Raw genomic sequence first — 57671 nt, forward strand, 5'->3', positions numbered from 1 at the left:
AGCACAGTAACACCAACTACAGGAGTAGAATTACCACAAATATCGTCACTATTACACGCCTCAACATCGAAGTAATGAACGCCTGATAAATCTAATGGTCCACTTGAAGTGCTACTAGATGTAAGTTTTGTCTTCCACCTCCAGCGGTTTCCACCCGGCTTTTTAGTATAAACATTGTAATAAACGCTCCCAGTGTAGTCACTCGGCTTTGACCAACTTAACGTAGTTGTTCCACCATAAGCTATCGTACTTGGTGATGCAGAAAAAGAGCTAGGAGAACCAGGTACTGGTTTGGCAACTACAACATTCGAACTATACGTATTCCCTCCACACCCTACATTCTGAGGATTGCATACGTAAGCTTTATATTTATAGATACCTGAATTAGACTTGCCAGAGATTGGACAGGTATAAGAATTCTCTCGCCATGTTGTACGAGTTTTCGTACAAACTGTTGTATAACTACCTCCATTGAAAGATTCTTGTAGATAATATTTTGCTCCATCAACCGAGCCATTAGCAAAGCCAATTGTTAAATTGAAACTTTCCCCTATTGAAGGTGAGTAGCTTGAAGATGTCAAACTCTGAGGTTTTCCAGAAACTGTATATACGTACAACCTACGATAAGGACTAAATCCACTACATCCTCCAGTGGTATTACACGCTTTGTATTTTATATAAAAATAACCGTAACTACTTCTTACATTCACTACAGCAGACAAAGAGGGTGTTGTCGTTACTTTTGAATAACTACTATTATTTGTACTCGTGTATATTTCATAATAATTAGCCATATGAATAGAGTTATATCTCACCCTTATTTGGCTACCAACTGGGTGATAACTACCCCCATCTACCGAAGGGTATGATGACGGTGTTTCTGGGGGAGTTGTTTCTCCACATGGGTCAAGTGGTGAGCATTCAATAGGTGCGGCCATTTGTGTTACCCCACCCGTTGCAAACGAGTGAGTTTCAACGGATGGTTTTGAAGTACCGACTAAGCCTGGTGTAGTATCAACTATAGCATCACCCCAAGGCGCACAACTTTCACCTTCACTTAAATTTTCGATAGAATAAAACAATTGGTCACAATCGTTCGTTATATCGTCAACATCATCACCAGCTTCAGCTTCGATAAGTTCGCCATATTCATCGACACCACCTGGCATGTTATTTAAACGCACTAAATCAAGGGTTTCATCAGCATCCGCATGAGTAACAATAAAGCTAAAATCATTAGCGTTCCAATCTTTATTATTAACTTTTTCTTTGATTACAGTGGTTTCACCTAGTAAACCATTTTCATCAGCAAAGGTAAGATAATGCTTAGTGTTTTTCGCGCGAGCTACAGCAAAAACATCTGCTTTTCCATCATCATTGAAATCCGCTATTTTAACGTCAACATCAGTTTTCTTAGCCCACTTAAACGCTTTTTTAATTTCTTGGGCAACGAATAAACTATTTTCTACTGTTGCATGCATTAAATAATGAGTTTTGTTTTTTTCAGAGACCGCAAGTAAATCTTGCTGCTTATCACCATTAAAATCTCCGGTATACAAAACGTACTGTGTTGACTTTTTAAGCCATTTAAGTTCTTTTTTTGTATATGTGTTAGCAATATTAGAAAAATCAATATCGTTTACATCACCATTGATAACAAGAGCAGTTTTTTGTGAATGGTTAACAATAAAAATATCTGAAAGACCATCTCCGTTATGATCAAAAACAACAACATTAGCAGCTAAGTTATTCCATAGGTGTCCATTAACAATATCAGGTAATGTGATCTCGTTTTCGACCAAATATTGCGTATTCTCATCAATTATTTGACCAAAGACGATTAAAGAAGGAGTCTGTTCAGAAAGGCTTTGAAGGAATAAGTCAGGGACTTTATCTCCATTAAAGTCACCATGAAGATAATGGTATTGCTTATCTTCCCATGTCATGTTCTCTGTAGCGGATACATTTATTGCACACATAAGCATGCACAACATACTGAGTATGTGTTTTTTCATAGATCAACATCCTTGTCAGTCTTTTTAAGAAAATATCATTACAACTATAAGTCAATAATTAACAAAAAGACAACATTTTGATAACAAAAAACTTATGATTTACATTTTAACAATAAATCTAGAGGTTAATGATTGATTCTCTTCGAATAATCCACCTGGATTTGCATCTTCAAATCAATAGGCTCAGAGCATTTAGCATTTTATCGCAATTATGTCTTGTTTCATCTAAGCTGAATGTTATGGAATATTTATATCAGTTTTTCTTCTTCACGGCCGAGGCTTTACTTGTTGGCCTATTTATTATTACGCTTTTTCAATTACGTAATAAATTTGGTATCGCGACGCTTTATATCTCTTTAGGGGTATTTCAGCATATGCAGTCAACCTTAGCGTCTTTCCTCTATTTCGAATTATTGCCAGGCTTTTTTGTCAGCCCTGGCTCTGCAGTCCTTTTTACCGCAGGTCTTTTTGCTATTTTACTTATTTACATTAAAGAAGATGCGGAAGAATCACGTAACTTAGTGTACGGGTTGATATTTGCCAACATAACGTTAAGTTTGTTTACTTTGTTAATTGGAGCCCATGTTGCCGGAACTCCACCTCCCGTGGTGGCAGACGTTCCGTTGGAGTTTTTTATTTATCAGCCTAGAGTGTTATTTTTGGGCACCATAGTATTAGTATTGGATGTCTTTTTAGTAATTCTCAGTTATGAATATCTCGGCCGCTATATAAAACAATTATTTATCCGAATATATTCGACCATGGCTTTTGTTTTAATTTTCGACAGCATTTTATTTATCAGTTTAGCCTTTTATGAACATCCCCAATATTTGTCGATTTTACAAGCCTCATTGATCGGTAAATTATTAGTCTCAGCGCTTTATTCATTATTGTTGTATGTTTTTTTAAAATTTGAAACGCAGCGCTCATTATTTAATGAACGGTCAGGTCACGATTTTAAAGATATGTTTACCTTTCTAACTTACCGTCAAAAGTATGAGCAATTGCGTGAAAAAGCGTTAAGAGATCCATTAACCGGTTTATATAACCGCGGTTATTTAAATGAGTACCTTCCCCAAGAAATTGCTACGGCGACTAGAGCTTGTCGCCCCATGGCTTTATTAATGATTGATATAGATCATTTTAAATTAGTGAATGATACGCACGGGCATCAAGCCGGTGATAAAATTTTAGAATTTGTTGCTCTTGTCATGACAAAAACAGCAAGAGATATGGACGTGGTTTGTCGATATGGAGGGGAAGAGTTCACTATAATTTTACCAGAGACCAATAAAAATAAAGCCAAGGCTTTTGGCGGTCGTTTACAAGAAAATTTAGTGATGCTTTTTCCTCAATTTATTCACGAACTTCCTTGTATCGTCACCTTAACCATTGGCGTTTGTATTGTGCCAGATGAAGCTAGTAATATGAACGATGCTTTAGCTTATGCAGATAAACGTTTATATAACGGAAAATTATCTGGCCGAAACTGTGTAGTGGTTGACGATGACACCTCGGCCGATCCCAATAAAAAAACCATTGATGCTCATTAATTTATACTGGGCATCAGCACAATAAAAAATTTTCCACTATTATCATTTGAATTTCTTAAATGATAACTACAATTGCTCCGAATTCTTTGATGACGTTAGAGAAGCTTGTATTATCGAAATCCATCCCAATTTAATCAGTATAAAAATTTATTAAGGACAGCTTAAAATGGCGCTAATTGCCGAACAAATTGCACAAGAATTAAACGTAAAACCTCAACAAATTAATGCGGCAATTAATTTACTTGATGATGGCGCAACGGTTCCCTTTATTGCACGTTATCGAAAAGAAGCCACGCAAGGGTTAGACGACAATCATTTACGTCATCTTGATCAACGCCTTCGCTATTTACGTGATTTAGCAGACCGTAAAAAAGTTATCTTATTAAATATTGAACAACAAAGTAAATTAACGCCTTCGTTAGCGAATGAGATTAATCAAGCTGACAATAAAACCCGACTTGAAGATTTATACTTACCTTATCGTCCGAAAAGACGCACTAAAGGCCAAATTGCCATTGAAGCAGGTATAGAGCCACTGGCCAACAACCTATACAACAATTGGCAGTTATTGCCAGAAAAAGAAGCCAGTGCATATATTAATGCCGAAGCAGGTTTTGCCGATGTTAAAGCCGTGCTTGAAGGGGCAAGTTATATCCTTATTGAACGGTTTGCCGAAGACGCAAACTTATTACAAAAATTACGAAAACACCTGCTCAAGCAAGCGCACTTAACCAGTACGGTTGCAAAAGGGAAACAACAAGAAGGATTAAAATATAAAGACTATTTTGATTTTTCAGAACGCTTAAATAAAGTACCTTCACATCGTGCACTTGCTATGTTTCGTGGGCGCAATGAAAACATTCTACAGTTAAGTTTAGTAGTTGACCCAAACAACGAAGCAAGTAGCTTTTCCAGTGCAGAACAAATCATTTTTGAACATTATAATTTTAGGCTTACAGGACAAAATGCGGCGGATTTTCTCACGAAAACGATTCGATTAGCATGGAAAGCTAAATTAAGTGTGCATTTAGAAACCGAATTATTAGGACAATTACGAGAGCGCGCCGAAGCTGAAGCAATTAAGGTTTTTGCTACTAATCTATCTGACTTGTTAATGGCTGCACCTGCTGGCGCAAAAACAACGTTAGGCTTAGATCCAGGTTTAAGAACCGGCTGTAAAATTGCCATTGTCGACAGCACAGGAAAATTACTACACACCACCACTATTTTTCCTCATGCACCGCAAAATCACTGGGATAAATCATCGCGTACATTAGTAAATTTATGTCAACAATACAACGTTGAATTAATTGCCATTGGTAATGGTACAGGCTCAAGAGAAAGTGACACTTTAGTGGCTGAAGTGATTCAAAGCCTTGAAAAAGATAAACCACAAAAAATGATCGTCAGTGAAGCGGGCGCTTCAGTTTATTCGGCATCAGAACTTGCTGCTGACGAGTTTCCTGACTTAGATGTTTCTTTACGCGGGGCAGTATCTATTGCTCGAAGGCTACAAGATCCGTTAGCAGAATTAGTAAAAATCGATCCAAAAGCTATTGGTGTCGGACAATATCAGCACGATGTCAATCAAAGTCAATTAAGCCAAATGCTTGATAATGTGATTGAAAATTGTGTTAACAATGTTGGGGTTGATTTAAACAATGCCTCAGCCGCTTTATTAGCACGAGTTTCCGGATTAAATAAAACCATGGCTCAAAATGTTGTGGCATATCGCGATGAACATGGCAGATTTAACAATCGCAAAACCTTAAAAAAAGTGGCGCGTTTAGGACCAAAAGCCTATGAACAAGCGGCAGGTTTTTTACGTATTACCGATGGCGATAATCCGTTAGACAGTTCAGGCGTTCACCCAGAAACTTATCCTGTGGTGGAAAAAATAATTCAACAGTTACAAAGTGATATTCGCTCATTAATGGGCGATAAAACGCAATTAAGCAAGCTAAGTATCAACGAACTTATCGACGAAAACTTTGGTGAATTAACCATAAAAGATATTATTAGTGAACTTGAAAAACCGGGCCGTGATCCTCGCCCTGAATTTAAAACGGCGCAATTTAAAGAAGGGATTAACACCATTAACGACCTTAAAGTCGGTATGGTATTAGAAGGGGTTATCTCAAATGTTGCTAACTTTGGCGCTTTTGTTGATTTAGGTGTCCATCAAGACGGTTTAGTACATATTTCAGCGTTAACCGATAAGTTTGTCAGTGACCCACGAGAAATCGTAAAAACCGGTGAAATTGTTAAAGTTAAAGTGATTGAAGTTGACCCATCACGAAAACGCATTAGCTTAACGATGCGGTTAAATGATGCTATTTTATCTACAACAGAAAAACAACAAACTCAGCATAAACCTCAGGCTAATCCCACCAAGAAGCCTCAAAAAAATAGTACTAACAAGCCAAATAGAAATAAGCCTAAACCTGTAGAAAATGCAGCCATGGGTAATGCCTTTGCTGACGCTTTTGCGAAGTTAAAAAAATAACACTATTTTGAAAGGCAAACTTGGTTTTTGCCTTTTTGCTTCGCGACATAAAGGGCGCGATCAGCAGAGTTTATCATTGGCTCAAGTACACTTAATGATAAAGGCTCATCTTGAAAGCGATTTTCGGTTGAGCCGGCCACCCCAAAGCTAGCCGTTATTGACAAAGGTAGTTTAATCACCTGAATTTCGAGCATCTCAATTGCTGCTCTAATGCGTTCAGCTTGCAAATACGCCTGTTTTTCAGTGGTTTCAGGCAAAAATAGAATAAATTCTTCTCCACCCCAACGTGCAAAAACATCACCTTTTCGTGCCGTTTCTTTTAAACATTGTGCAACTTTTACTAACACTTTATCGCCGATTTCATGGCCATATTGATCATTAAATCTTTTGAAAAAATCGATATCTAGTAACACTATGGCTGCATCTCTTCTCGTACGAATAATCCCTTGCCAAATAGGTTGTGTTAATTCCTGAAAGCCACGTCGATTATTCAATTGAGTCAACGCATCAGTACGAGCGTAGGTTTCTGCGATCATTTTATCGAGCTTTGCCATACGAAATTGTCTCGCTAAAATAACCGCCAATAAAATAGCCTCAAATGCCATACCCAGTTCAATCGCTTTAAACGTATATCCATTGTAAGGCACTAAAAAACCTGCAACAGCAAGAGTAGATATAGTAATACAAATGGCGGCGGTTACAGATGATAAAATAAAAATGACAGCAAATGGTTTATTTGCCAAGAGCGCTCTAATACCCATTGCAATAAATAGCACTGCAAAACATGTGTTTAGCAAAAAAGCTAACACCATGGAAAAGAACAATTGATCAAACACAAAGCCGATAACCATGCCAACAGGAATAACAATAGTTATACGCACCACAAATTGATCGAGCTTTAGGGCATAAAATTTTGTTTTGAGTAATAAACGAGCAAAGTGCAACCCTGCAACGCTATATGTGATCATTAAAAAGATATCGAGCCAGTCCTGAAAATAAGGACCAAAATCGTAAGTAATAACTGTGTGTAATTGGCCGGTATATGAAAGGCTATTTAACACAAAACCAAAAAGGTACAAGCTATATAAACCGTATTCTTTTTGCCGAATAAAGACAAATAGCACTAAGTTATATAAAGCCAGTGCCAACATTATTCCGTATAAAAGTCCATATTGAAAACTACTGGTGATATCTCTTTCAATCGCTTTTTTTACCGAACTAAAGTGAACCGGTATGGCTAAAGGTCCTTTGGTTGCAATACGAATATACACCTCAGTTTTACCTTGGTTAAAATGATGCTCAAAAGCATAAAAACGATAAGGCATAGGCCTTTGCGAATAAGGATAAGCATCACCACCTGCTATATGTTTTATGACTTTTCCATCCTGTACTAACCACGTATCAATAACGTCAAGCCACGGTGTTTCAATGGACAGTCGATACAGTTCAGCCAAATCATTAGTATTATTTACCGCAAAATTCATCCATACAGGCGCGACATTAATGCCAAGCGAAATTGAATGGCTTGAGCCTTTTTTAGTCATGGATGAACGAAATTTTTGTTTAGCTTCATCAAGGGTTAACTGCCCATTTAACTCTTGAAAATATTGAAGGTGTTTACCTAATGTACCTTGTTTAAAATCCGGTAACGTTAAGGTTTCCGCACTAACAAAACCGCTAATGCTAAAAATAGCAAAGATGAATAAATGGCGTATAAACATAAAAGGAAAAGACAAATACCAGTGAAAGATGCCACTGAGATAGTGAAAGGAATGCGGGTACAATTTCAACATAGTTAAATGAAAAACCTTAGATTTCAAGTAAAATTAATAATACCCAATCCATGGTCATTGAGTTATGTTCTAGTGCTCTATACGTAAACAATGTTATTTTAACATAAATAACATAATCACTGAAAAATGAACATTTCTACAATACACTGACAATATTAAAGTTAAGGGAAATTATGAGCGAAAATGAAAAATTAAGTTATGTGGAGTTTCCTGCAAACGATTTACAAGCAACTAAGCAGTTTTTCAGCCAAGCCTTTCAATGGTCGTTTGTAGATTATGGTCCTGACTATACTTCTTTTAGCAATCAAGGGCTTGATGGCGGGTTTTATCGCTCAGAGCTAAAATCAACCACAGCAAGTGGTTCAGCTTTACTGGTGCTAATGAGCGAAAACCTAGAACAAACTCAGCAAAATGTCGAAAATGCTGGCGGTAAAATATCCCAAGCTATCTTTAGTTTTCCCGGTGGGCGACGTTTTCATTTTATTGAGCCAAGCGGTAATGAATTAGCCGTTTGGTCGTTAGTCAATGATTAATCTAAAACGCAGGTTTGCTTTAATTTTCTGCTGAAAACTTAGCTTCTAATTCAGCAATTTTTGTTTCTAATTGGGCTATTTTTTCACGCGTTTTTAATAACACCTGCGTTTGCACATCAAATTCTTCTCGCGAAACGACATCTAATTGTGAAAGTTTGCGCTGTAATACCGTTTTTGTTTTATCTTCAAAATCTGCCGCAATATTTTTTAAACCAGGAGGAATAGCGTCTGTAACTTGCTTAGCAATATCTTCAATTTTTTTAGCATTAATCATTATTTTAACCTGTCAAAAACCTATCGGGCTATTGTAATACAAATAACCGTTTTGCCAACGTCTATTTCACTATGCGGTATATATATCCAAACCACCTCAAGATGCTAGTTTCAAAATTCCTCAAAGGGCTGATTTAGATGCGTTTTATGCTGCGCTATTGATTTTAACAAGGGAAAAACCATGCTTTTCAATCAATGCCTTGCCTAAAGACGTATCTAATTTCAACTGAATCCTAAATCTTGAGGTAGCTTGGGTATAGTAAACAAGGTAAAATCACCGCCCTTTATATTTCATCATTCAAATTTAATAAACATAATGAAACTTAACCCCGGACAAAATGAAGCAGTAAAATATGTCAGTGGCCCTTGCCTTGTATTAGCCGGTGCCGGAAGTGGAAAAACAGGGGTTATTTGCCAAAAAATTGCTTATCTTATTCAAAAGTGCGATTACAAGGCTCGAAACATTGCTGCCGTAACTTTTACGAATAAAGCCGCACGAGAAATGAAAGAACGTGTGGTTAACATGTTAGACAAAGCACTCACTCGAGGCTTAACCGTTTCAACGTTTCATTCATTAGGATTAGATATTGTTCGCAAAGAAATTAAAACCTTAGGTTACAAACCTGGTTTCACCCTCTTTGATGATCAAGACACTTTGGCTTTATTAAAAGAGCTCACCCAAGACGAGTTAGACGGCGATAAAGATTTACTGAACAAATTGCAAAGCATGATTTCAAATTGGAAGAATGATTTATTACTTCCAGATAGCGCGATCAAATTGGCAAGCGATGCTGACACTAAAATGTATGCTGAATTTTATGCTATGTATCAAAAGCATATGAAAGCATATAACGCGCTAGATTTTGACGATTTAATTTTGATCCCAACGTTATTATTGAAAAATTTCCCTGAGGTAAAAGCACGTTGGCAGCAAAAAATACAATATATGTTGGTTGATGAATATCAAGATACCAATGCCAGCCAATATGAATTAGTCAAACTTATCACCGGTGAAAAAGGTTTATTGACTGTGGTTGGTGATGATGACCAATCTATATACTCTTGGCGTGGCGCAAAGCCACAAAACTTAGTGCTTTTAGGGGAAGATTTTCCACAGCTAAAATTAATCAAACTCGAACAAAACTACCGCTCAAGTGGTCGAATTTTAAAATGTGCCAATATTTTAATTGCCAATAATCCACATGTTTATGATAAAGCCTTATTTAGTGAATTAAATTATGGGGTTGAGTTACGCGTTGTACAAACAAAAAATGAAGATCATGAAGTAGAAAGAGTGGTAGGTGAACTCATAGGCCATCGCTTTTTAAACCGTTCTAAATTTAAAGATTACGCCATACTATATCGCGGCAATCATCAATCACGTTTGCTTGAAAAAGCATTAATGACAAACCGGATCCCTTATAAAATCAGCGGTGGTACCTCGTTTTTCTCACGCTCTGAAATAAAAGACATGATGGCCTTTTTACGTGTATTGGTGAACCCTGATGACGATAACGCTTTTCTACGAATCGTCAATGTTCCCCGTCGTGAAATAGGGCCAACTACCTTAGAAAAACTCGGTAGTTACGCAAATATGCGACAAATCAGTATGTTTGCAGCCAGTTTTGAATTAGGGCTTGAACAACATCTTCAAGGTCGAGGTCTAGCTGCTGTACAACGTTTTACGCAATGGATTGTTGAAACCGCAGACCATGCTGAACGTGGCGACACTCCTGCTGTTTTACGCGCGATGGTACGCGAGATTAACTATGAAGATTGGCTGTACGATACTTCTCCCAGTGCAAAAGCAGCAGAAATGCGCATGAAAAATGTCACACAATTGTTTAGTTGGGTGCAACAAATGCTTGAAGGAGATGAAGACGAAGATCCGATGACCCTAGCTCAAGTCGTCACACGATTAACCTTGCGTGACATGATGGAGCGCAATGAAGATGAAGAAGAAAGTGATCAAGTACAGTTAATGACCTTACATGCTTCAAAAGGCTTAGAGTTCCCTTTTGTTTTTTTAATCGGTATGGAAGAAGGTTTACTACCACATCAAACCAGTATCGATGAAGGCAATGTAGAAGAAGAACGTCGACTTGCCTATGTTGGGATCACTCGAGCGCAGCGTGAATTGATTTTTACGTATGCTCGTGAACGCCGACAGTTTGGTGAAATTGCTCGCACCGAAGCCAGTAGATTTTTACATGAACTTCCGCAAGATGATTTAAAATGGGAGTTGAGCCAAGTGAAAAAAAGCCAAGAACAAAAAGAACAAACGGCAAAAATGGGCGTAGCAAATTTACGAGAAATGTTAAAAAACAAACCTAAGTAATCGCGATGTTTAAATTGTCTTTAGTTGGTTTTAGTTGATTTTAATGGCTTCGAATTAGGACGTTAGCCCTAATATCATCGTTTCCATAAAAACAATAAAGCCCTTAAGGTTATTGCTGTTCCAAGCTCGTTTAACTTGAGCATCTTGAGAGTTAATATAAGTAGTTAACCTTTTGTAACTGCCCGGCTGAAAATTTTCACAACATTTTTTAACAACTTTATGCATTTCGCCTTTGCCGCGAATGCTCTCTCTAAAAATAGTCGCATAGTTTGTCACTAAAGGTGTCAACAACACCACAGACTCATTATCAGTACGTTCTGATTGTGCTGCGGTAAATCGAGCATGAATAAAGTCTTCATTTTTTTGCGCCACAACCGCAAATGCATCAATCATCATCTTTGATTCTTTTTTAATTTGACTGGCTTCTTTTTTTACCGCTTTTAATTCCGCGATTAATTTTTCAGAACGAAAATAATAATAGACACTGATAACAACAAAAAGCACGATAATCGCTAAACTAAATAACATCATTACACCTAATTTTTATAGCTACTATACTCAGCTCGGGTTGATTCACTCAACCGAGATAAAAAGATATAAGGGTCAATATCTTGAGCACTTGGGGATTGATAATCATAACCAATTTTAATGGTAAACTCACCTAAGTTAGCAAAAAACTGCACCTTTAATGCCTCGGTTAACTGCCCAAAAAGCTCTTTCAAATATTGGCTATCTTGATGTGGACATAAAAATAAATATTCGCCCTGATTAATCAACCCAACTTGGTCAAACTCACCGCGATATTCATTGACTAACGTTGAAATAGTGCGTGACACTTCCGCGATCACTCGTTTATTAAATTGAAACTCTAACTCTTGCCAATTATCAATTGAAAAATAACCAACCATTAACGGATATTCATATTTTCGGGCCATTTTAAAATGTTGCTGATAAAACTTTTTGGTTTGCGAAGGACTCGCCAAGTAATCTAACGGCTTTTCAACCTCGTCATACTGCTGATTTAATCTTAATGCTCGTGCTCTAAACCCTAAAAACAACAATAAACAAAACAATAATCCGACGATAGAAATTAAGAAAACGATCATATTCTTTTGTTGCTGATATTTTTGCGTAAACTGATTTTTTAAATCGGTTTCTTCCGCCATACCAAGCGATAAGTCACGGCGTTTTTCTGATTCTAGTTTCTCGGCATTCATAGTGTTAAAGAGTTTTTGCTTAGAAAAACTAAATTTGTTTAACAACTCAGTGTATTTACGTTGTGCTGTGAAGGCTTTTTCGAATAATTGCTTGTTATGATACATAGTGGCTAATAATGCATATAATTCAATTTGTTCATGCGTTAATTCTACGCGATCAGCAACCAGTTCAGCTTCTTTCAAATACTGAAACGCAATGTCATCTTTTTTGAGTAATTGACTCACTTTCGCTAAATAAATCAGGGTTGTTAAATAAGGTAAAGATAAATTTTGGCCATGAAATAGCGTTTTGGCTTTTAACAGTTGCTCGAGTGATTCTTCCGCTTTATTTTGCCGAAACAATACCTGTCCTAAGCCCATTTTTCCATAAGCAACTTTAATGGGTGCCTGTTTCTTTTCAGCCAAGGTAATAGCTTTCCAAAACCCATGATGAGCATCATCTAAACGCCCTAAACTCAAGTAAGATCTAGCTAAATCGGTATAGGTACTTTCAATATTATTGACTTTCGACAAATCGTATCTAAGTTTCAAAATTCGATTATACAAGGTCACGGAGGTTTGATAATCGCCCGTATAAAAATAGGCACTAGCTAACACATTTAAGACAGCGAGGTGGTCAGAAAATTCTTGATGCTGGGTTAGATATTGTTTGACTCGTTCTAGATCAGAAAACGCTTGTTGATGATTCAAGTTTAAAGCATTGGTCATTGAACGATAACTTAAAGCTTGCACTAAAAATTTAGGGTTGTTTAATTGTGTCGCTAGATTGACTGACTCTTCCGCCATTTGTTGCGCTTGTTTAAACTTGCCACGAAAGTAATAACCTGAGGTTATTTTCAATATTAACGTCAACCGTAACGTGACATCAATATTAGTTAAACTTTCACCATCAAGCGAAAACTGCATGGCGCGAGATAAGTCTCCTTTATTTGTTGCGGCATCAGCTAATAAGCTAAACACTTTACCAACGGTATTGTTATCATAAAACGTTCTATTTTGAATAATATCCTGAGACAGTTGCACGACTTCATCGTTATCTAAAAGTTCAGGGTCGATTAAAAACAAGCGCTCTACTTTCGCAATATTCTGCTCAATATCGGTTAAATTTTCATCCGCCGCATAGCTTTTGACCACAATACCAAGCTGGAGTAACAAAAAAAATAATAATAATTTTTTTACATACATGTAGGAATTTTTCTCGTTTTTCAATCAGTTAAAAAATATTTTTTTACGCCTTATGCTTCTGAACAAGCAATATCAATGATAAAGGTTTACAAGCAAACTTCATAGCTTATAATGTTTTCAGAGCTTCTAAAGCTCGATAAGGGCAAATCTAGCGAAAGCTAGAGACGCAAAGTTACCGGTCTAAAGGGAAACCTATGATAGCGGAACTACCAAATTTAGATATAGTGGGGGCTTGTCTATATTTAGCAGACTCTATCTATTTCCTGCTGTGTACTTTGCGTGCTTCCCTTGTCCCTTACTTATTTACCGTCCTTAGGTAACTCTTTCTCAGTAATATATTGGTTTATCACTTGTTCCAACATAGATAACGGCATTGAACCATTTTTTAGTACTTCGTCATGAAACTCTCGTAAGTCGAATGCGACACCTAAAGTATCTTCGGCTTTTTTACGCAGTCTTTTAATGGTAAGTTCACCAATTTTGTACGAAAGTGCCTGACCTGGCCATGAAATGTAGCGATCTATTTCGGTTTTTACATTATGTAATGACAAAGCCGTATTATCAGCTAAAAATGACATTGCACGATCTCGACTCCAATTTTTGCTATGCATACCTGTATCAACCACTAATCGACACGCTCGCCACATTTCATAAGTGAGGCGGCCAAAGTCGCTATAAGGGTCTTGATAAAAACCGGCTTCAATACCTAAAAATTCAGAATATAACCCCCAGCCTTCGCCAAAAGCAGAAATATAAGTACTGTTACGAAATTCCGGCACATTTTTCATTTCCTTGGCCAAAGAACCTTGTAAATGATGACCTGGAACTGCTTCATGTAAAGTTAGTGCTTCAAGTACATAAAGCGGACGACGGTCTAAACGGTATGTATTGACCCAGTAATTACCCGGCTGATCTTCTCTTGAAGGTCCAGCGTAACGACCCGTTGTATATTTAGGGGCAATGCTTGCAGGTACAGGCATAACACCATAGGGTGTGCGAGGTAATTTTTTAAATAATTGCGGTAATTTAGCGTCCATTTTTTTTGCGATAAATGACGCTTCTTTCAATAACTCTTCTGGCGTTGTTGCATAAAACTGAGGATCGGTACGTAAAAACTCAACAAAACTAGCAAAATCACCTTGATAACCTACATTGCGAATGATTTGTTCCATTTCAGCTCGAATGCGCGCGACTTCTTCCAGACCCTTTTGATGAATCTCATCCGCAGACATAGTTAACGTCGTGTAATGTTCGACCCTATTTTTATAATAATTATCACCATTGGGCAGTGAATTTGCTGCAATGTTTTGACGACCATTGGGTTGATAAACATTCACCATATAATCATAGAATTTCTGATAACTAGTGTTGACTTTTTCGCGGATAATTTGCTGAGCTTGCGCTCTTAAATCAGCCTTAAGGCTTGCGGTAAAATGATCAGGCATTTTTTTAAAAGGTTGGTAAAACTCACTCTCTGTCACATCCTGTTTAATATAAGCTTTAATAGATTCTTCAAAACCAATAAGTACTACGGCCGGTTGGGTAATACCTTCTTTGATACCCAAATCCATCCACGCCATTTGCTGATCAAAATATGTTGGCAGAGCAGCCATGCGCTTTAAGTAATCTTGATAATCTTGCTCAACTTTAAATTGTACACGGCTACGTATCCAACTGATCCCCACATGAAATCCGGACTCTGCAGTGAGCGGCATGTAATGTTCTTTATTGACATAACTATCTAATTGATTTTTTATTTTATAGGCCAGAACTGACCAATTAATTTGATCACTTTGAGTCAAACTCTCACGATTAATTTTTAATAATTTTTGATAAATCTTTTTCTTACCTTGGTAGTTTTTTAATAATACTTGCGGAGAAAGATCAGGCAAACGCGCATTATTATCCGCAACACCCGGTTGGCTAAATGGGCTCAATGTTTTTTGATATTGATGATATTCATTAATCACTTCGCGAAGCGCTAAACTGTTCCATCGGCTAGTATCTTTTGGTAATTGACCACAAGCGGTTAATAGAATAAGGCAAAAAAAAGAGATCAGATATTTCATTATTATTGTTCAAAGTAAAATTATGACTCCACTTTATCAAAATTTTTCCCCGATGAAAGCTCAAGTTTCAGAATATAAATTTGAAAATATGTACAATAATGCAAAAAAAATGCATTTATTAACAAAATATTAATAATTATTGGGAATTTACTATAGAAGTTTATATAAAATTACTAGAGAATAACCTTAATAAAAATAATAAAACTGTAGTATTAAATAGAGGTTTGGCAGTAGTGAAGCATCATGACACCATTGAACAAGCAGATCAAAAGCTCGCCTTAGCTATCAAACAATTACAGCTTTGGCATTTGCCTGCCACGCCAATAAATTATGCCGTTGGTTACGAGTTTGTTAATAAAAAAAATTCCGCGCTAATCTCTCAAATAAAACAACATTTAAGTCTTGGTAAAAAACTCGATAATTATTTTATTAATGAAATTTTTCAGCTGCATGTCTTAGGGCAAGGAAGTTTTAGAGACGATATTATCACCGATATTGATGAGTTAATTACCGATGTTCAAAGCAGTAATCAACATTCGGTAAAATATGCCAACGGTTTAATTGAAAAGATTGACGACAGTGTTACTCATTTAAAATCCAATAATCGCCAAAAAATCAACCATGCTATCCAGCAAATTGAAAATGCCTCAAAATCATTTAAGCAAAAACAACAACAGCTCGCGAAGCAATTATTGATTTCGAAAAAACAATCATTGTCTTTGCAAAGTGAATTAGAAGAAGTCAAAAAAGAAATATACCTTGACCCACTGACTGGCCTATATAACCGTAAAGCATTAAACAAACATTTAGATCAATGGACCACTGAAGACCCCCATAAGCATGTCGCCGCTATTGTTGTCAGTGTTGATAAATTAGCACATGTAAACGAGAAGTTTGGTAATTTAATCAGCGATGTACTTCTGTCAAAAATTGCCAATAAAGTTGGAAGTTATGTTGGTGAAAGTGGCTTGCCTATTCGCTCTGGGCAAGATGAGTTTTTAATTTTATTACCGGAAGTTGAACGCACCGTGGCAGGTGAAATAGCGGAGAAGATACGTCAAGGTGTTGAAAAATTACGCTTTGTAAGCAGTAAATCAGGTATAAGACTCCCACAAATGACAGTCTCTCTAGGCGTAAATGATTTTAAAGTTTCTCAAAACGCTCAAACGGTGATCAATTATACCCGAAGTTTAGTCACTGATATGCAACGAAGTGGCGCTAATGCGGTGATGGTTTCTCACTAAAACTAGCGAGTTCAGCAATTAAAGCCGTTATATTTTTCTCTGAAAATACCCGTACACCATGTTGTCTTAAAAGCTTAGTTGTAACTCCCTCTCCACTCATTTTTTCTTGCGTAAATGTGCCATCATAAATCGTGGTACTTCCACAAGAAGGGCTTGATTCTTTTAACAGTGCAAATCGAATATGATGTTGTTGGCAAAGGGTTAAAGCACGTTGTGCACCTTTGTTAAATTGTGCTGAAACATCAACACCATCACAAGTTAAGATACGTTGACTCTTAGCTTGAATTTCAGCGGGCTGTCTTGGTACAGGCAAACCGCCCGCAATTTCAGGACAAAAACTGACGACTTGTTTGTTGTGTATCCAGCTCAATAAGCTTTGATTTAACAACTGTTGGCTCGTACCGTCGTACCGTACTTTTTCACCGAGAAAACACGCACTCACTAATATTTTTATCATATTATTTCAGATTCATTAACTGATACAATTTGGCTAATAATGCCGCACTATCATGCTCAGGGCATTCAATCCAAATAGATTGACTGTAGCATTCAAAGTTTAATGTAAAATCATGTTGCTGCCATTTAAATCTTACGGATGCTAAATCAGCCCCTTGCGAGTATTCTACTTTTTGTAAAATGACATATTGCTGAAAATATCGCTCAACCATTGATGTTAAGTCGTCTTGTGACCAATCATAGTGGCAGTCTACAATAATCGCTGTCGAAGCGATTGCTTTACAGGTAAATTCTATATTCACGTAATTGCTTGTCCAATATCAATAAACTTGCTTTTTCCCGCATATAATACAAAAAAACTTAAGACAGTTTCGCTCTTTTCTCATATAATCGAGAAAGAGCTATAAAAATTTTAAATTGACTAAGAGAGATAACGTTATGAAAAAACTTACTTTGGCTATTGCAGCTACAGTGATGATTGCGTCTCCTGCATTTGCTGGTGATGTGGATGCTGGAAAAGCTAAATCAGGTACGTGTGCGGCCTGTCATGGCGCAGCAGGTATTTCAGCAATTCCTATGTACCCTAACTTAGCGGGTCAGAAAGAAGTTTATATTGCTAAACAATTAAAAGACTTCAAAGCAGGCAAACGTAAAGATCCAGTGATGGGTGCGATGGCAATGCCTTTATCTGATGACGATATTGCTAACCTTGCTGCTTACTACTCAAGCTTAAAATAATTGCTCTTGTTAAGTTCAAGAAAAGCGTTCTTTTGAACGCTTTTTTTATGCTCAACTGTTTAATCATTTCGTATTGAGACTCATGAATTAAGCGCTTAATTTACATGTTCTTTGATTAAAGCTAAAAAAGGCTGACCGTATCTTGATAATTTCGTATCACCAATGCCGTTAATATTTAACATTTCATGGCTTGTCACTGGTTGATATTTGGCAAGCTCAGATAACGTTGCATCGTTAAATACAATATAAGGTGGAATATCTTCTGCATCGGCAATTTCTTTTCTCAAGGTACGTAACTTGGCAAAGAGCTTACGATCATAGTTCGATGTTTCTGCCGTTTTACGCCAATAACTCGCTTTTTGTAAACGAGGAGTGGCGAGCAACAAAGGTTGCTCACCTTTTAAGATAGAGTGAGATGCTTGGGTTAAACAAAGGGCAGAGTGGTTAGCGATGTCTTGCTGTAAAAAACCAAGATGAATGAGTTGTCGAATAATCGCATGCCAATAACTCAATGTTTTATCTTTACCAATCCCAAAGGTTGATACTTTATCGTGGCCTTGTTGCTTAATCTTTTCTGTTAATTGTCCGCGTAACACACTAATTGTGTGCTCAACACCACCTTGTTGGTTTATACGATAAACGCATGACAACACTTTTTGGGCCGCTTCAAGACCATCAAATTGACTTGGAGGATCTAAACAGATGTCACAATTTCCACAACCCGTTTGCGTGTATTCGGCAAAATAATTTAATACTAATTGCCTCCGACACGTTTGTGCTTCTATAAAGCCGGTAACTGCACTAAAACGTTGAATTTCAACATGCCTTCGTTGCAGATTTTCCCCTTGCTCAATGCGCTTATTAATTCGTTGCGCATCATTTTCATCATAGAGAAATAGCGCTTCTGCAGGTAAACCATCTCGCCCAGCTCGACCAATTTCTTGGTAATAAGACTCTAATGTTCTAGGTGGTTCAAAATGAATAACAAAACGAACATTTAATTTATTGATCCCTAAGCCAAAAGCAACCGTGGCAATCACCACTTGAATATTGTCTTTGGCAAAACTTTCTTGCACAGTGTTTCTTATTTCAACTTCCATGCCCGCATGATATGCGGCGCAACTTATCCCTGCCTCAGCCACTGATTTCGCCAGCTTTTCTACTTGCCAGCGACTATTGCAATATATGATGCCAGAGTCATTTTTTCGTTTTTTTACATAACTGATAATTTGCTGCGTTCCTTGAAATTTATCTGCCATGGTTAACCGAATATTGGGTCGATCAAAACTATCTAAGTGTATATAAGGGTCAGTTAAATTTAATTGTTGCAGTATATCTTTCCGAGTAGTGACATCTGCCGTTGCGGTTAAGGCAAGTACAGGTATATCAGGAAATTGCTCTTTGATAATATTTAATCGCGTATATGCGGGTCGAAAATCATGGCCCCATTGTGAAATACAATGTGCTTCATCAATGGCAAATAATTGAATCGGTAAACTATGCAAACCTTGCATAAAGTAATAATTACTTAAACGCTCAGGTGCTATGTAGAGAAGTTGAATTTCGCCAGCTGCTAACTGTTGAAAAATTTGATTAATATCGCTTTGCTCAAGACTTGAATTAACATAGGCGGCGCTAATTCCTTGTCGTTTAAGCGCATCGACCTGATCTTTCATTAAAGCAATAAGGGGCGAAATAACAATAGTAATACCGGAGAAAATAGTGGCAGGTAATTGATAACATAATGACTTCCCGCCCCCTGTTGGCATTAACACAAGGCTATCTTTACCTTGTAAGACTTGTTGGATAATTTCTTGCTGACCTTTGCGAAAAGAGGTGTAACCAAAATAATGCTTTAGCTTGTCAAGTAACATAGTATCAGGGGAGTTTTGCGCAAGGTTTGTCAACGAAATTTCATCTTCAATTGTAAGTTGCCGTATTTTACCTGAATGAACGAGCAATAAGAAAAATTTATTTCTGATTCATTCAGTGTTATCCTCTGAATACAACTCATCAGACCAGATAGATTATGGAAAAAAAAGATATTTACCAGCAAATCATAAATTTTTGGAATAATGATATGCCGTTTAATCGTTTACTTGGTTTAGAGATTCAGCAATTCGATAAAGAGCAATCTGAAGTCAGGTTTCTTTGGCAGGATAAACTCATTGGTAACCCGATCCAAAAAATCCTCCACGGTGGTGTAACCGCCACAGTATTAGATATAGCGGGTGGTGTTGTTGCAGCTGCAAATATCATTGAACAATTAGATAATTTATCCCCTGAAAATATTCATTATAATTTACGTAAATTAAGCACCATTGATCTCAGAACTGATTTTTTACTTCCCGGGAAAGGAGAAGTATTTATAGCAACGGCTCGTATTATCAGAAGTGGGAGTAAAGTGGCGGTTGCGCGTATGGAATTACATAATGAAAAAAATGACCATATCGCCTTTGGAACAGGCACTTACATGGTAGGTTAACGACTAAAGTGCACTTTAGTTTACATCTGCTTTATTAAATTATATCAAGATGATAAGTCGTTACGAGTCATCCTCATGTTATCATAAAGATCACTCGCTAGTTTTCGATACTTTTTATGAACAATCAACCAAATAACGACACACGTAACGGTGTACTCAATGCTATAAGCGCTTACTTCCTTTGGGGGTTAGCGCCTATTTATTTTAAGCTTATTAAGGAAGTTTCTCCCGATGAAATCATGATTCATCGCATTGTTTGGTCTTGTCTTTTATTGTTTATTTTCATTCTTGCCTCTAAAAAATTGCCTGCACTTATTAGCATACTTAAACAACCAAAAGTGCTCGTGAAGCTCTCAATCACCGCAACTTTTCTCGCGGTAAATTGGTTCCTGTTTATTTGGGCAGTTAATAATGATCATTTATTAGATGCAAGTTTAGGTTATTTTATCAACCCTCTATTCAGCGTGGCTTTAGCCGTGATTTTTTTAGGCGAACGATTACGAAAATGGCAAATAGTTGCGGTGGCATTAGCCATCATCGGAGTATTAATACAATTAGTTTACATAGGATCTTTACCTATTATTTCCCTCGCTTTAGCCGGTACTTTTGGAATTTACGGACTATTGCGTAAGAAACTTTCGATTGACTCATTTATTGGCTTATTACTTGAGTCGGCATTAATGTTACCTTTTGCCTTAATTTATTGGCAGTTTTTTGTCAGTAGTGGCACCACGAATATGTTCAACAATAGCGTGTCTTTAAATACACTACTGATTTTTGCCGGCGTTGTAACCACAGCACCATTATTATGCTTCACGGCGGCTGCGAAACGCTTAACCCTATCAACCGTCGGTTTCTTCCAATATATTGGTCCAAGTATGATGTTTATTCTCGCTATCAGCTATTATCATGAAACATTAGTGATAGAAAAGTTGATCACCTTCGGCTTTATTTGGGCGGCGCTATTTATTTACAGTATTGATTCGTTTAAAGCGCATAAACAAAAGAGAAAATTAGCCGGATTACAAACAGCGAAAGATTTATAGATAAGGGGGGTAAAAATCAGTTACTTGATACATTTAACAAAATAACTCAGGGCATCGTGCTCCCGAAAAACTCACGTATTAAATCATTGTTGTTTATTGGTCATAAATGACAATTTGATTTCTACCATTTTCTTTGGCGTTATAGAGTGCTACATCGGCCTGGTTTAGTTGTTCCTCAATACTTAAAACACTATTAAAAATAACACCAACACTCACAGTAACGTTAATTTGATGCGCTTCGTGATTAATTTCGTCAGTTGCAATGGCTTCGCGAAAAGCGTCCAATTGATTATATATTTGCCCTTGATCTGCCCCTGATAATAAAATGACAAACTCCTCTCCGCCAAATCGAGCAAGTGAACATCCGTTAAAATGATTTCTCATTTCATGGGCTAACATTTTTAAAATATGATCGCCGGCTTCATGACCATAGGTATCATTAACTTTTTTAAAATAATCAATGTCTAACATTGCTAAGCCATAAACCGTTTTTTGTTGCGCATAGGACTCAAGCGCGCTTTTGGCCTCCTTAAAAAAGGCGCGTCTATTTGGCAGATCTGTCAAATAGTCGGTATTGGCTGCTTTACGAATTCTTTCGATATTGTGTAAATTTTCAATATGTTGCGTTATCCGACAATAAAATTCTTCAGGACAGAATGGTTTGCGAATAAAATCATCAGCACCGTTTTTAATAATGCGAGCAGAATAATTTACGTTATCAGCCCCTGATATGCCGATTACCGACATTTGATCACGGTTATACCGCTTTCTTATTTCATTGGTCAGTTCAATACCATCCATGTTCGGCATTTCAAGATCAGTGATCACCATTTTAATATCATTTTGGTGTTTTATAATTTCTAGCGCTTGTTCACCGCCTTCAGCCACATAGACAGTAAAATTTCGTCTTTGTAATAACTCATGAATATGATTTCTTGCCGTACGAGAATCATCAACGACAAGCACGCCTATGCCAATGTTGGCACTTTGCCAATATAAAATACGCTTTAAATACATAAAAGCTTGGCTATTTTCTTTAGGGATATAATCTATAACAGGCTGAGCAAGAATTTTTTGGCGAGTTTCATCATCCATTCTGCCGGTCATCACAACACCAGGAATACCATGAGAAAGTATCGATTCGATCGCCTCACCATTTTCAGCATCTGGCAGGGCATAATCAATTGTAGCTGCAAAGAATTCAGTTTTACTTTGCAAAAGTTTTTTCACTTCAGCGTGACTTACCGCAACGGTGACGATATAGCCTAGCGACTCACCAATTTTTTTAATGATACTGACGATGGCTTTACTATCTTCAACCACTAAAAGATTTTTTGACATACTACCTACATATTTTTATAACGCTTGTAAATTAGCATAGGCTACTACTAACCATTTGCTACCTACTTCTGCAAAATTTACTTGAATGCGGCTTTGTGCGCCATTGCCTTCATAATTTAATACCACACCTTCACCAAACTTTTGATGTAAAACCGACTGTCCTAACTTAAAGCCTGAATTATCAAAAGACTCTAATGTAATTGTATTCGCAAATCGTCCGGTACTTGCAGGTCGAGATACTTGGCTTTGCAGTCGTATTTCATCAACACATTCACTTGGTAATTCACGTAAAAATCGACTAGGTTTATGATACTTTTCTTGCCCATATAAACGACGACTTTCTGCGTGACATAAATATAGCTTTTCCATTGCCCGTGTCATACCAACATAACATAAGCGTCGCTCTTCTTCTAATCGACCAATTTCTTCTACCGATTGCTGCGAAGGAAACATGCCTTCTTCAAGACCAGCAATAAACACCAACTTAAACTCTAAGCCTTTCGCTGAGTGCATAGTCATCAGTTGTACGGCAGGTTCATAATCATCGGCTTGCGACTCTCCTGACTCTAGCGCTGCATGCGTTAAAAATCCAGTTAACTGGCTTTGCTCATCTTCTAGTTCAGGATCCATTTCAAACGTTTGACAAGCCGTGACTAACTCATTTAAGTTTTCAATTCTCGCTTCAGCACGTTCGCCTTTTTCAGCTTGATACATAGCTTTTAAACCACTGTGCTGAATAACAAAGTTTGCCTGTTGGTCTAAATCCAGATTACCAGAATCATCCTCCAATTGATCAATTAAGTCGACAAAGGTTTGAATAACTTTAGCACTACGACCTTTTAATTCGTTGTTTTGTAACATGGTTTGACATGCCTGCCACAACGTCACTTCAAGGCTACGCGCAGCGTCTCTCACTAAGGCAACCGTAGTATTACCAATACCACGCGTTGGTGTGTTTATAATTCGTTCAAAAGCCGCATCGTCATCTCGGTTATTGATCAAGCGTAAATAAGCCAAGGCATCTTTAATTTCTTGGCGTTCGAAAAATCGCAAACCACCGTAAATTCGATAAGGTAATTTCGCTTGTAATAAAGCTTCTTCTAATAAACGCGATTGAGCATTACTACGATATAAAATGGCCACATCATCTAAAGAATCATCACTGGATGATAAATCTCGTTTTAACCATTCAGTAATTCTACCGGAGATAAAACGTGCTTCATCTATTTCATTAAAGGCGGTGTACACTGAAATTTTTTCGCCAGCATCGTCTTTCGTCCATAAATCTTTGCCTAATCGGCCATTATTATTGGCAATTAACTGATTAGCTGCGGTTAAAATATTTGCTGTAGAACGATAATTTTGTTCCAACCTGATCGTTTGAGCATTTTCAAATTCTTTTAAAAAACGCTGAATATTTTCAATTTTTGCACCACGCCAGCCATAAATAGACTGATCATCGTCACCGACAATCATGACTTTACTTTGCTCGCGGCCCAGCATATTTAGCCACGCATATTGAATCGCATTAGTATCTTGAAATTCATCCACTAACACGTGTGAAAAACGCTGTTGATAATGCTGTAATAGTGCAGGGTTATTTAGCCATAATTCGTGCGCTCGCAATAAAAGTTCAGCAAAGTCGACTAACCCCGCTCGATCACATGCGTCTTGGTAACCTTGATAAACTTTTACAAAGGTTTCTTCTGTCGGGTCATAATGGGTTTCAATATGTTTAGGACGTAATCCTTCATCTTTTTTACCGTTGATATACCATTGCATTTGTTTGGCAGGCCAACGCTTTTCATCTAAGTTTAACGCACGAATAATTCGTTTCACTAACCTAAGTTGATCATCAGAATCTAAAACTTGAAACGATTGGGGTAAGTTCGCTTCTTGAAAATGCATTCGCAGTAAACGATGCGCTAATCCATGGAAGGTTCCAATCCACATACCATGAATATTACCGCCGACAGTTTGTTCAACCCTAGCACGCATTTCAGCCGCAGCTTTGTTGGTAAAAGTTACCGCTAAAATACTGTGAGGAGAAGCATGTTCAACTTTCATCAGCCATGCAATTCTTTGTACTAAAACACGAGTTTTACCACTGCCAGCGCCCGCTAAAATCAACATATTTTGCAAAGGAGCAGCAACAACATCACGTTGCTTGTCGTTTAATGCATCAAGTAATTCTGATACGTCCATAAGGTAAAAACTCGAAATAAAAAATTAAAAGAAAGTAAGGTAATTATATACTGGTTATCAGTCGCTGTAATTCAACAACATCAGTTAATTCCATTGTCGGTAAAGCAGTTATTGGCTGTCCCACATCATAACTAGACACCCAAGCCGTTTGACAGCCAAAACGTATAGCGCCATAGACATCATTGACACCGCAATCCCCCACATGTAACAACTGAGCGGGTTGAATATTAAATTGCTGACAAGTACGTTGAAACATATCAGCGTCTGGCTTTTGTTTTAACTGCAACCCTTGATGTGCACCTGCATGATATATCGCATCAAAATAGTGATGAATACCAATGGCCTTAGTATCGACATTGCCATTACTTATCGCAATGATAGGCCACTGTTTTTTCAATCGTTTCAGTAAATGATGAACAGGCTCAGGCACGGTAAAATTACTGCGCTGCTTTACAAAATAGCTTAATGCTTGTTCTGCCATGTTCATCGCGACAGTTGATGAAAACCCTAATGATTGAATACCTAAATAATAACTTTGTAAGCGTAATGCCCCAACATCATGAGATAATGTTGCGTCTAAATTGAGTGCTTGCGTTCGAAAAGTGTACCAAAAATGATAATCATACTCGCCATTCGGGTGATCCGGTAATTGATGTGCAAAGTACCTGATCATTTTAGCATCAGTTGCCATCATCACCGGAAAATTACTGTATAGCGTATCATCTAAATCAAAACTGATCGCTTTAATGGGGGTGAGTCGACGATAAAAACGCATTGCAATAATAAGCAGCTTTAGGCTACAAATAGATGTTGATACAGTAACTTAGCTACCAATTTTCTAAACTGGCTTAATAATAAGGTATCCATTCTCGGATCAAAATGCTCTGCGTCTTTACTGCTTATCGCTAAAAAGCCAATTACTTGTTGATGATGCACAAGCTTGATCAAAACCACTGAGCCTTCACATTGCTCTGAAAACACTAATTCTTGTTCACTTTGTTGGATACGCCCGAAATAATACTCATCTTTCGTTAAGCGATTTTGTAAGACCCCGCCACAATCTTTATCAATTAAACAACTGTGCGCTAATGTGACTGGTTGATTAAGCCATAATTTAAAATCAGATAAAGATAGTAACTCAGTTGTGGCTTGATATAAGCAATCAAGCAATTCATCAGCAGAATGACAATCTAACAAGCGCAAATATAGATCACTATACAAGGCAAATAATTGTTCATTCTGGTTAGCAATTGCCATTAATTGGGTTATTTCTTCTTCTAAACCATGCACTTTTTGACGAAGTTGCTGTTGTTGACGCTCAACCAAAGACACTGTCCCTCGTTGATTATCATGTAAACGCAAACTGGTCACTAATTGTGGCTGACGATTAAAAAACTCAGGATTTTCTTCTAAAAAGCTGACAATAATATCGTCTGACAAGGTGATTTCTTCGGTTTGCAGTAGTTGTTGATTTGCTAACATTTCTGCAGTGACTGCTTGTTCTTTTTCGTTACTCATAATTGTATCTGTCCATCAAAAACATGTACGGCAGGCCCGGTCATCTTCACGGGGTTTCCTGGTCCTTTCCAATAAATACGTAATTTTCCGCCTGGTAGTTCTACGGTCACTTGCTTGGCTAATTTTTTCTGAACTTGGCCGATGACCACCGCGGCACAAGCGCCACTGCCACAAGCTAAAGTTTCGGCCGCACCACGTTCATAAACGCGTAATTTGACATATTCAGGCGAAACCACCTCCATAAAACCAACATTAACCCCTTTAGGAAAACGTTCATGAATAGTTAATTTCGCTCCTAACTCGTTCACTGGCGCGGTCAACACGTCGTCAACGGTTAAAACACAATGGGGATTCCCCATTGAAACGGCACCACAAAGTACCGTGTCTTCTTCACTGCGAAGAATATAAGTGCCTTCTACTTTTTGAGCAGAAAATGGGATTTTCGCTGGTTCAAACTGAGGAACAGGCATAGTCACGGTAACGTTACCATCGCGTTCAATAAATAATGTCATTTTACCCGCATGTGTAGACACACGAATTTTATTACGATTGATTAAGCCTTTCATTCGAACAAAACGAGCAAAACAACGAGCGCCATTGCCACACTGGCTCACTTCACTACCGTCTGCATTAAAAATACGGTAATGAAAGTCTAAATCGGGATCATATGGCGGCTCAACCACTAATAATTGGTCGAAACCAATGCCAAAGTTTCTATCCGCCAATTGACGGATTTGATCATTGGGTAAATAAACATTTTGGGTAACATTATCTAACACTAAAAAGTCGTTACCTAAACCCTGCATTTTCGAAAAATTTACTAACATTTACTATTCTCATTCACCACTCATTTAGAGGGTTAAGGCAATACGTTTTCACCTTGCCATAAGCTTTCAAGGGATTCACGTTGACGGATAACATACGAATTTTCGCCATCAACCATAATTTCTGCAGCACGTGGTCGACTGTTGTAATTAGAGCTCATAGTAAAACCATAAGCACCTGAAGAACGAATCGCTAATAAGTCGCCTGCTTCAATTGCTAATTCACGCGCTTTTCCTAAAAAGTCACCGGTTTCACACACTGGACCAACAATGTCATAAATCTTAGGTGCTACTTTCGATTTTGTTTTAACGGGAATAATCTTTTGCCATGCTTGATAGAGCGAAGGACGAATTAAATCATTCATGGCTCCGTCAACAATTGCAAAATGGCGATCTTGATTGGTTTTTAAAAACTCAACTTCTGTCACTAATATGCCTGCATTGGCCATAATTGCACGACCAGGCTCATAGATCAGAGAAATATCTCGTCCTTCAAGTTTACTTGCAATGGCTTTGGCATATTCATTAGGATGAGGAGGTTGTTCATCATCGTAACAAACCCCTAAACCGCCACCCACATCAATATGTGAAAGTTTGATCCCTTGTTCAGCTAAGTTATCAACCAGCAAAAGTACGCGGTCTAACGCGTCTAAAAATGGCTGTATTTCTGTTAATTGCGAACCAATATGGCTATCAATACCTTTAACAACAATATGTGAATACTCAGCAGCTTTTGCATAAATTTTATAGGCGTCTTCAATACTGACACCAAACTTATTTTCTTTTAAGCCTGTTGAAATATAAGGATGAGTGCCTGCGTCAACGTCTGGGTTTACCCGTAATGAAATGGGTGCTTTTTTACCTAATTGCTTCGCCACGGCTTGAATTCGATCAAGTTCAGCTTCTGACTCAACATTAAAACAATGAATGTTTTTTTCTAACGCGTATGCAATTTCATCTGATTTTTTACCAACACCAGAAAACACCACTTTACTCGCATCGCCCCCCGCTTGCAGAACTCTCGCTAACTCACCTTTAGAAACAATGTCAAAACCAGAACCCAACCGAGCCATTACATTTAAGACCGCTAAATTACTGTTGGCTTTTACGGCATAACACACTAAATGAGGACGATCGCCAGCCGCTTGGTCAAAAGCATGCCAATGACGTTCTATGGTTGCACGTGAGTATATATATAAAGGCGTGCCGTGTGTTTTCGCTAAATCGGTAACGCTACACTCTTCGGCATATAACTGATTTTCGTTATAATTAAAAAAATCCACAACTACGGTTCCTGTTGATCGGTTGGACGGTTTTGGCTACTGGGTTCTGATGAACTATTCGCTTGTTTTTCAGAGGGTTGATATAATGGCCCAGACATACCACAACCGGATATATTCGCCAAAATCAATAAACAACCGAAAATAATTGAATTTTGTTTACGCATTTTTTGATTAATTCGATTTTTTTCCCATGATAGACGTTTTATAATCCAATGACTATAGATTACAAGCTAAACCAAACTTATCGATAAAGTTTTTCTCAAAAGGGCGAATAAATGAACGATTCACAGTATAACATCATGGCCGAAGACTTATTATTAGCACTTGAAGAGGCTATTGAAGATTGTGGTGTCGACATTGACTATGAAGGTGTTGGCGGCATGTTAACCTTAACCTTTAAAAACGCATCTAAAATCATCATTAACAAACAAGCACCATTACATGAAATATGGGTGGCAACGAAATTTAATGGTCACCATTTTCACTTTGAAAATGACCAGTGGATAGATAAACGTGGTGGTGATGAATTTTGGTCATTTATCTCGCAAGCTGTCAGCACCCAAGCAGAAGCTCAATTAACGCTTAACGCAGAATAAGTAGGAAAAAACATGACTCAAACAACGGTACGCATTGCCACCCGTAAAAGTGCGCTAGCGTTATGGCAAGCTGAATATGTTAAAGCCAAACTCGAACACTTTCATCCTGATATTCAAGTTGAATTAGTGCCAATGACCACAAAAGGTGATGTGATTTTAGACACGCCTTTAGCGAAAGTTGGTGGTAAAGGGTTATTTGTTAAAGAGCTTGAAGTAGCCATGTTAGAAAATCGTGCCGATATTGCCGTACATTCAATGAAAGATGTACCTGTGGAATTTCCTGACGGCTTAGGCTTAGAAGTAATTTGCCCGCGTGAAGACCCACGTGATGCCTTTATTTCAAACACAATTAACAGTTTTGATGAATTACCCCAAGGCGCGATAGTTGGTACTTCGAGTTTACGTCGCCAATGTCAAATTAAAGCCTTACGTCCTGATCTAGACATTCGTGATTTACGCGGCAATGTAAATACCCGTTTAGCGAAATTAGATAAGGGTGATTACGATGCCATTATTTTAGCAGCAGCAGGCATGATCCGCTTAAAAATGCCTGAGCGTATTCAAGAATTTATTGAACCTGAGGTCATGCTACCTGCTAATGGGCAAGGTGCGGTGGGTATTGAGTGTCGAACCAATGATCAAACAATCAAAGCATTGCTTGCGCCGCTCGGCTGTGAAACAACTCGCATTCGGGTTCTGGCTGAACGTGCGATGAACCGTGCTTTAGAAGGTGGTTGCCAAGTACCCATTGGCAGTTATGCCGTCATAGATAACAAGCAAGTGTATTTACGTGGTTTAGTCGGCGCGGTAGATGGGTCAAAAATCATCACGGATAATGTTACGGGAGATATTGCTGACGCAGAACAACTCGGCCTGACACTTGCTGAAAAATTATTAGCGCAAGGTGCTGATGTAATTTTAAAACAGGTTTACGAGCAGCAGTAAATGTCAAAACCGTTCAAGGTAGCGATCACAAGACCACAACAACAAGGCCTAGCATTACAAGATGCGCTTAATGAGGTTGGTATATCTTCTCTATGCCAACCGCTATTCACTTATCGCCTAAATACCAGTCAGTTAGCCATTGCTGAGCAAGTTGAAAAACTTCAACCGAGCATAGTTATTTTTATCAGTGCAGCGGCCGTTGAATATGCCAATCAAGCATTTTCGTTATCATCTTGGATTAATAGTAAGCAGTTGATAGTCGCCGTTGGTAAAAAAACTTTAACGGCATTAACCACGTTAGGTATTCAAGCGATTTGCCCTGAACTACATAACAGTGAAGGTATTTTAGCTTTACCTCAATTTATCCCAGCTCAGATCAAGCAAAACCATAAAAATATTTTAATTGTTCGAGGTGATGGTGGGCGTGAATTTCTTGCTGAACAACTCTGTATTAGAGGCGCTGATGTCGAATACTTAGAGAGTTACCGACGCGAATGGTTAGCACTTTCTTCACAAGACCTTGACCTTTGGCAACAGGAAAATATTAATACTATTATTATTACTAGTAACGATTTATTAAAACGTGTAGTAGAATTAATAGACGTTACCGATAATTACTGGCAAAACACATGCTTATGGCTAGTAGTAAGTGAACGTATCGCACATACCGCCAAGCAACTAGGTTTAAAAAATATTGTTAACGCGCACAGTGCAAATAATCAAACAATTATCTCAACCTTGCTGAACATGGAATCAAAGAATGACTGACACTAATAAACCTAAAGACAGTGAAAATTCAGCAACAGCGTCATCATCGCCTTCTGATGAGAGTACGCAAGATAAATTAGCTAAAATTGCTGCAAGTCTCAACCAAACCACTGACTCTACCAACGTAGACTCAGCTTCAAGTTCTGTATCCGACAAACGTTCAAGCGCAGCACCAAAACACAGCTCAACTTCAACGGCTACTAGAAAAATGAAAGCAACTCAAACGTTCGAAAATAAAAAATCTAAAACCGCAATTGTTGCTTTATTAATCGCAATAATCGCCATCATAGGGGTTGGGGGTGTACATTATTTACATGACAAGCAAAATAAACAACAAAGTGATGCTATTGCCCAACAATTAATTACTCTGAACACTGCTAGCGAACAACGTATTAATCAATTGATTTCAGAACAAAAATCAGCCATTGAAGCACAAGTAAATAATCAACTTAGCGCCATTACCGAGCAAAGCGAAGACCGCATTACACAATTAACAACACAACTCGAGGCACTGAAACAAAATCAACCAAGCGATTGGTTAATTCATGAAGCGGAATATTTAATTCGTATTGCAAGTAGAACTATCTGGTTAGAGCATGACACAACGGCAGCCATCAATTTATTACAAGATGCCGATGCTCGCATTAAAGAATTAAATAATCCTGAGTTTTTACCGATTCGACAGCTTATTCGAGAAGACACTGTCGCTTTAAAACTGATGCCCGCCTTAGAAACTGAAGAAGTGATCTTGTCATTATTAGCTTTGACCAAACAAATTCCACAATTAAGTTTTGCGATGGCAAAAATTCCAGACAGCAACAATCAAGAGCAAAGTTTAGAGTTATCTGAAAATACTGCTGATTGGCAAAGTAATCTATCGAAAACTTGGCAAAGATTTTTAGCCGATTTTATTACCGTTCGTCGCAGAGAAGGTAATGTTGAACCTTTAATGTCAGCAAAAAATCAACAACATTTGAAAGAAAATTTAGCGTTAAAACTACAACAAGCGCAATGGGCTGCTAGTGAAGAAAAGTCCTTATTATTCACTGAAACATTAGCAGATATCTCACAATGGTTGAGTGATTATTTTGATTTGGGGCACCTTGAAACCGCAAAATTTTATCAAAACATTCAACTGCTCAATGATAAAACTATCAGTTATGATTACCCAACCAAGTTAAGTGCTTTGGGTGCCATTCGTCACATTATTGCAAATAAGTCGCAAACAACCGTTTTAGAAAATGTGATTGACGAAAATTCAACAAATAGTCCTCAACAAACCACCATTTCTGAAGAGGGAGCAAAGGAGACTCTTCCTGAGAAACCTGTCAAGAAAGATAATATACAACCAAGTCAGCAAGCTCCTAAAACGCAAAAAGAAACTCAGCAAAAAACTATTTTAGAGGATGCCTAATGAAACGGATTATCCTACTTATAATTTTATTTTTTGCTGCGATTGCCATTAGCCCTATGCTAATAGGTGAAAAGGGTTACATTTTAATCGCGCTTGGCAACCTAACAATTGAATCTACGGTTGTGACAGCAACCTTAATGCTAGTCACGCTATTTATTATCTTGCTTATCATCATTAGAGTCATACGAGGCGGGTTTAATTTAAGCCTAGGCGCATGGAATAAATTTGCTTTTGCCAGCCAACGTAGAGCGTTACGAAACTTAAAGAAGGGCATTGCGGCCTATATTCTTGGTGATCATCAACAAGCAGAGCATTTATTGGTAAAAAGTGCCGAGCCAAGCCACTTTGAACAAATTGCCTATTTATTAGCAGCCAGTGCCGCTAATAAACAAGGTTTAACAACCAACACAAAGCACTATCTCGCTCAATTAGCTCACAATCAAGAAAACCTTAAAGATGTTGGTCTAGAGTCTGTGTTAGTGACTATTCAGCTATTGATTGACAATGAAGAGTACGGCCAAGCTCGTCAGTTAATTGATAACCATCATAAACATATTGGTCATGATGATAGATTACTCGCCCAAGAAATTACCTTGAGTTTGATTGAAAATCGCTTTAGTTATGTCGTGGAACAATTAATTGCTGCAAGAAAAAGTAAAACCATCACAAATGACACGATTGAACAATGGGAAGCCACTGCATTTTTTGGTGTCTTTAATGAACAAATACAGCAACAAAATAGTGAAGCACTCAATACCTATTGGAACAATCTCGGCAGAAAAATAAAACAGCGCGAGCAAGTAGTTTTTGCCTATTGCCGTGTATTAGCAGAAAACCAAATTACTCAGCCATTAAGTAAAATTTTGCTACCGGTTATCAAAAAAGGGGCGAATGAAAAGCTATTAAAGCAAATGCGCAGATTACCTTTAACTTCGTCAGATGAATTAATACAAGCGGTTCAAAAGCATTTACATCATGATAAACACAATGCGCAATGGTTAAGTTGTTTAGCGCATTTAGCCGCAAATTCACAACAATGGTCCATGGCTGAAAAAGCGTTTAATTCACTGGTACATTTAGCAGGTGAGCAATATGATAGGGTTGATTTAATTACCTTTGCTCACGTGCTTGAAAAGCAAAATGAGTTAACAAAAGCAATTGAAGTGTTGAATAAGTTAGTGGTTGAACACCACTAACTTATTTTCTTTTTTAGCGATATTAAAAATAACGAAAACTCTTATTTAATAAACACTTAATCATCATTAAATGATAAATAGTTAAACGGCTATTAAATAAGAGTCTTGCTTGCTTTTTCCTTTGTGTTTGTCGTTACGCTGGAAAGAACCTTTACCTTTTTTCGCTTTCACAACTTGTAACTTGTACATTTTAGACGTCACGATTGCGGCTAAAAAATTATCGTTAATGGAACCACGTCCAATGTCTGCTTGACTCGTTGGCGTAGATTTTTTACTACGTTTACTTTTACTCATTCTATTTTTCCTGTTTTGAACATTATATTGTTAAATCATCAATCCCCATAAACCAAACTAGCTCGCTTTCTTATCTCTTCAATAAGTTTATCGGTAGCAATAACGGCTTTGCTATCACTAGAGACTAGATCTGCGGCATTGGTTACTACAAAAATCGCGGTATTATTTTGTGGTCGAATAACGGCTTTTGCTAACCACATTGTATTACTACCACTATGTATTAGTACACCATCATTGATCCCCCAGCCTAACGAATAGCCTGTGCCGCTGGTATCTTGATGCAACACTGCAAACATATCCGCACTTAGAAAACCGTGAACACTTTCTCCTCTTGCGCCCGTTAAATGTGCCGATAGATAACGTGCCATATCAGTTAAGCTTGCATGCACAGTTCCTGCTGGGCCAATAACGGGTGGATTATCTGCTATTTCACTGTCGGTTACCATAACCGCTTGCCAACTATTTCCTGATTGGCTATGGCCAACTGGCTGTTGAAAGTCACCTTCAATATCAGGCGCACCAAACCCGATATTTGTCATATTGAGTGGTTGAAAAACATAATTATTTATTAGCAATTCCCAACTTTGCCCTGTAAGTTTTTCCATCATCGCACCCGCCACCATATAACTTAAATTACTATAGTGAAATTCTCCTCGAGCATTATTTGGCTGAAGCATTAATGCTTCTTCAACCATCTTTTGTCGTTGAATAGTGATCTCGTCATTATCTTGATAGTAATTGGCAAGGCTCGGTAAATTTTCTTCAAAGCCTGCGGTATGTGAAAGTAACTCAGAAAGCTTTACCGATACATACTGCGATTGCATGCTGTCAGACAATTCAGGATATACTTCTGCAATCGTGGTATGCCATTGTATGATATTTTCTTGAACTAACTTAGCGGCCAGTGTTGATGTCATCGATTTAGTCAGCGAGCCAATATGCCACTTATCTTCGAGTGTCACTTCGTTGTCACTTGTGATTGCTCTGCGACCACTCACACCAAGCTCTATTATTTCACCATCGTAAATTAATACTCCCGCTAATGCGGGTAAATTTGATTCAATACGCAAATATTCAATAATTTCGGTTAAGCGACCATCACCTGCTTCACCGGTTGCAGGTACTTGTAAAACGGGCGCGTTATCTATGTTATTCCCTACATTAGTACTCTTACTACTGCCACCACCGCAGCCAGAAACTGACACTAGTCCGAGGAAAAGCAACAAGGTGCTAAACGTTAATCGTTGTTTTGACATTGGCGTATAAAACATTAACTTTTTGCGCTCTCTTTTGGCTTGGTTTAAAAAGTAATCCAGATTAAATGAAAAACCACCTAATAAAGGTGGCTTAAAATATTACATGTTGCTTCTATTAAATATAGGCAAAAGCATCGCCATACATATGATTGATGTTTGCACCGCGGGCAATAAAGTCATCACGAACCGCACCTACCATATCGAAACGGCCTGCAATATAAATATCATAATCACCTAAGTTATCAATATCTTTCATGACCACTTTATGCACCATACCAATTCGACCTTGCCAATCATCATGAGGCGTTTCAACAACCGGATTAAACTTCCCGTGAGCTAATTGCTCAATAGTTGCTGCTGTTTTCTCTAATTCATAGCAGGCACTTGGATCACGTAAGCCCCAATACACTAGAATTTCTTTTGTCGATTTTTGCTTAGCTAAATATTCAAACATTGATTTAATATACGAAAAGCCTGTACCACCAGCAATCAATAAAGCAGGTCGCTCACTGTCCGTTTTCAATGCCGCATTTCCAAGAGGTATTTCAATGGTTACTTGAGAATTTTCTTTTATAAACTCAATTACTTGCATTGGATAACTATCAGCGCCAAAAGCACCGATTTGTAATTCAATCAGATCATCACCAGGCGAACTAGCAATGGAAAAGGGTCTTTTGTCTTCATCACTCATGACAAAATTCAAATATTGTCCCGGTAAAAAGTCAACTTGTTCGGCGGGCTTTAATAATATTTTATAAACATACTCAGTTAATGCCGTAATTGACTGAACCTGACACTGTATTTCTTTCATTTATTAACCTATATATCACAGTTTTACACTGTTAAATTTAAATATTTACGTTACTCAAAAATATTGAGTTCATTCCAAAGTTCATCGACTTCACTTTTAACGCTCTCGTCCATTACTATGGGTTCGCCCCATTCTCGAGTGGTCTCACCTGGCCATTTATTGGTTGCATCCATCCCCATTTTTGACCCAAGTCCTGAAACCGGTGAAGCAAAATCTAAGTAATCAATCGGGGTATTTTCAATTAATACAGTATCTCTACTAGGATCCATTCGAGTAGTCATCGCCCAGATAACGTCTTTCCAATCACGCGCATTAACATCGTCATCACAAACGATAACAAACTTAGTATACATAAATTGACGAAGGAAAGACCAAACGCCCATCATGACTCTTTTCGCATGACCAGCATATTGTTTCTTAATAGTCACCACCGCTAATCGATAAGAGCAGCCTTCTGGTGGCAAATAAAAGTCCTGAATTTCTGGAAATTGTTTCTGCAAAATTGGGACAAATACTTCGTTAAGTGCAACACCTAAAATGGCCGGCTCATCAGGCGGTCGTCCGGTATAAGTACTGTGATAAATAGGGTCTTTTCGTTGGGTGATATGCGTTACAGTCATCACAGGAAAATTATCAACTTCATTATAATAACCGGTATGATCGCCGTATGGACCTTCAGGTGCCATTTCATTTGGATCAATATAACCTTCTAAAATAATTTCAGCCGTAGCTGGCACTTCTAAATCATTACTTATACATTTCGCGACTTCTGTTTTAGCTCCACGCAATAAACCTGCAAAAGCATATTCTGAAAGCGTATCCGGTACTGGCGTAACCGCCCCTAAAATAGTGGCAGGATCAGCACCTAAAGCAACAGAAACTGGATAATTTTTACCGGGATTTTCTTTTTTAAACTCTTGAAAGTCTAATGCACCGCCACGATGAGACAACCAACGCATGATAATTTTATTCTTAGCAATTAATTGTTGACGATAAATACCTAAATTTTGGCGTTCTTTATGAGGACCACGTGTTACCGTTAACCCCCAAGTAATAAGAGGAGCAACATCACCTGGCCAACAATTTTGAATCGGCAGCTGAGTTAAATCAACGTCATCACCGCTAAAAACGTGTTGCTGGCATAGCGGCTTTTTAATGACTTTTACCGGCATATTTAGCACTTGCTTATACAAAGGCAACTTATCCATCGCATCGCGAAAACCTTTGGGGGGCTCAGGCTCTTTTAACGTGGCAAGCAACTTACCAACATCTCGTAGAGCATTTACATCTTCTTGCCCCATAGCTAAAGCAACTCGTTCTGGCGTACCAAATAGATTCGTTAAAACTGGTATTTTGCTTGGCTCGCCATGCTCATTTACTGGGTTTTCAAATAACAATGCCGGACCTTCTTGCCGTAAGGTTCGATCACTGATCTCTGTCATTACTAAATGAGTAGATATTGGCTGCGTAATGCGCCTTAACTGACCCAATTTTTCGAGTTGGGCGATAAAATCTCTTAAATCACTGTATTTCATTATCGTTTTTACTGAGAAATTTTTCGTTATTATACTGATATGTACATTAAAGACATCATTATTAAAGAAACTTACGGGGACTTACTCAGCAGAGCGCTGCATAACTGTTTGATAAGCTTTTGTTATTTTATCAACAACTTCATTTTCAGTTTGCTTACTTAATGCAAAATATAGCGACGTTGAAAGCTGCTCTAAATGATAAAACGGTTTTATCGCTTGGCAGTCTACTTTCAAATGCAAACAAGACAATTGAAAACTAGAGTAATTCGACGGGAATAGATCTATTCGCCCTAATTTCAACATATTAATACTTTGTGATGGCTTACTGACTAAATATAAATTGTTAAATCCTTGCGAGATTAAGTACTGCTCAGTCGCGCTGCCGCGTATAACACCAATTTTATACTTCTTTAGTGACGCTAAAGTTACCGGTGACGTTAACTGCAAAGACTCCATACCTACCAAATAGTAATTTAAACGTAATACACTACCGATCCATTGAAACGACTCTTCTCGCTGGGGCGTTCGGGCTAATGAATATATCAAGGTATTTGGTTGAGTTAAGGCAACATTATAGGCTCTCGCCCATGGCAGCACTTCAATAGAATACGGAATTTCCGCTTCATCAAGCACTGATTTAACTAATTCAGTAGAAGGACCAAGCACTTTGCCATTTTCAAGATACTGAATAGGAAAAGAATCTTCTGTTACAACTCTTAATTGTACTTCAGGGTGCTCAGTTGCCTGCGAAAGTGGTTCTTGGGCGTATGAAAAACCAGCTGTTAATTGAACGAGAAACAGGAAAATACCACTTAGAAAGTTCCGTATCATGTAAATTACCGCCGATTAGGGTTAAAAAAGGGGCATTCTATAATATCTGCAAACGATTGTCGTATGAAAAATGCACGAATTTTGCCCACTATATCTACCTCAAGTTTATATTGAAATAGATACGTTTAATAAAAGCATAGGGGTAATTTTGAAATTGACAACATTCTTAAGCAATAAAAAAGCGCTAGTCTTGCAACTAACGCTTTAAAAATAAAGACAAGGATTAAAACGGATTATTTACGCTTCATCGAATCAAAGAAGTCATTATTCGTTTTAGTCATGGCAAGTTTATCAATCATAAACTCCATGGCATCAATTTCACCCATCTCATGGACAATTTTACGCAATATCCACATTTTTTGCAGCTCATCTGGCTTCGTTAATTTCTCTTCGCGACGTGTGCCACTACGGTTAAAATGAATAGCAGGGAAAACACGTTTCTCAGCAATTTTACGAGAAAGGTGTAATTCCATGTTACCGGTACCTTTAAATTCTTCGTAAATCACTTCATCCATTTTAGAGCCAGTATCAACTAAGGCAGTTGCGATAATCGTTAAGCTACCACCTTCTTCAATGTTACGTGCTGCACCAAAGAAACGTTTTGGACGATGCAATGCATTAGCATCAACACCACCCGTCAATATTTTACCCGATGAAGGGATCACCGTATTATATGCACGCGCTAAACGTGTTATTGAATCAAGTAAAATAACAACATCTTTTTTATGTTCAACTAAACGTTTAGCTTTTTCAATTACCATTTCAGCCACTTGAACGTGACGGTTTGCAGGTTCATCAAAAGTTGAAGCAACCACTTCACCTTTAACCAAACGTTGCATCTCTGTAACTTCTTCAGGACGTTCATCAATCAGCAATACCATTAACTCACATTCTGGGTGGTTATAAGCAATACTTTGCGCGATATTTTGTAAGAGAAGCGTTTTACCTGCTTTCGGGGGCGCAACAATTAAACCACGTTGACCTTTACCAATAGGAGAAGCTAAATCTAATACACGAGCCGTAATATCTTCAGTAGAACCGTTGCCGCGTTCCATGGTGACTCGTTGATCAGGATGAATTGGTGTTAAGTTTTCGAAAAGGATTTTATTGCGAGAGTTTTCAGGTTTATCAAAGTTAACTTCATTAACTTTCAGTAAGGCAAAATATCGTTCGCCATCTTTAGGCGGGCGAATCTTGCCATGAATCGTATCACCCGTTCGCATACTAAAACGACGAATTTGGCTTGGCGATACATAAATGTCATCCGGGCCGGCTAAATATGAAGAATCTGCTGATCGTAAAAAGCCAAAACCATCTTGAAGGATTTCAAGAACACCACCACCAAAGATATCTTCGCCACTTTTAGCATGCGCTTTTAAAATAGCAAAAATTATATCTTGCTTACGATTTCGAGCAAGATGCTCAAGTTTCATTGATTCAGCTAATTTTACAAGTTCACTGATGGATTTTTCTTTGAGTTCGGTAAGATTCATATTAGAGGTTCTTAGATGTTTAACGTTGTTTGATTTTGCCAATTTGGCATTGTGTTAATGGATAGAGTTTGAATTTAGAAATGTTATTTTCCGTTGAGGTATAAAGTTAGCACTAAATTCTCAGGAGGTAAAGTAACAAAAATTATCTCTGCTTATATTTAAGGTTAAGCAAAAGTCGGGTAACAAAAAGGCTCGCATTGTACGAGCCTTTTTATCGTTATAAGTTGTTATCGATAAACTCTTTTAATTGAGTTTTTGATAATGCACCCACTTTAGTATCAGCTACCGCACCGTCTTTAAACAATAATAGCGTTGGAATACCACGAATACCATATTTAGGTGGTGTAGCATCATTTTGATCTATGTTTAATTTACCAACAGTCACTTGACCTGCATATTCTTCTGCAATGTCATTTAGTAAAGGCGCGATCATTTTACATGGACCACACCATTCAGCCCAAAAATCAACCAAAACTAAGCCTGATGCGGTTAATACATCAGCTTCAAAGCTGTCATCTGATAACTGAATAATTTTATCGCTCATTTTTCTCTCCGTTAATGGTGGCATTTATCGCCAAACTGATCAGGATTATACCCGCAACAAAATGAATTACCAATACTCTTGTATTTTATAAGCCATCATGGCCAAATTAAGTGTTTTTTTTCACGTTAAAAACGGCTATTGTTAAAAATTATACCATCGTATTATCGAGACAGTATTTATTAACTAGATAACCTGTTAAGCTAAGCGCCATGAATAATACACACTTATCAGATACAAAGTTCACAGAGCTTAATTTAGCGCCTCAAGTCGTTGCTGGATTAAATGCCATGGGCTTTGCACAATGCACAACCATACAAGCAAAATCTTTACCCGTATTACTTGAAGGCAAAGATATCGCCGGGCAAGCACAAACAGGTGAAGGTAAAACCATTGCCTTTTTAGCGGCAACCTTTCATCACTTATTACAAAAACCTGCGAAAGTTGAAAAACAGCCAAGAGCGTTAATAATGGCACCTACCCGCGAGCTTGCCATACAAATTCATCGTGACGCGCTAGAAATGGCGAAAAGTACCGGACTTCGCTTAGGCGTTGTTTATGGTGGTGAAGGCTACGACAGCCAACGTCAAGAACTGGAAGCGGGTGTTGACATTTTAATTGGTACCTGTGGTCGATTACTCGATTATATGAAACAGGGCATATATAACTTAAGTAATATTGAAGTGGTCGTCTTAGATGAAGCTGACCGTATGTTTGATTTAGGCTTTATTAAAGATATCCGTTACATGTTTAATCGCATGCCAGCAGCAACCGACCGTTTAAGTATGTTGTTTTCTGCAACCTTATCATTTCGGGTCAAAGAGCTTGCTTTTGAACACATGAACGACCCCGTTAGTGTTGAAGTTGAGCCTGAGCAAAAAACCAATTTACGTATTTCTGAAGAGCTTTTTTATCCTTCTAACGAAGATAAAATGAATTTACTACAAACGCTAATTGAAGAAGACTGGCCAGACAAAGCCATCATTTTTGCCAATACCAAACATAGTTGTGAAAATATTCATGCGCATTTAGCTGCAGATAATGTCCGAGTTGGTCTATTAACAGGCGATGTAGTCCAAAAACGTCGTTTAAAAATATTAGAACAATTTACCAATGGACAGCTTGATGTTTTAGTGGCAACAGACGTCGCAGCTCGAGGTTTGCATATCCCACAAGTCACTCATGTCTTCAATTATGATTTACCGGATGACTGCGAAGATTATGTTCACCGTATTGGTCGTACCGGTCGTGCAGGTGCAACCGGGCATGCAATTAGTTTTGCTTGTGAAGAATATGTCTTTAATTTGCCTGCTATTGAAACTTATATCGAGCATACATTACCGGTCAGTAAATATGATCATGAATCATTAATCACTGACTTTCCTAAACCTAAGCCTCGCCAACGTCGCCATAAACCACATAATAGTGGTCAAAATCGTGGTAGAACAGGTGGCAATCGCAATCGTAGATAACATTTAGGTGTAGTGTTGATCAGCAAAAACTCTGCCAGTTCACCTTTGTATGCCATCATAGATTTAGGCTCAAACAGCTTTCATATGATGATCACCCGACAACTTGCTGATAGTGTGCAAGTTGTCGATAAGGTTAAAAGAAAAGTCCGTTTAGCAGCAGGGCTAAACAGTGATAATCTTTTAAGTGAAGAAGCGATGGCTCGCGGCTTAGAATGCTTAAGTTTTTTTGCTGAACGTCTACAAGATATCCCCACTGAAAATGTTCGTATTGTCGCAACCGCCACGCTTCGACTCGCGCAAAATAGTCAACAGTTTATCAATCGCGCTAACAAAGTACTTGGTCAAGAAGTTCGGTTGATTTCAGGTGAACAAGAAGCGGAATTAATTTATCTCGGTGTAGCACATACCAGTTGCTGCCAAGAAAAACGTTTTGTCATTGATATCGGTGGCGCAAGTACCGAACTTATTGTCGGTACGGCTCTTAAACCGACAAAAATATGTAGTCTTGATATAGGATGTGTCACCTTTAATCGTCAATATTTTTCCGATGGTTTACTCACGCAAGCAAACTTTAACCAAGCCATTCTTGCGGCGAAAGAAGTCTTATCGCCATTAATAGCACCTTATTCATCGATAGGCTGGCAATCGGTTTTAGGCGGTTCAGGTACCATGCAAGCCTTAGCTGAAGTATTACTGTTTCAAAATAGACCCAGCATTATTTCTTATAACTTTCTGAAAGAAATTCAACAGCAACTGATTGAAAATCAATCTGTCCAGCATATTAATATTGCGGGGTTAACCAGTGAAAGAACGCCGGTGATTGCCAGCGGTTTGTCGATATTAATTGCCATTTTTGAAAGCTTTGCCATTGAACAGTTACAGCTTTCTAGTGGCGCGTTACGAGAAGGTTTGCTGTATGAAATGCTGCCTTGTAATAAAAAAGTTAGTATCAGAAAACGTACCACACGTTCATTAATGCATAGATATCATGTTGACGAGCAACACGCGTATCGCGTCAAAGCTCAAGTTAAATCTCTTTTTCAAAGCTTATCTTCTGCATGGCAGTTAGATAAAGATAATAGTTATGAGTTACTACTAACGAGCTGTGACTTACATGAAATAGGTTTATTATTAGAATTTAAACATCACCAAAAACATAGTGCCTATATTATTGAAAATGCTGAATTACCCGGCTTTGATCAAGCAGATAGACAATTGCTTAAAGCGTTTGTCAAACTCTATAAAGGTGATATTGATATCAGCTTATTAAAACAATCGGTCACTGACAATCAAACCGCCGGCTACTTATTGGTGATATTGCGCTTATCAATTATTTTATGTCGCTTAAGAAAAGACGATGTATTACCGCATTACCAATCATCTGTGGACGTAAATAACACGATAAATTTATGCTTACCAAAAGATTGGCTAGCTGAGCACCCTTTAATTGCGGATGAACTTGTTTCGGAAGAAAAACACTTAGCCACCTTAGGGCTAAGTGTGAATATTCAATGTAATATTTAAGCCAACAACAGCCTTGTTTTCATTAGGACAGAAATGCTTGATAAGCTTCATTATCTGTTTCTTCCTGCCATTGATAACCCAAGTCTTTTAAATGATTAAAAAAGTCTAGCTGTTCGTCATTTTCTACTTCAAAGCCTGCTAACACTTGACCGAATGCGGCACCATGATTTCGATAATGAAATAAACTGATATTCCAATGTTCACCTAACGTATCTAGAAATTTCTCCAACGCTCCTGGATATTCAGGAAACTGAAAGCGAAAAATTCGTTCTTGGCTATTGGTCGGATTTAACCCACCGATCATATACCTAACATGTAATTTTGCTAATTCGTTTTCGGTTAAATCAGTCGCCTGATAGCTCTGTTGAGCCAACGAAGTTAATAGCTGATCTCGTTCTTGCTCGCCACCCGTTCTAACACCAACAAATATATTGGCGCTATTCTCTTTATTTTGAGCTGTGTGGCGATAATTAAATTCAGTGATCACTCGACCATTCAACGCATGACAGAATTTTCGGAAACTGCCTTTTTCTTCAGGAATAGTCACGGCTAATACCGCTTCTTTTTGCTCGCCTAATTCACAACGCTCTGAGACATAGCGTAAGGTATGAAAATTCATGTTAGCACCAGATAGAATCGCCACTAACGATTCATCGCCGGTACTGGTTTTACAATATTTTTGTAATCCCGCTAATGATAACGCGCCTGCAGGTTCGGCAATGACACGAGTCTGTTCAAAAATATCTTTTATCGACGCACAAATTTCATCCGTATTTACCGTGATCACTTCATCACAATATTGTTGAATTAACTCAAAGGTATGTTTGCCAATGCGTTTTACTGCAACGCCATCAGCAAATAGGCCAACTTGCGCTAAATCGACAGGCTGCCCTGCCAACATTGCGGCTTGTAAACAAGCAGAATCTTCCGCTTCAACGCCAATCACTTTAATATTTGGTTGCAATTGCTTGAGATAAACAGCCATTCCAGCAAGTAATCCGCCGCCGCCTACAGGTACAAATACCACATCCGTTTTCGGTTGTTGTTGCAGCAACTCTTTCGCAACTGTACCTTGCCCAGCGATCACATCCTTATCGTCAAATGGATGAATAATGGTTTTATTTTCACGCTCAGCATACTCAATTGAAGCCGCTTGTGCTTCATTAAAGCTTTTACCAACTAAACGAACGTCCGCGCCAAAACGGCGAACGTTATCCACCTTAATATCTGGCGTAGTAATCGGCATAACTATGGTCGCTTTAATGCCTAACTTATGGGCAGCTAGTGCTAAACCTTGTGCATGATTACCCGCAGACGCAGCAATCACGCCATGAATACATTGTGCTTCTTGCAAATTCGCTAGTTTATTATAGGCACCACGTAACTTAAAAGAATGAACCGGTTGTTGGTCTTCTCTTTTTAAGAAAATTTGGTTCCCTAAACGCGAAGATAATTTGGTTAAAGGCGTTAAATCTGTTTCAACCGCGACATCATAGACAGGGGCTAATAAAATACGGCGAAGGTATTCGAGTCCTTCGCCTTGCATTGTTTGACTTTCAGCTTCAGTCATTCGACTCTTCACCATCAAGTAAGGCACGATTACGCACCGCACCTTTATCGGCACTGGTGGCTAACATTGCATAGTTTTTAAGTGCATAACTAATTGGACGTTCACGGTTAACCGGCTTCCAAGCATCCTTACCTTTGGCATTCATCGCTGCACGACGAGCTGCTAGCTCTTCATCAGAAACCGCCAATTTAATGGAGCGATTAGGGATATCAATTTCAATAATATCGCCTTGTTCAACTAAACCAATAGTACCGCCACTGCCAGCTTCCGGAGACACATGACCAATGGATAAACCTGAAGTACCACCAGAAAAGCGTCCATCCGTTAATAGTGCACAGGCTTTTCCTAAACCCATAGATTTTAAATAAGTGGTGGGATAAAGCATTTCTTGCATACCTGGCCCACCTTTAGGACCTTCGTATCGAATTACGACTACCTCACCAGCAACCACTTTACCGTCTAAAATACCGGCAACAGCAGCATCTTGGCTTTCAAAAATATGAGCAGGTCCTGTGAAAGTTAAGTTGTCATCACTCACTCCGGCAGTTTTCACCACACAACCATCAACCGCTATATTCCCAGAAAGTACCGCTAAGCCACCTTCCGTAGAGAACGCATTATCAATATTGCGAATACAACCATTTTCACGATCGTCATCTAAGGTATCCCAACGACAATCTTGACTGAAGGCTTTAGTTGTACGAATGCCTGCCGGACCAGCACGATAGAATTTTTTCACGTCTTCATCGTCAGTGACTTTAATATCGTATTGAGCAATAACGTCAGCAAGTGAAGTGCCCAAAATATTCGGTACGTCAGTATTTAACAGGTTAGCACGTGCCAACTCACCTAAAATACCAATCACGCCACCAGCGCGATGCACATCTTCCATATGATACTTTGGCGTAGACGGCGCAACTTTACACAGTTGTGGCACGATGCGAGATAATTTATCCATGTCTTCCATGGTGTAATCTACTTCAGCTTCTTGCGCAGTGGCTAATAAATGTAAGATAGTATTGGTTGAACCACCCATAGCAATATCTAAGCACATGGCATTGTGTAACGCTTCTTTACTTGCAATATTACGAGGTAAGGCTGACTCGTCGTTATCTTGGTAATAACGTTTGGTTAATTCAACAATTTGCTTACCTGCTTTTAAGAATAACTGTTCACGGTCGGCATGCGTCGCTAACATAGAGCCGTTACCAGGTAAGGCTAAACCTAACGCTTCAGCTAAACAATTCATTGAATTTGCCGTGAACATTCCTGAACAAGAACCACAAGTTGGGCATGCAGATCGTTCAACTTTATCTGAATCTTCATCGGTAACTGTTGGATCTGCGCCTTTGATCATCGCATCGACTAAATCGAGTTTAATAATTTGATCAGAAAGCTTAGTTTTACCTGCTTCCATCGGGCCACCTGAAACAAAAATAACCGGAATGTTTATACGCATTGCCGCCATTAACATGCCCGGAGTAATTTTGTCACAGTTTGAAATACACACCATGGCATCAGCACAGTGAGCATTAACCATGTATTCAACTGAATCAGCAATTAAATCACGAGAAGGTAAGCTGTAAAGCATACCGCTGTGACCCATCGCGATTCCGTCGTCTACCGCTATGGTATTAAATTCTTTTGCAACGCCGCCAGCTTCTTCAATAGCGCCTGCGACAAGCTGGCCCATATCTTTAAGATGTACATGACCTGGAACAAATTGAGTAAATGAATTCACAACCGCAATAATTGGTTTGCCGAAATCGCCATCCGTCATCCCAGTAGCGCGCCATAATGCACGAGCACCAGCCATATTACGGCCTTGAGTAGAAGTTGCAGATCTTAATTTAGGCATGATTTGTATCCCGATTGATATAGTTGATAAATTTTATTTTGAAAATAGCGATAAACTGCTTTCGAAATAAAACTCATGTTTTACGGTAAATTTTCACTCGATTTTTTAAACGGTTCACGTGCATAGCATAATATCGCTAAACACGTGAACGCTATGGTTTGACGTTATTTAACAGCGTCTAACCAGCCTTCTGGAATTTCAGTAGAACCATCAAAAATACCAAAAAATGCTTGTTGAATCGCTTGAGTAATTGGTCCTCGAGAACCTGTACCAACAGCAATACCGTCAACGGTTTTAACCGGCACAACTTCAGTTGCGGTACCAGTCATAAAAAACTCATCCGCTAAGTATAAAGACTCACGAGAAATGGGTTCTTCACGTACTTCATAACCTAAGTTTCTTGCAAGTTGCATCACGGTGTCACGTGTTAAACCTGGAAGTATTGAAGCGGTACTAAATGGTGTGTAAATAACGCCATTTCGCACTAAAAATAAGTTTTGACCCGCCCCTTCACTAACCATGTTATTAATATCTAAAGCAATGCCTTCTGTATAACCGTGGCGACCTGCTTCCATAGAGATCAATTGTGAAGATAAGTAATTACCACCCGCTTTAGCTGCAGTTGGCATAGTGTTTGGTGCTAAACGATTCCAACTTGAAACGCCAACATCAACACCATTTTCAATCGCATCTGCGCCTAAATAAGCTTCCCAGCTAAATGCAGCAACCATTAAATCCGCTTGTGCATCTGTTGGTGGACGTAACCCCATACCCACATCACCAAGAAACGCGAGTGGTCTTAAATAAGCAGAATCTAAATTATTTTCTGCTACGGCATCTTTACACGCTTGGACAACTTCTTCATGCGTGTAAGGAATATTCATACGATATACTTTCGCCGAATCAAATAAACGTTTGATGTGTTCTTCTAGACGAAAAATACAAGTACCTTTATGGGTTTTATATGCACGGATCCCTTCAAATACAGAAGAACCGTAATGTAACGCATGGCTCATTACATGAACTGTTGCGTTTTTCCAAGGCATGAGTTCACCGTTAAACCAGATGAGTTCAGCATTTACTTTTGCCATTTTAATTTCCTAATTTATATTTCTATGAGAATACTTTGCGATTTAGCTGAAAATATTCTTTTTTATTTTTTAAGTGCGTGTTTTCAACGCAAGTATTATAACGTGTAAATCAATAAATTACTGCGCTACTACGTCGTCTATTTTTACTTCTTTGATATCGATCAGTTTATTAATTTGATCCACCAAAAGTGTGATAGAACGCTCACTTCTTACCATTAAGATAATGGTACCTATGTTAGTACCTGTATTGACCTTGGCATTGATGCCATCAATTAAAAAACCACGATAGCGTGCAACTTGCAAAATACGCTCTAACACCACCTGCTTATCATCAGCTTTGATGGTTAATTGATATTGATTCATTAGATACTCTCCATCATTTGATCATTAGCAGTATTGGGTGGCACTAAAGGCCAAACGTTATCTTGCGCATCTATTTTGACTTGCAATAAAAAGGGTCCTTCATGGTCAAGCATTTCTTCTACGGCAGCAGAGACTTCACTTTTTTTGGTTATTTGTTTTGCTTTTATATCAAAAGCCGTCGCTAACATAATAAAATCAGGATTATCAGAAAGATCCGTTTCACTTAAACGACCATTAAAAAATAAATCTTGCCACTGTCGAACCATACCTAGCTTGGCATTATCAATCAGTAATATTTTCACGGGTAATTGAAAACGTTTTATCGTTGATAATTCTTGTACATTCATCATAAATGAACCATCACCTGAAACAGCGATAATACAATCGGTAGGTCGACTCACTTGTGCGCCAATTGCCGCAGGGATACCAAAGCCCATGGTTCCCATACCACCACTGGTTAAGAAATTGCTCGGATCATTAAAAAGCATATGCTGAGCAGCCCACATTTGATGCTGACCTACATCCGTGGTGACACAAGCATTTTTCGGCATTTTATCGCTGATTTCTTTCAATACTGCTGGCGCAAAAATATTTTCGCCTGGATGATCATATCGCCAAGCGTAATCTTGCTTCATTTTTTGGCATTCTTGTTGCCAGTCGGCGATTGAAAGTGGAATAGCTAACGCTGGTAAGTTAATTTTTAAATCACCTAAAATGGCAGCATCAGCCGCTCTGCGTTTATTAATTTCCGCAGTATCAATATCAAAATGGATAATTTTTGCATGTGGCGCAAATTCATTTAATTTACCCGTGACACGGTCATCAAAACGTGCACCAACAGCGATTAATAAATCACACTCTTGTACGGCAATATTAGACGCTTTCGTGCCATGCATGCCAAGCATTCCGAGATAATTTTCATCCTCAGGGTCAATAGCACCTAGTCCTTTTAACGTGGAAACACTAGGAATTTTTGTTGTTTGAGAAAATGCTCGTAATTCGTCGATAGCGTTTGCCATTCCAACGCCGCCACCAACATACAAAACAGGCTTTTTGGCTTTACTCAATAAAGCAATAGCACTACCAACATTGGCTGGCGGTAATTTTACTTTATTGCGCAATTGAGAAAAATCATCAAGGCTATTTGTTACTTCTGCTAATTGAACATCTTTAGGAATATCAACTAAAACTGGCCCCTGACGGCCTTCAAGAGCAATTGCAAAGGCTTTATGCAACACCTTAGGTAAATCATTCACATCAGTCACTTGAAAAGAATGTTTAGTACAGGCTAATGACAAACCAAACACATCAATTTCTTGGAAAGCATCAGAGCCCATAGCTGAGGTAGGCACTTGACCCGTTATTGCAACAATTGGGATAGAATCAGCTAAAGCATCAGCAAGACCTGTGATCAGGTTAGTAGCACCAGGGCCTGAAGTCGCTAAACATACCCCTACTTTTCCAGATGCTCGTGCATAACCAACCGCAGAAAAAGCAGCTCCTTGTTCATGACGACAGAGAAAATGTTGCACGTCACTGTCATACAACGCATCATAAATTGGCATAATGGCTCCACCAGGGTAACCAAAAACATGCTCAACACCATGCTGTTGCAAAACATTGAATAAAACTGAACCGCCTGTTTGTTTTTTCTCGGTTGTCATTTGCTTAGTAAAACTATTCAACAATTATTCACCTTAATCGTTTGATAAAAATGATAAAAGTTAACTAGTATTCTCCTTTATTAAAAAATTATTGTGCTGATTTACTTCGTTATTTGAAATGTCACTATTTGCATTTCCAATTAAGCAAAAACCCCTCGGTCCTTTCGGAGCGAGGGGTTTGTTAATACTCTTAGCTTTATTTTAGCTCAACAAACGACCTCGCAGTGATTGAATAATCACGACGACGAGAATGTTAATAATGACTGAACTAAATGTTTGCATGTTTATTCATTAAACCTAAATAAAACTAATAAATTTGTTGGCGATTTCCAGCCTATTTAAATTAGTACCATAGCTCTAATTCATTGTGCAAGCTTTTTTACTGACCTTTTTATTATGCTATTAAATTTTTTGTTATATGAACGCCTAATTTAACGCGTTTCTACTCGCAAAAAAGTAAATCTATAACTACACTTCGAAAACCTAAGGATGATAAATAAATGGATTTATATGTCACTTGCCTGTGTTTTCTCTCGTGCGCGTGTGGGTTTAGAGTCACCGCTAGTTACCGTTGAAGTTCATTTAGCCAACGGATTACCCGCCTTTAATATTGTTGGTTTACCTGAAACCACAGTGCGTGAAGCAAAAGATCGCGTGCGTAGCGCCATCATCAATTGCGGATATGAATTTCCTGCTAAACGCATCACCATTAATTTAGCGCCCGCTGATTTACCCAAAGAAGGTGGCCGGTTTGACTTGCCGATTGCGGTTGGCATTTTAGCCGCATCAGAACAAATCCCACACCAAGAATTATTAAACTATGAATTTGCCGGTGAACTCGCCCTTTCCGGTGAATTACGCGAAGTAATTGGCGAGATCCCCATGGCGATGGCATGCGAGAAAAGTCATCGAACGTTAATCATACCAGCACAAAACGCAGAGCAAGCAAGTTGGGTGAAGGGCGCGAAAATCTTTGCCCTTAGCCATTTAACCCAATTGTATCCACATTTGTTAAAACAACAATCTTTACCTATGGTTACCGCAAAAACACCCCAGCAAAATGATAAACAATCTACCTTAGATATTTGTGATGTTATTGGTCAGCCATTAGCCAAAAGAGCGCTAGAGATTGCCGCTTCTGGTGGACATAATTTAATGTTTATTGGCCCGCCAGGCACGGGAAAAACCATGTTAGCCAGCCGATTACCCGGCATTTTACCCCCCATGACAGAAGACGAGGCTTTAGAAGTTGCTGCCATTCAATCCATCAGCCAGCAAGTGATCAATGAACAATCTTGGCAAACACGTCCCTTTCGTGCGCCCCACCATACCGCCTCTTCTGCCGCTTTAGTCGGTGGAGGCAGTCAACCACAGCCGGGAGAAATTTCGTTAGCACATCATGGCGTGTTATTTCTTGATGAATTGCCTGAGTTTGAACGAAAAGTTTTAGATGTATTACGCGAGCCTTTAGAATCAGGGGAAGTGACCATTTCCCGTGCTTTGCATAAACAAACCTACCCAGCAAAATTTCAACTCGTCGCGGCGATGAACCCGAGTCCAACAGGGTTTTATAATGATCGTCGTAGTACGCCCGAGCAAGTGTTGCGCTATTTAAATCGTTTATCTGGGCCGTTTCTTGATCGCATTGATATTCAAATTGAAGTCACCCGCTTACCGAAAGGCATGTGGAGTAAAAATTCTAAAACGAATGAAACCACAGCCAAAATTAGACAACGCGTGAAAAAATGCCGTGACATTCAATTGCAAAGGCAAGGAAAACCCAATGCACAATTAGCCAGTGCGGAAGTGCGAAAATTTTGCGTTTTATCAGAAGAAGACAATGAATTTTTAGAATTAGCCGTTGAAAAACTTGGATTATCAACACGCGCTCATCATAAAATTTTAAAGATTTCTCGCACGCTAGCTGATCTTGAAGGAGATGAAAATATTCATCGTCAACAACTTATCGAGGCATTGTCGTATCGAGCGATGGATAGAATATTACGTCACCTTAGCGAAGCAGTTTCCGTGTAAAAATGCTAATTGGTGTTTGCAATGGCAGCTAAAAATGCTTGGATCAGTGCATGCTCTTTGTTTTGATTTAATGAGCAAATGCCTAATTCAAAGGGTTCTATTTCACCAACATTTGCCAAGTACTGTACGCGATCTTTAACCGGACTGTTTTCCACCACCACATAGGGTGCCACTCCTACACCACAGCCTAAAGCGACCATACTAACCAAGGCTTCGTGCCCCGATACCGTCGCATAAATATTAGGTTTACCTTGTTGACGTCGACGGAACCAATAATCAAAGCGCTTTCTAGCAACACCGTGCTCCGGCAAGATCATCGGCACTTCATGCCAAGGTATCGTTTGATTTTTTACTAACTGCTGCACTTGGCAAGTCATGGTTGGCGCAATCACTGATAATGGAATTTTCGCCAGCGGCTGAAAATGAAACAGTCGAGAGATATTTTCAGGTTTTACCGCAATAGCCAAATCAACCGATTGTTGTTGCACTTGCTCAAAAGCATCAGCGGCATCACCGGTAGTTAACATAATTTCGACTAATGGATGTTGTTGTCTGAAACGCTCTAGCAGTGGAGGCAAATGACTATAAGCGGCAGTAACGGAACAATAAATATGAAGTTTTCCTTGCAACTGCTCTTGCTTTTGATTCAAGGAAAGTTGTAATAATTGCCACTGTTCAAGTTGCTGCTCAGCGTATTGTTGAAACTGTTTTCCAGACTCAGTTAAAACGACAGTGCGGTTGTCTCGATGCAGCAACGAAGTCCCCACTTCATCTTCAAGCCTTTGAATTGCACGACTCAAGGTTGAAGTACTGACATGGTTTGCTTCTGCTGTTCTGCCAAAATGTAAATTTTGCGCAAGGTGAACAAACATTTTTAGTGATTTAAGATCCATCAAATCCCCCATTTTAGTACATTAAAAACTATATCGTTGCGTTTTTTGCAACGTAATGATGCAAATATATCATTTTAAGCAACATAAGTCTTGCGCTATCATCGCCCCATCGTCAGAGATCGCTGACAACGAAATTAACTTTATTGGCCAAACATTTCGAACAGAACTGCCAAACGCCAGTGAAAAGGAATCAAAATGAGCAACTATTTTAATACATTAAGTTTACGTGAAAAATTAGCCCAATTAGGCAAATGTCGTTTTATGAAACGTGAAGAATTCAGCGATGGCTGTAACTTCATTAAAGATTGGAACATTGTCATCGTCGGTTGTGGTGCTCAAGGTTTAAACCAAGGTTTAAACATGCGCGATTCAGGTTTAAATATTTCATATGCTTTACGTGACGCAGCAATTGCAGAGAAACGTCAATCTTGGCAGTGGGCCACAGAGAACGGCTTTACCGTTGGTACGTATGAAGAATTAATTCCACAAGCTGATTTAGTTTTAAACTTAACGCCTGATAAACAGCATACTTCTGCAGTAACGGCTGTTATGCCTCACATGAAGCAAGGTTCAACGTTAGCTTATTCGCACGGTTTCAACATTGTTGAAGAAGGCATGCAAATTCGTTCAGATATCACGGTTGTAATGGTTGCACCTAAATGTCCGGGTACTGAAGTACGTGAAGAATACAAGCGTGGATTTGGTGTTCCAACACTTATCGCTGTTCACCCAGAAAATGATCCGCAAGGTAATGGTTTAGCCATTGCTAAAGCTTATGCTTCTGCTACTGGTGGTGACCGTGCTGGTGTACTTGAATCCTCTTTCATCGCTGAAGTTAAATCAGACTTAATGGGCGAGCAAACCATTTTATGCGGCATGTTACAAACCGCTGCTGTTTTAGGGCACAAGCAACTAGTATCACAAGGAATTGATGCAGCTTACGCTCGTAAGTTATTACAATACGGCATTGAAACCGTTACTGAAGGCTTAAAACACGGTGGCATCACTAACATGATGGATCGCTTATCAAACCCTGCAAAAATTAAAGCGTTTGATATGTCAGAGGAATTAAAAGTTATTTTACGCCCATTATTTGAAAAACACATGGACGATATCATCGAAGGTCACTTCTCTGCCACTATGATGGAAGACTGGGCGAACGATGATGCTAACTTATTAAAATGGCGTGAAGAAACCGCTGAGTCTTCTTTTGAACAAGCACCAGATTGTGACGTAGAAATTACTGAGCAAGAATATTACGACAAAGGTATTTTCGTTGTTGCTATGGTCAAAGCTGGTGTTGAATTAGCATTTGAAGCGATGGTTGCTGCAGGTATTATTGAAGAGTCTGCTTACTACGAATCACTTCATGAAACACCATTAATTGCTAACTGTATCGCCCGTAACAAGTTATACGAAATGAACGTTGTTATCTCGGATACCGCTGAATACGGTAACTACTTATTTACGCACGCTGCGCAACCATTATTGGCTGAATACGCGAGTAAATTAACCCTTGAAGAATTAGGCGAAGGCTTAAAAGAAAGCTCAAACGGTGTTGATAACGTTCGTTTAATTGAAGTTAACGAAGCAATTCGCAGTCACGGTGTAGAAAGCGTTGGTAAAACATTACGTGGTTACATGACTGACATGAAGCGTATTGTTGAATCAAATCTTTAATTTATCTTTAAAGAATAGTTAGAAGATAAGCACTTTCTCGGCCTGACATTATTGTTGAAAATAATAGTTAGGCCAAAAGCCGATATTAGTACTCTCTGGCGCTGATATCGGTTTTTTATTGCCAGAAATTTAATCATTAGGAATTTAACATGTCACAATTTAACAATGTAACCGTAGACGTAGCTGCCAATGTGTATTTTGACGGTAACGTGACCAGTAGAAAAGTAACATTTGCCGACGGTAGCTTTAAAACATTAGGTATTATGATGGCGGGTGAATATGAATTTGGCACCGAAGCTGCGGAGTTGATGGAAATAACCGCTGGTGATATTTCCATTTTATTACCCAATAGTGACGAATGGTTAGATATTCAAGGTGGCCAGTCTTTTAACGTACCGGCCAATGCAAGCTTTAAGGTTAAAGTGAGATCATTAACTGATTATTGTTGCTCTTACCTTTAATCATGAAATTTATATTCGGTGAGAAGCGCTAAATATAGCGATAGATCTCACCGGAATAATGCTGAAAAACCAGAGTTTACTCGCTTACGACTATATTTCGACCCTCGGCCTTTGCTTGATACAGTAGGTTATCGGCTTGTGCGATTGCCTCATCAAGACTATTTTGTCCCAAACAATTGACCACACCAATACTAACCGTTAATTCAATAGGTGAAATTTCCGCTAAATAAGCCTCTTGAATATCCGCCCGTATTTGTTCAGCAATATCATAGGCTGTTGCTTGATTAACATGCTTGAGCACCACCAAAAATTCATCACCGCCTAATCTCCCCATAAATGCGTTCTTTGGCAGATTTTCTTGACACTTTTCCACCACCAGCTTGATGGCTAAGTCACCCGCATAATGTCCCTTAGAATCATTAATCTTTTTAAAATTATCGATATCAAATAACAAAATTGATACTTCAATCTTTTTAAGTCTTACTTCTTTCAAAGCACGTTCACCTTCTTCAAAAAGGAAGCGGCGATTAAAGACACCCGTTAAATAATCAATTCTTGCATGATGTTTAAAGTACTGTCTCGTTTTATAAAGATAAAAACTGAATACCGAAACGGCTAAAAACAAAATCAACGCGAAAACTAAAAACAGGTAAATAGCATGCTTATCAGATTGCGCTTTTTCGATATTTAAATTTTGTATCTCAATGGTTTTCTCTAAAAGCTTTTTATCTAGCTCAGTGATATTTTGAGAATTTAATAAAGATGTGCTCTGTACGGCATGTTTTATAAATAAACGTCGTTCATTCTGCTCATGGTCAACTTGCTGATACATTTTCTTGATAGCGGTTAAATAATCACCTTGTTGGTATGCCGCGAAGGCGTTTACCAAATTTGATTTAATTTGATGCTCAGGAAATTTTGTTTTCAATTGAGATAATAAATCACCGGCTTTGGTTATTTCTCCCAACCGAAAATAATTGGAGATATTGACTTCATAAGCACTTTTAACAAAATAACGTTCTTGGGTATTTTTCTGCTCTGATAATGCCATCTCATAAGCGTTTACACTTTCCTTAATATCACCTTTGGCCAAAGCTAAAAATCCAGAGTTATAATGAGCAAAAAATAAGAAATCTTCGAAAGTGTTTTGTTGGTCAGCGAGCAAAAACATTTCATCAACATGCTGTTTTGCCTTATCAAATTCACGCATATATATCGCGTTATGAGTTAAGGTATGCAACATATTAAACATATCTTGATAATCATTTACCAACGACCACTGGCGATAAGCATTTAATAAATACTCGTAAGCTTTGGCATATAATTGATTTCGGCCATATATCAAGCCTGAAGCGTTATAAATCATCGCATGAGTGTTAGGTGATAACTTATGCTGTTTAGCAAACTTTAACGCTTGGTCTAATAAAGATAAACCTGTTGAAAAATTAGCTTTGTCATTTTGAAAACAAAAAGCATATTGCACATTCGCTCGCACCTGCATCTCTATAGAAACCGTTTCATCTAAAGTGTTATATGCAAGGGCTCTATCTGGGCAATACTGTTTAGTATCGTAAGTTTGTAAATAAGTAATATAAGAACGCTCAATCAAAGCCTTAATATAAAGCTCACGATGTGTGTTAATTGCTGATTCCAGTACTGTAACGGCATGACTATAAACGTTAAATGCTTCATCTAATTTACTATTTTCCTCTAAAGCTAATCCCAGAGATAACCAATATTCAGCTTTAATAGATAAGTCTTGATCTAGATATATATTTTCATTGTCTTGCAAATAAGCCAATCGGGTTTGAGCATTTTCTAAGCCAGCGAGAGTTTCTTTTAATCGCTCATCTTCAGTGGCATGGAGCTTACTGATGAAAACGAAAAATATAAAGGAGATGAATACTACTTTCATTTATTCTCCAACAATTTAATTAAATTAATAATAACCATACCACTGTAATCATTATTCTTTTCTTCACGGTACGAAAACGTTACTTACAATAGCTATTGTCTAAATCAATATTTTTCTATACAAGTGCTTATAGATGTTAACAAATAATCAAATCCATGACAGAGAAATTGTACAAATTAACCAATTCGCTGTGACGAGAGTACCTCATTAAGTTATGATCATCATCCTAAAATAACGGATTAAATAAATATCATGAAATTAACCAAAACGACGCAAAAACTTGATAATAATATCTGTAAGGCATTAACCATTGCTTGCGAAAACTCATTACATAAAATTGCAGGTTTTAGTTGGTTAACGCATCGAGCAAATTATACAAATTTCCCCGCCAGCCTCATTGTTACTTGTGTGTTTGAAACTGAAAATGATATTGAAGAAATGAAAGCAAAAAACCTCGCGACAGCCTTTCAGCAAGATATTCAAAAGCAATTACTTAAAATTGGCGTTATCGTAAAAAATGTTAATCAGTGTATTCATTTTGACAGTGAAGAAGCTTGCGAAAAACATCACCAAGGACAATGGAGCGAGCGATTAAAATTAAAGACCACCAAACAAAAGCCTAATATTAATAATCGTCGTATGCATTAATTGTTGAGAATTGATCAGAAAAAACACATGAAAACAGCCAATAAATATTGTATGTATTTTGCTGGGTTACGTTAAATATTGGCGTGCAATGTTAATGTAAATATTCGTTATAATTTTTTACCGAGTCTTTTTTCAATTTGTTTCTTTTCCCAGTCTGCCCCAAAAAAAGTAAACACTTCGAAAACACTCAAGCCGT

Annotated in this window: 50 protein-coding genes and 1 riboswitch (1 of these 51 running past the window's edge); of the genes, 19 read left to right on the plus strand and 31 right to left on the minus strand. The window is 38.3% G+C overall.

Going from position 1 to position 57671, the window contains the following annotated elements:
* A partial coding sequence (locus RM573_RS17065) for an FG-GAP repeat domain-containing protein (RefSeq protein ID WP_311584917.1) occupies positions 1–2015 on the minus strand: 2015 nt, incomplete at its 3' end.
* A 239-nt stretch (positions 2016–2254) separates the two neighbouring features.
* On the opposite strand from RM573_RS17065, the gene RM573_RS17070 reads away from it, so the two are divergent.
* Positions 2255–3568: a diguanylate cyclase gene (locus RM573_RS17070; RefSeq protein WP_311584920.1), complete on the plus strand. Its 1314-nt coding sequence runs from the start codon at positions 2255–2257 to the stop codon at positions 3566–3568.
* Between the two features lie 166 nt (positions 3569–3734).
* Positions 3735–6074: a Tex family protein gene (locus RM573_RS17075; protein WP_311584923.1), complete on the plus strand. Its 2340-nt coding sequence runs from the start codon at positions 3735–3737 to the stop codon at positions 6072–6074.
* A 2-nt stretch (positions 6075–6076) separates the two neighbouring features.
* Here RM573_RS17075 and RM573_RS17080 read toward each other — a convergent pair whose 3' ends face one another.
* Positions 6077–7867: a sensor domain-containing diguanylate cyclase gene (locus tag RM573_RS17080; protein ID WP_311584926.1), complete on the minus strand. Its 1791-nt coding sequence runs from the start codon at positions 7865–7867 to the stop codon at positions 6077–6079.
* Positions 7868–8040: 173 nt separating this feature from the next.
* Between RM573_RS17080 and RM573_RS17085 the strand changes: the two genes are divergently transcribed.
* Positions 8041–8400 (plus strand): VOC family protein, encoded by a 360-nt coding sequence (locus RM573_RS17085; RefSeq protein WP_311584929.1) that lies wholly within the window; start codon positions 8041–8043, stop codon positions 8398–8400.
* 19 nt (positions 8401–8419) lie between these two features.
* On the opposite strand, the gene ubiK is transcribed toward RM573_RS17085, so the two are convergent.
* Positions 8420–8674 carry a ubiquinone biosynthesis accessory factor UbiK gene (gene ubiK / locus RM573_RS17090; RefSeq protein WP_311584932.1) on the minus strand — a complete coding sequence of 85 codons (255 nt, stop codon included), beginning with the start codon at positions 8672–8674 and terminating at the stop codon, positions 8420–8422.
* 315 nt (positions 8675–8989) lie between these two features.
* On the opposite strand from ubiK, the gene rep reads away from it, so the two are divergent.
* Complete coding sequence (rep, locus tag RM573_RS17095; RefSeq protein ID WP_311584936.1) at positions 8990–11011, plus strand: DNA helicase Rep; 2022 nt, start codon at positions 8990–8992, stop codon at positions 11009–11011.
* A 54-nt stretch (positions 11012–11065) separates the two neighbouring features.
* Here the strand turns inward: rep and RM573_RS17100 are convergent, their stop codons facing one another.
* The 3 genes from RM573_RS17100 to RM573_RS17110 form a co-directional block, all read right to left on the minus strand.
* Positions 11066–11542 carry a hypothetical protein gene (locus tag RM573_RS17100; protein WP_311584939.1) on the minus strand — a complete coding sequence of 159 codons (477 nt, stop codon included), beginning with the start codon at positions 11540–11542 and terminating at the stop codon, positions 11066–11068.
* 5 nt (positions 11543–11547) lie between these two features.
* Positions 11548–13413 (minus strand): tetratricopeptide repeat protein, encoded by a 1866-nt coding sequence (locus RM573_RS17105; protein WP_311584942.1) that lies wholly within the window; start codon positions 13411–13413, stop codon positions 11548–11550.
* Between the two features lie 131 nt (positions 13414–13544).
* Positions 13545–13627, plus strand: a riboswitch (cyclic di-GMP riboswitch).
* Between the two features lie 85 nt (positions 13628–13712).
* Positions 13713–15482: a DUF885 domain-containing protein gene (locus RM573_RS17110; protein ID WP_311584945.1), complete on the minus strand. Its 1770-nt coding sequence runs from the start codon at positions 15480–15482 to the stop codon at positions 13713–13715.
* A gap of 233 nt (positions 15483–15715) precedes the next feature.
* Here RM573_RS17110 and RM573_RS17115 point away from each other — a divergent pair, with 233 nt between their 5' ends.
* Positions 15716–16726: a GGDEF domain-containing protein gene (locus RM573_RS17115; protein ID WP_311584948.1), complete on the plus strand. Its 1011-nt coding sequence runs from the start codon at positions 15716–15718 to the stop codon at positions 16724–16726.
* On the opposite strand, the gene RM573_RS17120 is transcribed toward RM573_RS17115, so the two are convergent.
* A complete protein-coding gene (locus RM573_RS17120; protein WP_311584951.1) occupies positions 16701–17183 on the minus strand; it encodes a 2-thiouracil desulfurase family protein in 483 nt (160 codons plus the stop codon). The genes RM573_RS17115 and RM573_RS17120 overlap by 26 nt on opposite strands.
* A gap of 1 nt (position 17184) precedes the next feature.
* Positions 17185–17484 carry a DUF3630 family protein gene (locus RM573_RS17125; protein ID WP_311584954.1) on the minus strand — a complete coding sequence of 100 codons (300 nt, stop codon included), beginning with the start codon at positions 17482–17484 and terminating at the stop codon, positions 17185–17187.
* A 136-nt stretch (positions 17485–17620) separates the two neighbouring features.
* On the opposite strand from RM573_RS17125, the gene RM573_RS17130 reads away from it, so the two are divergent.
* Positions 17621–17920, plus strand: coding sequence for a c-type cytochrome (locus tag RM573_RS17130; protein WP_311584958.1), 300 nt, complete (start codon positions 17621–17623; stop codon positions 17918–17920).
* A gap of 95 nt (positions 17921–18015) precedes the next feature.
* On the opposite strand, the gene recQ is transcribed toward RM573_RS17130, so the two are convergent.
* On the minus strand, positions 18016–19794 hold the full coding sequence (recQ, locus tag RM573_RS17135; protein WP_311585094.1) for a DNA helicase RecQ: 1779 nt from the start codon (positions 19792–19794) through the stop codon (positions 18016–18018).
* 155 nt (positions 19795–19949) lie between these two features.
* Between recQ and RM573_RS17140 the strand changes: the two genes are divergently transcribed.
* On the plus strand, positions 19950–20405 hold the full coding sequence (locus RM573_RS17140) for a thioesterase family protein (protein WP_311584961.1): 456 nt from the start codon (positions 19950–19952) through the stop codon (positions 20403–20405).
* A gap of 116 nt (positions 20406–20521) precedes the next feature.
* Entirely contained in the window at positions 20522–21451 is a 930-nt protein-coding gene (gene rarD / locus RM573_RS17145) for an EamA family transporter RarD (protein WP_311584964.1), read from the plus strand.
* 93 nt (positions 21452–21544) lie between these two features.
* Here rarD and RM573_RS17150 read toward each other — a convergent pair whose 3' ends face one another.
* The 7 genes from RM573_RS17150 to RM573_RS17180 are packed head-to-tail and all read right to left on the minus strand — an operon-like array spanning position 21545 to position 28786.
* On the minus strand, positions 21545–22792 hold the full coding sequence (locus tag RM573_RS17150; RefSeq protein WP_311584967.1) for a diguanylate cyclase: 1248 nt from the start codon (positions 22790–22792) through the stop codon (positions 21545–21547).
* A gap of 15 nt (positions 22793–22807) precedes the next feature.
* A complete protein-coding gene (uvrD, locus tag RM573_RS17155; protein ID WP_311584970.1) occupies positions 22808–24997 on the minus strand; it encodes a DNA helicase II in 2190 nt (729 codons plus the stop codon).
* A gap of 43 nt (positions 24998–25040) precedes the next feature.
* Positions 25041–25772: an HAD-IA family hydrolase gene (locus RM573_RS17160; protein WP_311584973.1), complete on the minus strand. Its 732-nt coding sequence runs from the start codon at positions 25770–25772 to the stop codon at positions 25041–25043.
* 17 nt (positions 25773–25789) lie between these two features.
* Positions 25790–26515, minus strand: a complete 726-nt coding sequence (locus RM573_RS17165) for a DUF484 family protein (protein ID WP_311584977.1) — start codon at positions 26513–26515, stop codon at positions 25790–25792.
* Positions 26512–27342, minus strand: coding sequence for a diaminopimelate epimerase (gene dapF / locus RM573_RS17170; protein WP_311584979.1), 831 nt, complete (start codon positions 27340–27342; stop codon positions 26512–26514). The genes RM573_RS17165 and dapF overlap by 4 nt, the downstream gene beginning before the upstream one ends.
* 32 nt (positions 27343–27374) lie before the next feature.
* The gene (gene lysA / locus RM573_RS17175) at positions 27375–28622 is read right to left on the minus strand and encodes a diaminopimelate decarboxylase (protein WP_311584983.1); all 1248 of its coding nucleotides are present in this window, start codon (positions 28620–28622) and stop codon (positions 27375–27377) included.
* Between the two features lie 2 nt (positions 28623–28624).
* Positions 28625–28786: an LptM family lipoprotein gene (locus RM573_RS17180; RefSeq protein WP_311584985.1), complete on the minus strand. Its 162-nt coding sequence runs from the start codon at positions 28784–28786 to the stop codon at positions 28625–28627.
* A gap of 111 nt (positions 28787–28897) precedes the next feature.
* Between RM573_RS17180 and cyaY the strand changes: the two genes are divergently transcribed.
* Genes cyaY through RM573_RS17205 form a run of 5 tightly spaced genes read left to right on the plus strand, consistent with a single transcriptional unit; the run spans position 28898 to position 33541 of the window.
* A complete protein-coding gene (gene cyaY / locus RM573_RS17185) occupies positions 28898–29218 on the plus strand; it encodes an iron donor protein CyaY (RefSeq protein WP_311584988.1) in 321 nt (106 codons plus the stop codon).
* 12 nt (positions 29219–29230) lie between these two features.
* Positions 29231–30163 (plus strand): hydroxymethylbilane synthase, encoded by a 933-nt coding sequence (hemC, locus tag RM573_RS17190; protein ID WP_311584994.1) that lies wholly within the window; start codon positions 29231–29233, stop codon positions 30161–30163.
* Positions 30164–30931, plus strand: coding sequence for a uroporphyrinogen-III synthase (locus RM573_RS17195; protein WP_311585000.1), 768 nt, complete (start codon positions 30164–30166; stop codon positions 30929–30931).
* Positions 30924–32345, plus strand: coding sequence for a uroporphyrinogen-III C-methyltransferase (locus RM573_RS17200; RefSeq protein WP_311585005.1), 1422 nt, complete (start codon positions 30924–30926; stop codon positions 32343–32345). The genes RM573_RS17195 and RM573_RS17200 overlap by 8 nt, the downstream gene beginning before the upstream one ends.
* Positions 32345–33541 carry a heme biosynthesis HemY N-terminal domain-containing protein gene (locus RM573_RS17205; protein ID WP_311585010.1) on the plus strand — a complete coding sequence of 399 codons (1197 nt, stop codon included), beginning with the start codon at positions 32345–32347 and terminating at the stop codon, positions 33539–33541. Before RM573_RS17200 ends, RM573_RS17205 begins: the two co-directional genes overlap by 1 nt.
* An 81-nt stretch (positions 33542–33622) precedes the next feature.
* On the opposite strand, the gene arfA is transcribed toward RM573_RS17205, so the two are convergent.
* From arfA to trxA, 7 genes are all read right to left on the minus strand, one after another.
* Entirely contained in the window at positions 33623–33835 is a 213-nt protein-coding gene (gene arfA / locus RM573_RS17210) for an alternative ribosome rescue factor ArfA (protein WP_311585015.1), read from the minus strand.
* Between the two features lie 38 nt (positions 33836–33873).
* Entirely contained in the window at positions 33874–35091 is a 1218-nt protein-coding gene (locus RM573_RS17215; protein WP_311585018.1) for a serine hydrolase domain-containing protein, read from the minus strand.
* A gap of 115 nt (positions 35092–35206) precedes the next feature.
* Positions 35207–35902, minus strand: a complete 696-nt coding sequence (fre, locus tag RM573_RS17220; protein WP_311585021.1) for an NAD(P)H-flavin reductase — start codon at positions 35900–35902, stop codon at positions 35207–35209.
* A 50-nt stretch (positions 35903–35952) separates the two neighbouring features.
* Positions 35953–37437 carry a 4-hydroxy-3-polyprenylbenzoate decarboxylase gene (gene ubiD / locus RM573_RS17225; RefSeq protein WP_311585024.1) on the minus strand — a complete coding sequence of 495 codons (1485 nt, stop codon included), beginning with the start codon at positions 37435–37437 and terminating at the stop codon, positions 35953–35955.
* 81 nt (positions 37438–37518) lie between these two features.
* Complete coding sequence (locus RM573_RS17230; protein ID WP_311585028.1) at positions 37519–38268, minus strand: substrate-binding periplasmic protein; 750 nt, start codon at positions 38266–38268, stop codon at positions 37519–37521.
* Between the two features lie 233 nt (positions 38269–38501).
* A complete protein-coding gene (rho, locus tag RM573_RS17235) occupies positions 38502–39761 on the minus strand; it encodes a transcription termination factor Rho (RefSeq protein WP_311585032.1) in 1260 nt (419 codons plus the stop codon).
* A gap of 217 nt (positions 39762–39978) precedes the next feature.
* A complete protein-coding gene (gene trxA, locus RM573_RS17240; protein WP_311585035.1) occupies positions 39979–40305 on the minus strand; it encodes a thioredoxin TrxA in 327 nt (108 codons plus the stop codon).
* A 209-nt stretch (positions 40306–40514) separates the two neighbouring features.
* On the opposite strand from trxA, the gene rhlB reads away from it, so the two are divergent.
* Both rhlB and RM573_RS17250 read left to right on the plus strand, forming a co-directional pair.
* Positions 40515–41774: an ATP-dependent RNA helicase RhlB gene (gene rhlB / locus RM573_RS17245; protein ID WP_311585038.1), complete on the plus strand. Its 1260-nt coding sequence runs from the start codon at positions 40515–40517 to the stop codon at positions 41772–41774.
* 15 nt (positions 41775–41789) lie between these two features.
* A complete protein-coding gene (locus RM573_RS17250; RefSeq protein WP_311585041.1) occupies positions 41790–43298 on the plus strand; it encodes a Ppx/GppA phosphatase family protein in 1509 nt (502 codons plus the stop codon).
* Between the two features lie 22 nt (positions 43299–43320).
* On the opposite strand, the gene ilvA is transcribed toward RM573_RS17250, so the two are convergent.
* From ilvA to ilvG, 5 genes are all read right to left on the minus strand, one after another.
* Positions 43321–44868, minus strand: a complete 1548-nt coding sequence (ilvA, locus tag RM573_RS17255) for a threonine ammonia-lyase, biosynthetic (RefSeq protein WP_311585044.1) — start codon at positions 44866–44868, stop codon at positions 43321–43323.
* Positions 44861–46726: a dihydroxy-acid dehydratase gene (gene ilvD, locus RM573_RS17260; RefSeq protein WP_311585047.1), complete on the minus strand. Its 1866-nt coding sequence runs from the start codon at positions 46724–46726 to the stop codon at positions 44861–44863. Before ilvD ends, ilvA begins: the two co-directional genes overlap by 8 nt.
* Positions 46727–46890: 164 nt before the next feature.
* Positions 46891–47817 (minus strand): branched-chain amino acid transaminase, encoded by a 927-nt coding sequence (locus RM573_RS17265; RefSeq protein WP_311585050.1) that lies wholly within the window; start codon positions 47815–47817, stop codon positions 46891–46893.
* 117 nt (positions 47818–47934) lie between these two features.
* A complete protein-coding gene (gene ilvM / locus RM573_RS17270) occupies positions 47935–48180 on the minus strand; it encodes an acetolactate synthase 2 small subunit (RefSeq protein ID WP_311585053.1) in 246 nt (81 codons plus the stop codon).
* Complete coding sequence (gene ilvG, locus RM573_RS17275) at positions 48180–49844, minus strand: acetolactate synthase 2 catalytic subunit (RefSeq protein WP_311585097.1); 1665 nt, start codon at positions 49842–49844, stop codon at positions 48180–48182. The genes ilvM and ilvG overlap by 1 nt, the downstream gene beginning before the upstream one ends.
* A gap of 510 nt (positions 49845–50354) precedes the next feature.
* Between ilvG and RM573_RS17280 the strand changes: the two genes are divergently transcribed.
* Complete coding sequence (locus RM573_RS17280) at positions 50355–51878, plus strand: YifB family Mg chelatase-like AAA ATPase (protein ID WP_311585056.1); 1524 nt, start codon at positions 50355–50357, stop codon at positions 51876–51878.
* A 5-nt stretch (positions 51879–51883) separates the two neighbouring features.
* On the opposite strand, the gene ilvY is transcribed toward RM573_RS17280, so the two are convergent.
* On the minus strand, positions 51884–52771 hold the full coding sequence (gene ilvY / locus RM573_RS17285) for an HTH-type transcriptional activator IlvY (protein ID WP_311585059.1): 888 nt from the start codon (positions 52769–52771) through the stop codon (positions 51884–51886).
* 195 nt (positions 52772–52966) lie between these two features.
* Between ilvY and ilvC the strand changes: the two genes are divergently transcribed.
* Positions 52967–54451, plus strand: coding sequence for a ketol-acid reductoisomerase (ilvC, locus tag RM573_RS17290; protein WP_311585062.1), 1485 nt, complete (start codon positions 52967–52969; stop codon positions 54449–54451).
* Positions 54452–54600: 149 nt separating this feature from the next.
* Positions 54601–54912 (plus strand): pyrimidine/purine nucleoside phosphorylase, encoded by a 312-nt coding sequence (ppnP, locus tag RM573_RS17295; protein ID WP_311585064.1) that lies wholly within the window; start codon positions 54601–54603, stop codon positions 54910–54912.
* Between the two features lie 76 nt (positions 54913–54988).
* On the opposite strand, the gene RM573_RS17300 is transcribed toward ppnP, so the two are convergent.
* Positions 54989–56827, minus strand: coding sequence for a GGDEF domain-containing protein (locus RM573_RS17300; RefSeq protein WP_311585067.1), 1839 nt, complete (start codon positions 56825–56827; stop codon positions 54989–54991).
* A gap of 252 nt (positions 56828–57079) precedes the next feature.
* Between RM573_RS17300 and RM573_RS17305 the strand changes: the two genes are divergently transcribed.
* Entirely contained in the window at positions 57080–57475 is a 396-nt protein-coding gene (locus RM573_RS17305; protein ID WP_311585070.1) for a Fis family transcriptional regulator, read from the plus strand.
* 107 nt (positions 57476–57582) lie between these two features.
* Here RM573_RS17305 and RM573_RS17310 read toward each other — a convergent pair whose 3' ends face one another.
* Positions 57583–57671: the 3' portion of a 2TM domain-containing protein gene (locus tag RM573_RS17310; RefSeq protein WP_311585073.1), read on the minus strand. Its footprint extends 385 nt past the window's final position; only the last 89 of its 474 coding nucleotides appear in the window; the start codon falls outside the window, past its right edge; the stop codon is at positions 57583–57585.

Origin of the sequence: Thalassotalea castellviae, from assembly GCF_031846185.1 — a bacterium.
In the GTDB taxonomy this organism is placed as follows: domain Bacteria; phylum Pseudomonadota; class Gammaproteobacteria; order Enterobacterales; family Alteromonadaceae; genus Thalassotalea_H; species Thalassotalea_H castellviae.

Coding starts and splice junctions, on each gene's coding strand:
- RM573_RS17070 (WP_311584920.1), top strand. CDS start 2,255: ATGGAATATTTATATCAGTTTTTCTTCTTCACGGCCGAGGCTTTACTT.
- RM573_RS17075 (WP_311584923.1), top strand. CDS start 3,735: ATGGCGCTAATTGCCGAACAAATTGCACAAGAATTAAACGTAAAACCT.
- RM573_RS17080 (WP_311584926.1), bottom strand. CDS start 7,867: ATGTTGAAATTGTACCCGCATTCCTTTCACTATCTCAGTGGCATCTTT.
- RM573_RS17085 (WP_311584929.1), top strand. CDS start 8,041: ATGAGCGAAAATGAAAAATTAAGTTATGTGGAGTTTCCTGCAAACGAT.
- ubiK (WP_311584932.1), bottom strand. CDS start 8,674: ATGATTAATGCTAAAAAAATTGAAGATATTGCTAAGCAAGTTACAGAC.
- rep (WP_311584936.1), top strand. CDS start 8,990: ATGAAACTTAACCCCGGACAAAATGAAGCAGTAAAATATGTCAGTGGC.
- RM573_RS17100 (WP_311584939.1), bottom strand. CDS start 11,542: ATGATGTTATTTAGTTTAGCGATTATCGTGCTTTTTGTTGTTATCAGT.
- RM573_RS17105 (WP_311584942.1), bottom strand. CDS start 13,413: ATGTATGTAAAAAAATTATTATTATTTTTTTTGTTACTCCAGCTTGGT.
- RM573_RS17110 (WP_311584945.1), bottom strand. CDS start 15,482: ATGAAATATCTGATCTCTTTTTTTTGCCTTATTCTATTAACCGCTTGT.
- RM573_RS17120 (WP_311584951.1), bottom strand. CDS start 17,183: ATGATAAAAATATTAGTGAGTGCGTGTTTTCTCGGTGAAAAAGTACGG.
- RM573_RS17130 (WP_311584958.1), top strand. CDS start 17,621: ATGAAAAAACTTACTTTGGCTATTGCAGCTACAGTGATGATTGCGTCT.
- recQ (WP_311585094.1), bottom strand. CDS start 19,794: ATGTTACTTGACAAGCTAAAGCATTATTTTGGTTACACCTCTTTTCGC.
- RM573_RS17140 (WP_311584961.1), top strand. CDS start 19,950: ATGGAAAAAAAAGATATTTACCAGCAAATCATAAATTTTTGGAATAAT.
- rarD (WP_311584964.1), top strand. CDS start 20,522: ATGAACAATCAACCAAATAACGACACACGTAACGGTGTACTCAATGCT.
- RM573_RS17150 (WP_311584967.1), bottom strand. CDS start 22,792: ATGTCAAAAAATCTTTTAGTGGTTGAAGATAGTAAAGCCATCGTCAGT.
- uvrD (WP_311584970.1), bottom strand. CDS start 24,997: ATGGACGTATCAGAATTACTTGATGCATTAAACGACAAGCAACGTGAT.
- RM573_RS17160 (WP_311584973.1), bottom strand. CDS start 25,772: ATGCGTTTTTATCGTCGACTCACCCCCATTAAAGCGATCAGTTTTGAT.
- RM573_RS17165 (WP_311584977.1), bottom strand. CDS start 26,515: ATGAGTAACGAAAAAGAACAAGCAGTCACTGCAGAAATGTTAGCAAAT.
- dapF (WP_311584979.1), bottom strand. CDS start 27,342: ATGTTAGTAAATTTTTCGAAAATGCAGGGTTTAGGTAACGACTTTTTA.
- RM573_RS17180 (WP_311584985.1), bottom strand. CDS start 28,786: ATGCGTAAACAAAATTCAATTATTTTCGGTTGTTTATTGATTTTGGCG.
- cyaY (WP_311584988.1), top strand. CDS start 28,898: ATGAACGATTCACAGTATAACATCATGGCCGAAGACTTATTATTAGCA.
- hemC (WP_311584994.1), top strand. CDS start 29,231: ATGACTCAAACAACGGTACGCATTGCCACCCGTAAAAGTGCGCTAGCG.
- RM573_RS17195 (WP_311585000.1), top strand. CDS start 30,164: ATGTCAAAACCGTTCAAGGTAGCGATCACAAGACCACAACAACAAGGC.
- RM573_RS17200 (WP_311585005.1), top strand. CDS start 30,924: ATGACTGACACTAATAAACCTAAAGACAGTGAAAATTCAGCAACAGCG.
- RM573_RS17205 (WP_311585010.1), top strand. CDS start 32,345: ATGAAACGGATTATCCTACTTATAATTTTATTTTTTGCTGCGATTGCC.
- arfA (WP_311585015.1), bottom strand. CDS start 33,835: ATGAGTAAAAGTAAACGTAGTAAAAAATCTACGCCAACGAGTCAAGCA.
- RM573_RS17215 (WP_311585018.1), bottom strand. CDS start 35,091: ATGTCAAAACAACGATTAACGTTTAGCACCTTGTTGCTTTTCCTCGGA.
- fre (WP_311585021.1), bottom strand. CDS start 35,902: ATGAAAGAAATACAGTGTCAGGTTCAGTCAATTACGGCATTAACTGAG.
- ubiD (WP_311585024.1), bottom strand. CDS start 37,437: ATGAAATACAGTGATTTAAGAGATTTTATCGCCCAACTCGAAAAATTG.
- RM573_RS17230 (WP_311585028.1), bottom strand. CDS start 38,268: ATGATACGGAACTTTCTAAGTGGTATTTTCCTGTTTCTCGTTCAATTA.
- rho (WP_311585032.1), bottom strand. CDS start 39,761: ATGAATCTTACCGAACTCAAAGAAAAATCCATCAGTGAACTTGTAAAA.
- trxA (WP_311585035.1), bottom strand. CDS start 40,305: ATGAGCGATAAAATTATTCAGTTATCAGATGACAGCTTTGAAGCTGAT.
- rhlB (WP_311585038.1), top strand. CDS start 40,515: ATGAATAATACACACTTATCAGATACAAAGTTCACAGAGCTTAATTTA.
- ilvA (WP_311585044.1), bottom strand. CDS start 44,868: ATGACTGAAGCTGAAAGTCAAACAATGCAAGGCGAAGGACTCGAATAC.
- ilvD (WP_311585047.1), bottom strand. CDS start 46,726: ATGCCTAAATTAAGATCTGCAACTTCTACTCAAGGCCGTAATATGGCT.
- RM573_RS17265 (WP_311585050.1), bottom strand. CDS start 47,817: ATGGCAAAAGTAAATGCTGAACTCATCTGGTTTAACGGTGAACTCATG.
- ilvM (WP_311585053.1), bottom strand. CDS start 48,180: ATGAATCAATATCAATTAACCATCAAAGCTGATGATAAGCAGGTGGTG.
- ilvG (WP_311585097.1), bottom strand. CDS start 49,844: ATGACAACCGAGAAAAAACAAACAGGCGGTTCAGTTTTATTCAATGTT.
- RM573_RS17280 (WP_311585056.1), top strand. CDS start 50,355: ATGTCACTTGCCTGTGTTTTCTCTCGTGCGCGTGTGGGTTTAGAGTCA.
- ilvY (WP_311585059.1), bottom strand. CDS start 52,771: ATGGATCTTAAATCACTAAAAATGTTTGTTCACCTTGCGCAAAATTTA.
- ilvC (WP_311585062.1), top strand. CDS start 52,967: ATGAGCAACTATTTTAATACATTAAGTTTACGTGAAAAATTAGCCCAA.
- ppnP (WP_311585064.1), top strand. CDS start 54,601: ATGTCACAATTTAACAATGTAACCGTAGACGTAGCTGCCAATGTGTAT.
- RM573_RS17300 (WP_311585067.1), bottom strand. CDS start 56,827: ATGAAAGTAGTATTCATCTCCTTTATATTTTTCGTTTTCATCAGTAAG.
- RM573_RS17305 (WP_311585070.1), top strand. CDS start 57,080: ATGAAATTAACCAAAACGACGCAAAAACTTGATAATAATATCTGTAAG.